Genomic DNA, 57,671 nt, shown 5'->3' with positions numbered 1-57,671 from the left:
GATGCAATCGTGAGTTTTCGCTCGGACGGTTGGTCCCCGACGCGAAACATTCCGCCGAAATTCACCGCGGCTGGTCCCGACAGCGTCTCCCGGAATGGGCGCGCTGTCAGAAATTCGCCCGGGATGCCGGCCTGCGACACGGCGCACGCCGGGAATTTTCCGATCTGTCCGGCGCTGAAACGGCTCACATCAAGAAGTGTGCGCGGCTCGCAACGACCACTGCTGAAAAGGGAAAGCAACAGATATCGTCTCCGGCTGACCTGCGGTCCGGTTCAGGCAACCCATATCCCGACGCAATCAGCCGCCGGTCATCTGCCCACGATGTCCCACGATGCCAGTCAACTGACGTCATTGTGGCTCCGCGAGCCCGAGATGATCTGTAACGAACTAGTAGCAAGCGCTTGCCCGACGCCGGTTGCCTGCATCGCCAGACCACGAAAAAACGTCGGGCACGCACCCGCCAGGTTTCATGATACCGCTCCTGTTCCCGGACACCATCGTCCTAGCAGAAGGGGTAGGTTCACGCCTTTTGATGATGTGATGCTGTCGGAAATCGACGGCTGGATGAACGGGACCGCGGGAGCCGGCCACCGGCCAGCCGACCGGAACCGCGATCGCGTGAAGGTTACGACCGTTGGGTTCTGTTCTGGCAGCGCCCGGACCTCAAACGCGATTTCCGATTTGTCCCGCAGTGTTTGGTGAAGAGATGAACTCGAGCAAGAGCACGCCCCTACGTTTGGCCGTTAGTGTCGTATGCTCGCTGGCAGCCGGTCTTTGTGTTGCAAGCTTGTATGTAACGTTCCGCCAAGGCTTTAATGGCGAAGCGATGATGACCTTCAGTGTCTTCGCCATCTGGTACGAGTCGCCGCTCTATCTGGGGCATACGACCTCGGTATTCTACTACGCTCTGGCCATTGTCGTATCAACTTCAGCCGTCGTTCTACTCAGCCAACTGTTCGTGTCGCTGCGCAACCGCGAGCATCATGGAACGGCTCGCTGGGCAGAATTCGGGGAAATGCGACGTGCCGGCTACCTGCAGCGTTACACCAGTATCAATGGTGCGGTGTTTGGCAAGACCTGTGGTCCCCACTGGTTCGGCAGCTATCTGACCAACGGCGAACAGCCCCATAGTCTGGTCGTCGCGCCGACGCGAGCCGGCAAGGGCGTCGGCGTCGTCATTCCGACGCTGCTGACCTTCAGGGGCTCGGTGATAGCACTCGATGTCAAAGGTGAGCTTTTTGACCTGACGTCCAGGGCACGAAAGGCAAACGGCAACGTCGTTTTCAAGTTCGCGCCTCTGGATCCGGAGCGACGGACCCATTGCTACAATCCGGTTCTCGATATTGCGGCAATGCCTCCCGAGAGGCAGTTTACCGAGACACGCCGACTTGCTGCAAACCTTATCACTGCGAAAGGCAAGGGAGCGGAAGGCTTCATCGATGGCGCACGAGACCTTTTTGTTGCGGGTATCCTTGCTTGTATCGAGCGCGGCACTCCGACAATAGGCGCAGTCTACGACCTTTTTGCCCAGCCTGGCGAGAAGTACAAGCTTTTTGCGCAACTCGCGGAAGAAAGCCAGAATAAGGAGGCTCAGCGCATCTTTGACAACATGGCGGGCAACGACACGAAAATCCTAACCTCCTATACGTCGGTGCTCGGCGACGGCGGTCTCAATCTTTGGGCTGATCCGCTGGTCAAGGCAGCGACCAGCCGATCCGACTTTTCCATCTACGACCTGCGTCGCAGGAAGACCTGCGTTTATCTTTGTGTAAGTCCCAACGATCTTGAGGTCGTTGCGCCGTTGATGCGCCTTCTTTTTCAGCAGGTCGTGTCGATTTTGCAGCGATCCCTGCCAGGGAAGGACGAGCGCTACGAAGTTCTGTTTCTCCTCGACGAATTCAGGCATCTGGGCAAACTTGAGGCCATCGAGACCGCGATCACCACCATCGCCGGATACAATGGCCGTTTCATGTTTATTATTCAGAGTCTCTCCGCGCTGACGGGTACCTACGACGAGGCGGGCAAACAGAACTTTCTCAGCAATACCGGTGTGCAGGTATTTATGGCCACCGCTGACGACGAAACACCGACATATATCTCGAAGGCTATCGGGGAATATACGTTCAAGGCGCGCTCGACCTCCTATAATCAGACACGCATGTTCGACCAGAACATCCAGATCTCCGATCAGGGGGCACCGCTTTTGCGCCCCGAACAGGTGCGCTTGATCGACGACAGGAATGAAATCATCCTCATAAAGGGGCACCCGCCACTTAAACTGCGAAAAGTGCAATATTACTCGGATCGCGCGCTGAAGCGTATTTTCGAAGCCCAGACCGGTTCGCTCCCCGAGCCAGCGCCCCTTGTGCTGCCGGAGAACATCAATCGCGGAGACCTGGAACAGCCGACTGTCCTCGCGGCGGCGCGAGAGCCCGGCGACAAGGATTTTGTAGGCGACAATGCGGAAACCGATGGGTACAACGGCAACTGCAATCACGACAACGATGGGGCCATCGGATTTGATATCCCGTACGGCCCGATTGAAATCGACGATCTGGAGGAATACGCCAGCACAGCTTGTGTCACCGCCGATGCCGGCCCGTCTGCCGAAGTCGCTCCGGCTCTGGTTGCGCAAGAACAATTGCTGAAACGGATAATCGCGCTTCAGCAACGGTATAGGTCTGGCTCGTCAAACCCCGGGGATTGATTTGAAGCAGCGTCGTTCGGCATCATTCGATGCCGGAGTCGGTCAGATATTGCGGTTCGATCGATGCGGTGCCAGACCTAGACATGTCCTGCGATTGATGAATCGATTGTGAGGTGACGAGAGCGACCGAAGCTGATTCAACATCCACAGCGGAGAGGTGGATGATGGGACAGGCCCTGAGCGATGATCTCCTAATATGGGTTTTGAAAGCGTCTGCGGCGGGCATGTCGGCTCGACAGGCTGCGGCTCGTTTCGGAGTTGGGATTTCGACGGCGATCCGCTGGATCGCAAGAGCGAAAGAGGGTGAGTTAACTGCTCGGCAGAGCTGGCTCGGGAAATCTACACAGCTAGGATAAGTGGAATTTCTGCCTGACTTCGGCTTAGATGCCGGGAACAGGAGCACTGCTGTCCGGTTTAAATTTTGTCACCATTGGAGGCTCATCTGGCCGGGATTTCCGGGAGGGCTGTGGCGTGGCTTTAGCAGGCGGTCGATCCTTTTGCGGTGCATCAGGTTGGTGCGCACCAGGCGGGCGAAGGCCAGCGGGCTTATGATGGTGGCCTGGTCGGCCTTTGCCATCTGCAGCAGCAGATAGGCGATCAGAGCGACGGCCACCTGGATGCGCACGGCATTTTCGCTGTTGCCGAGGAAATGGCGGATCTTCAGCGTCTGCTTGACCCAGGGGAAAAACAGTTCGATCGCCCAGCGGCGCTTGTAAAGCGCGGCGATCTCCTCGGCCGGGGCAGTAAGATCGTTGGAGAAGATGCGCAGCACCTTGCCGGTTTCGATCCGCTCGCCGATCTCGCGCACCGGCCGGTTCATCGGGTTGCGGCGGCTCTTGGCCTGACGCTGCGGCAACAGGCCGATGCGGTCGAACAGGATGCCGGCATCCTCGTTTGCCGCCTGCTCGGCGCTCACCGTCAGTTTCGTGTGGGACTTTAGGCGGCTGACGATGCGGCAGCCGGCGGCGTCCAGCTTCGCCCACCAGCCGAAGTCGTAATAGCCGAGGTCGAAGACATAGGTGGCGCCGGCCTCGATCGGCATCTCCTTGGCGGCGGTGATGTCGTTGACATTGGCCGGGGTGACGGCCGCGTAGATCGGCCGTTCGGCATTGGCATCATAGACGACGTGCATCTTGGCGCCGCAGGCCTGATCGGAAAAGCGGGCCCACTGCGATCCCGCCCCGGAAAGTGGCAGACTGCTGCCGTCGATCAGATAGACCGCCTCGCCGACGGCCCGCTTGAGGCCGCGCCCGGCGCGGGCCAGCATCTGCGTGAACAACTCTGCAAAAACGGCGCTCGGACGCAGGCCGTTGGCATCGGCGAAGGTCGAGCGCGACACCGGGCGAGCGCCGAGATGGTAAAGGCGGGCACTATGGCTTTCCAGGGAGCCGACGATCTCGCGCGGGCTGACGGCACCGGCAAGCTGGCCGTAAAGCAGCGCGATCAACTGGCTCTTCGTCGACAGCCGCCGAACGTGCTTGTCGGCCTGATGCTCCTCCACAAGTCTTTCGAACACCGTCCACGGAATCCGCTTCAACAGATCATGAAAGACGCTATTGTCATGCCGCACGGTGTTGTTCCTCTTTCGTGTTGTCAGTACCGGAGCATACTCCCCAATAGTGCCGTTTGAATCTTCCCCAGGAGCTGCGCCGCTGGTCTTCCGGGGCGCGCCCCGGAAGACCAGCGGCGCGTCATCGCCGATACTCCTTCCGATGGTCGGAAGGGGGATATTGGTGATCAAGCTGAGGGAGACGATCATGATCTTGGATCTGCATCAGCAGGGCCTGACAGTGTCAGCTATTTCCAGAGAAACCGGCATCGATCGCAAGACGGTGCGCAAATACATAGAGCGGGGCCTTGAGGTCCCGCTTATGGACCGAGAAAGCCTCGCGCGACGGTTATCGATCCGTTTGCTTCATACCTGCGGGAGCGGGTGAAGACCTATCCCGGCCTCACTGGTAGTCGGTTGCTCCGAGAACTCCGGGATCGAGGTTATGCCGGCGGTTACACCGCCGTCACGTATTTTCTTCGTGACGTGCGACCTCCGGCAAATCCAGGTTTCGAGGTTCGCTTCGAGACGCCGCCAGGCGAACAGGCCCAAGTCGATTTCGCCCAGTTCCACGTCGTTTTCACTGACGAGCCAATGACGCAAGGATCGTTTGGTTGTTCTCGATGGTGTTGGGTCACAGCCGCCTCATCTGGGCACGCTTCGTCATGCATCAGAATCTGCCGACCGTCCTACGTTGCCACATCGCCGCTTTCGAGGCGATTGGTGGTGCGCCGCGGGAGGTGCTCTACGACCGGATGAAGACTGCCGTTATCGGCGAAGGTCAGACGGAGGGCATCATCTACAACCGTGCTCTCATCGACCTGGCCCGCCATTATGGATTTCATCCTAAGGCGTGCAAGGCCTACCGAGCCAAGACAAAAGGCAAGGTCGAGCGGCCGTTTCGGTATATCCGCGAAGACTTCTTCCTCGCTCGTTCGTTCCGCAATCTCGACGACATGAACGCCCAGCTCCGGCACTGGCTCGACACCGTCGCCAATCCAAGGAAGCACGCGACGACCCAGCGTGTCGTCAACGAGGCCTTCGCCGAGGAGCGGCCGTATCTGCGGCCGCTACCTCTGGCACCGTTCAAATCCGTTCTGAAGCTGGAGCGCCGCGTATCGCGGGAAGGCATGGTCAGCGTCGGCGGCAATACCTACAGCGTTCCGGATGCCACACGCAGTCGCATGGTTGAGGTCCACTCTCTCGCCGACGAAGTCCGCATCTTCGAGAACGGCACACTGATCGCCACTCATCCTGTGCTGGAGGGCCGCAAACAGCGCCGAGTCCATCCCGATCATCGACGATCGATGACGCCGCAACATAGGCCAAGGACACGAGACGAATCCCTTGTCGTCAAGCCTGCCGGCGACACCGTGCTGCAGCGGTCGCTCGCCTTCTATGACGCCGTCGGCAAAGTCCTGGCACGGGAGAGCCGCCCATGAGCGCGACCCTCGATGCCATTCCATCCATGATCGACCGTATTCGCCATGATCTCGTCGGTCTGAAGATGCCGCGCGCACTGGAAGCACTCGACCATGTCGTGCGCCGCCTCGAGCACGGTGAGCTATCTGCCCTCGAGGCTATCGATATCCTGCTGTCCGAGGAACTGACCCTGCGCGAGAACAGCCGCATCAAGACCGCTTTAAGAATGGGCAGGTTAGCGACGATCAAAACCCTTGCCGGTTTCGACTTCACCTTCCAACCTTCCCTCGACCGAGATCGCATCTTCACCCTGGCCCAGCTTGGCTTCGTCGATCGACACGAGGCCGTGCATTTCCTCGGCCCACCTGGAACCGGTAAGAGTCATCTTGCCACGGCGCTCGGCGTCGAAGCCGTCAAAGCTGGAAAGAGCGTCTACTTCACGAACCTTGCCGACCTCATCGGTTCGCTGGCCCGTTCCGAACGGGAGGGTCGGCTTCAGGATCGCATTCGCTTCTTCTGCAGGCCAAGCCTGCTGATCGTCGATGAGATCGGCTACCTGCCCGTCGTCCAGGGCGGCGGCAATCTATTCTTCCAACTCGTGAACGCCCGATATGAGCGAGGTGCGATGATCCTGACATCAAACCGCGGCTTCGCTGAATGGGGCGATGTCTTCGGCGATCCAGTTGTCGCAACGGCGCTGCTCGACAGACTGTTGCATCATGCCGTCGTCGTTCAGATCGAAGGATCGAGTTACCGATTGCGCCAGCATGCCGAACTGATGCCGGAGCATGTTCGCTCCAAAGCCCTCATCGCACCACCGGCATTCGCCCCACCTCAAAAGCCGCGCGGGCGGCCGCCGAAAAATCCTCAATTCTCCCTGGCATCCACGTCGGCATAAGTGGGGAATTTTACTTCGGCACTTCTGGGGAAAATTACGCGGCATTGACACGTGTCCGAGATCGTCGCGAAACGCTCGAACATGAGTAGAATCAACACCGTGCACCATGTCCACTAAATTTAAACCGGACAGCAGTGGAACAGGAGAGACCATGACGAGAGACCGCGCCGGAACCATACCCGGCCTTCAAGGCAAAGGTGGCGCTTGCCGCCATCAGGGGCGAGCAGACGCTGGTGGAATTGTCCCAGCAGTTTGACGTGCACGCCAACCAGATCAAACAGTGGAAAGACCAGCTCCTTGAGGGGGCGACAGGCGTTTTCGGTGATGAAGCGAAGGCGGAACCGGCGGGTCCAACCGTGGATGTCAAAACACTGCACGCCAAGATCGGCGAGCTGACACTGGAGAACGATTTTTGTCCGGTGCGCTCGGCAAGGCGGGATTGCTGGGCGGAAAGAAATGATCGACCGCGCACACAAACTGTCGGTCGTGCGCCAGGCGAAGCTTCTCGGCTTCAGCCGTGGCAGCGTCTACTATTCTCCACGTCCAGTGTCGGGTGGCGATCTTGCTCTGATGCGCCGATTTGATGAACTGCATCTCGAATACCCGTTTGCGGGAAGTCGGATGTTGCAGGGGCTTTTGAGGGGAGAAGGGCTGGAAGCTGGGCGATTGCACATTGCCACGCTGATGAAGAAGATGGGCATTGAGGCTATCTACCGCCGCCCAAACACTTCGAAACCGGCTCCCGGTCACAAGATCTATCCTTATCTCCTGCGAAAACTGGCGGTCATCGGCCCAACCAGGTATGGGCAATGGACCTGACTTACATCCCTATGGCACGGGGCTTCGTCTATCTCTGCGCCGTCGTCGACTGGTTCAGTCGTCGGGTTCTGTCGTGGCGGTTGTCGATCACGATGGAAGCGGACTTTGCATCGAAGCGGTCGAGGAAGCGCTTGCTCGTTACGGCAGGCCGGAAATCTTCAATACGGATCAGGGATCGCAGTTCACCTCCATCGACTTCACGGCGGTGTTGAAGAAGGCCGAAAGCGCCATCTCGATGGACAGCAAAGGCGCATGGCGGGACAACGTCTTTGTCGAGCGGCTCTGGCGGTCGATCAAATACGAGGAGGTTTACCTCCACGCCTATAAAACCGTCTGAAGCTCGCGCTGGCATCGGCACCCGACGCCCACATTCATCCCTTGACCGGCAGACGCCGGATCAGGCTTACTTCAACGCGCTGGCACCGATGATTGTGGCAGCATAATCGAGGCGGAAATCCACTTAGAAAAACGCCCGAAGCTGTTCAGACAAACCGAGCCAGCTCTGACAACATTCTCGAACGCGACATCAGGGTTTTTGCGACGGGAAGAAAATCGTGACTGTTCAGCGACACTGCTGACAGAGCCAAGGTCAGCGCAGTGATCTATAGTTTGATGCTGACCTGCCGCGCCTGTGGCGTCGACCCTCTGATCTGGCTGCGGCACGTGCTTACTGAGTTGCCGCAGCGAGACGACTACGCCGACATCGGCGACCTGCTACCGATCAACTTCTCGAAAACCTCCGCCGCCTAACGGAGCCGGATATCGCTACCGATGCGAGGCGGCTCCAGCGGTGCCGCAGCCGTCAATGCGCATCGAAAATCGCGCTTACCAATCTTCGGCAGGATATATCCTGATGTATATGCCGTGCGGCTGGTGGCAACGCTTTAGGGAGATCAATTTCTTAATGGTAAGTCACGGGGTGCATATCCAAGCCCTCTTGCCCTCGAAAAGCCAACAAATGTCACCGTCAAATGGCGTGGAATGACCTTTGATATCACTATCCGTCGCTGTCGAGCTGCAGATATGCTTAAGCAAAGGGCCACACAATTATTCGATAGCGTTTCGATCGTAAAAATGCCATTATTCGTTTCGAGTTCCTTGATTAGTTAAGCTATATATATCACCTCACCTTTTCTCATTGCTACAACGACGCATTCTTCATCATATAGAAAATTAAACAAATCTCTCCTATCTTGCAAGTATGGTATGGCTAACCTACAAATTGATGGATAATGAAGTTTATCACATGCGGAATGCCCTGTTCGACGCTACTAGGAGCTACGCAGTTCATAAGAGAGGGACGGTTAGAGTCAAATACCTTTATCTTGAGAGTGCGGATGCAGAACGCTCTGTGGACGCTGGACGGTTGGTCGGAACCGGAACATATGAAGTTCAGACCTACCCTCCGTATGCCGCTCCTGTTGATGCAAAGCCCTGGTTCATCGTTGTTGACAGCAGCGCAAACCTGAATGGCGCGATTGATGTGATAGCATGGGGGAGAGCGATAAGGTCATGATCGAAATCCCCGCTCATTGACCTGGCGCTTATGGAGTGTTTTGCGGTTTGTTGCTTTTTGCATGTGTTTGTTTCCCTTAAAGTCCTTGTATTTAACCGTCATATGCGGCGGGTAATAGATTATTATCAATAAGTCAGGTCAACAATATGCTTGTGTTGATTATTTCTATGCTTCCGATGCTTGGCGACCGCTGATCGAGCAGCCACGGACGGGCGCGTCACGCCACTATTATACTATATTTCTATTTATCACCGCTTTACGATTATTTGGCGTCGTAAGTTTGAGACGATGAGTATTTTCCTATTGCCTCTCGTTATTCTAATCAATTAACTCCAAGTAAGTTCAAGGAAATACTATTCTGGTATTGAACGACCAGGCCTTCTATCGAACCCGTGGAGTGCGAGGCGGGGACCGTTACCCGACTTGGCCAATCAGCAAATCAAGGCAGTCGGTCGTCGCCGGAAACTCTTATGCCTTAAGACATAAACAATACAGATTATCCAAAAGATATATATAAAGAGTCACATTCATTAATTCGAATAAGAACATAATAAAATTAACGTGAAAGGAGGCGTCAGCATAACACAGTACCCTCATAAAAAACAATTAAATAAAAGTGGCGGCGCAAAAACAGCACACGCCGCCATACATCTTGAAGATAACAGAAATACAACACGCACTCAATTGAGCCAACGGTGCGGAACCTCGATTTGGCCGTAAAAAGAACAATCATCCTGCTAAGCTCCCTGAAAGACGGCCGGCCATGATTGCAGTTGGTAATAAGTTTTTCCACTTATGATCGCTAAAGAATGTCGGCGCCTCCCAACGAAGACGGCGCGATCGCTATAGTAACGTAACCAAGGGGAAAACTGGGTAAGGGCAGAATGCACGTTTTGACTCACACCAAAGGTTTACCGCATGACACTTGATGTCGTTTGCTAATTAGGTTTGCACTTATTTAATGGACATTGCGTTTGCCAGTTATCCGCGCTCTGCGTAGTTGCTTACGACAATAATGACGGATCAAAAATAGCCTCAAAATTAGCGGGCATTAAGAAAGTTGTAGTACTAAACAAGATAGAATTTTATTTCAACAATTGAAATATGATGCTCTGGCATCAACTTACAAGTACAAGAGCGATAAGAAACATAAGCGGGGATCCTAAACCCCTGACTGAAGAAAAACAAACTCGCCGGGCCCACATGGCAGCCTGCTTCGAGGCGCGTCTACTCATGCGAAAGCTCTGCCGAGGAAATAGCAAGAACGAAAGCGATGAAGGCCAGAGCACCGCCTATAACATAAAGGCCTTTGCACAGCGCCACGAGCGCGCCAACTGCAACCATCAGCGCAAACGTCATGCCGGGGTTTGGTGATTTTAGGTAAGATTATGGTTGAGGGGAGAGAACCAAATTCGTTCTTCGAAAACGTTCGACGCTTAGTAGGCAGGGTAAGGATGGAGATTGTCTTGGAATGCCAGAACCAATGAGGCTTATATAGGGGATTTCCGGGTGCGCGAGTGACTCCAGGCATTCTGGCTCTATGACCAAGGGTTGTCGCATGGCTGTTCGTGTCTGGAGAAGGGCGCCCTACCTCATTGAGCCGCATTTTTAAAATTTTCAATCGGCAGATATGCCGTTTCGGTGCAATGAGAAGGCATTTTGAATGCCTCTCGTACCTCGCGAAGAGCCGCAGCTTCTGTGCAGTCCTTGGATGACGCTGAAGGTAGAGATCGCAGCTTTAGGTTCTGCCATAGGGCTGCCCGAATAGAGGCAGACCCCTGACCCATCCCACCAGACTATCTTGACCCGGTCTCCACAGCGCGCTTCATAATGCATCCCTCCATCAAATTCCGGGCAACCGGACGACTTTGATAATCTTCATAAAATGTTTGGCAGGATATATAGACATGTCAATTTCAATGGTTCCTACATTTCTAGGTTTCTGTGCATTGGAGCGTGTGTTTTGTAAGCCCCCCGGCCTGAGACGGTGAGCACATTGGTGCCCATGATCGTGTCGGAGGCCGCGCCGGCGGTCCAACCCGCCGTGACGGAAGCGCCGGCCCCGCCGCACCCCCGCCGGAAGCGCAGCGACGTCACGATCGAACTGGGTCGCGACCGACGCGTCCGCATGGACGCCGACATCGACACAGAAGCGCTTCATCTGCGATGATCCCCATTCCGAGCGGCGTGAAGGTCTGGCTGGCGACGGACCATACCGACATGCGCGCAGGCTTTCCCGGATTGTCGCTCTTTGGCCGTATGGGAGTTGCGCCGCGCCAAGCAGCTATTAGCGGGGCGGTAAATCTTCCAAGGCCACCTCCAACATTCAAGCTAATCTTAGCCCGGCCGCGCCGCAGACACCTCCGCCGGCTGTCAGCCGTTTCGACGATGGTCTGGGAAGGGAGCCGTCGTCAAAATGCCCTGTCTCCCTCGTTTGCTCAGTAGCTTCACGCTGTGCTTTCGTCGTCAAAGCCGGAAGGAAAAAGCATGACTAAAGAACTGCATACGACATAAGAGAGATGCGACAGTCGCCGCCTCTTGGGATGCTGGCTAAACGTCAACGTTTTGAAGGAAGACTGGCGACGTGCACATTCGATGTCGCCCCCGGCACTGGGGATCGTCTCATCTGGGTTGGCGCGCTGCACGTGGCCGCGTAAAAAACGGATTCTCTCAACGGTTTGGTGCTTTTTCAAGAACGACTGGCATCTATTGCTCGATCCATCTCCACCCTATTGCAGAAAAAGGTAAATGTCGCTCTGCATGCCTGATGGCCCCAGAGTGGCCGTGTAGGGCACACCATGGATACTGAAGTTGGTCTGGGGGTTGTCCGCGCTCGGCAGCAAGTCATCCCAGTACATTGCAAGCCGAAGGTCCTTCGGTGCCGGTTGATTGCCGTGTTGTTGCCAGCTCGAGAGTCTCCGTTGCGGCATCGACGTCTTGCTGCCCCGAACCCCTCTCCGGCGCCAGCGACTGCGGCGTCACTCGCATCGAACCGCCCACGGAACTGCGACGCGGCACACGGTCGCCGGCGCTACTATCGTGCGAACCGCCGGTTCGAGAGCTGGGCGGCATTCGAAGCGCATCTGGACCGGTGGGTACGCGATGTTGCCGACCAGCGTGAACACGGCACGACTGGCATAGCGCCAGCGGAACGCTTTGCCGCGGAGGCTGGGGCGCTTCGCCCGCTGGCTGGCCGCGCGCCGTTCGGGCAGTTGCGGGATCTCATGCGCAAGGTTCAGGCCGATTGCGCAATCGACCTCGACACGAACAGCTACTCCGTGCCTTGGCGTCTGATCGGCGAGAGCGTTCAGGTCGTGGTACTGGCAGGCCGTGTGATCATCCGTCATGCGGGCCATGTCAATGCCGCGTAATTTTCCCCAGAAGTGCCGAAGTAAAATTCCCCACTTATGCCGACGTGGATGCCAGGGAGAATTGAGGATTTTTCGGCGGCCGCCCGCGCGGCTTTTGAGGTGGGGCGAATGCCGGTGGTGCGATGAGGGCTTTGGAGCGAACATGCTCCGGCATCAGTTCGGCATGCTGGCGCAATCGGTAACTCGATCCTTCGATCTGAACGACGACGGCATGATGCAACAGTCTGTCGAGCAGCGCCGTTGCGACAACTGGATCGCCGAAGACATCGCCCCATTCAGCGAAGCCGCGGTTTGATGTCAGGATCATCGCACCTCGCTCATATCGGGCGTTCACGAGTTGGAAGAATAGATTGCCGCCGCCCTGGACGACGGGCAGGTAGCCGATCTCATCGACGATCAGCAGGCTTGGCCTGCAGAAGAAGCGAATGCGCTCCTGAAGCCGACCCTCCCGTTCGGAACGGGCCAGCGAACCGATGAGGTCGGCAAGGTTCGTGAAGTAGACGCTCTTTCCAGCTTTGACGGCTTCGACGCCGAGCGCCGTGGCAAGATGACTCTTACCGGTTCCAGGTGGGCCGAGGAAATGCACGGCCTCGTGTCGATCGACGAAGCCAAGCTGGGCCAGGGTGAAGATGCGATCTCGGTCGAGGGAAGGTTGGAAGGTGAAGTCGAAACCGGCAAGGGTTTTGATCGTCGCTAACCTGCCCATTCTTAAAGCGGTCTTGATGCGGCTGTTCTCGCGCAGGGTCAGTTCCTCGGACAGCAGGATATCGATAGCCTCGAGGGCAGATAGCTCACCGTGCTCGAGGCGGCGCACGACATGGTCGAGTGCTTCCAGTGCGCGCGGCATCTTCAGACCGACGAGATCATGGCGAATACGGTCGATCATGGATGGAATGGCATCGAGGGTCGCGCTCATGGGCGGCTCTCCCGTGCCAGGACTTTGCCGACGGCGTCATAGAAGGCGAGCGACCGCTGCAGCACGGTGTCGCCGGCAGGCTTGACGACAAGGGATTCGTCTCGTGTCCTTGGCCTATGTTGCGGCGTCATCGATCGTCGATGATCGGGATGGACTCGGCGCTGTTTGCGGCCCTCCAGCACAGGATGAGTGGCGATCAGTGTGCCGTTCTCGAAGATGCGGACTTCGTCGGCGAGAGAGTGGACCTCAACCATGCGACTGCGTGTGGCATCCGGAACGCTGTAGGTATTGCCGCCGACGCTGACCATGCCTTCCCGCGATACGCGGCGCTCCAGCTTCAGAACGGATTTGAACGGTGCCAGAGGTAGCGGCCGCAGATACGGCCGCTCCTCGGCGAAGGCCTCGTTGACGACACGCTGGGTCGTCGCGTGCTTCCTTGGATTGGCGACGGTGTCGAGCCAGTGCCGGAGCTGGGCGTTCATGTCGTCGAGATTGCGGAACGAACGAGCGAGGAAGAAGTCTTCGCGGATATACCGAAACGGCCGCTCGACCTTGCCTTTTGTCTTGGCTCGGTAGGCCTTGCACGCCTTAGGATGAAATCCATAATGGCGGGCCAGGTCGATGAGAGCACGGTTGTAGATGATGCCCTCCGTCTGACCTTCGCCGATAACGGCAGTCTTCATCCGGTCGTAGAGCACCTCCCGCGGCGCACCACCAATCGCCTCGAAAGCGGCGATGTGGCAACGTAGGACGGTCGGCAGATTCTGATGCATGACGAAGCGTGCCCAGATGAGGCGGCTGTGACCCAACACCATCGAGAACAACCAAACGATCCTTGCGTCATTGGCTCGTCAGTGAAAACGACGTGGAACTGGGCGAAATCGACTTGGGCCTGTTCGCCTGGCGGCGTCTCGAAGCGAACCTCGAAACCTGGATTTGCCGGAGGTCGCACGTCACGAAGAAAATACGTGACGGCGGTGTAACCGCCGGCATAACCTCGATCCCGGAGTTCTCGGAGCAACCGACTACCAGTGAGGCCGGGATAGGTCTTCACCCGCTCCCGCAGGTATGAAGCAAACGGATCGATAACCGTCGCGCGAGGCTTTCTCGGTCCATAAGCGGGACCTCAAGGCCCCGCTCTATGTATTTGCGCACCGTCTTGCGATCGATGCCGGTTTCTCTGGAAATAGCTGACACTGTCAGGCCCTGCTGATGCAGATCCAAGATCATGATCGTCTCCCTCAGCTTGATCACCAATATCCCCCTTCCGACCATCGGAAGGAGTATCGGCGATGACGCGCCGCTGGTATTACGGGGCGCGCCCCGGAAGACCAGCGGCGCAGCTCCTGGGGAAGATTCAAACGGCACTATTGGGGAGTATGCTCCGGTACTGACAGGCCAGGTCGTGGCCGATCATGTCCTGTGCCAGGGCCGGCGGCAACGGATCGTGGACCGGTCCCATTTTGTCGGCGTGACCGGTGCCGAGGGATCCGTGCGTACAGCTCCCTTGGAAATGCCTCCGGCCACCTTGCTGCGGCCACTCGCGGAATACGAGGCGGTTGTTGGAGGAGGATGGTGATGGCGAACGTGGATCACGACCTACTCATCGCAACACTCGATCGACTGAAACTTGACGGCGATCCGCGATCAGCTCGACACTCTGCTTGACGAGGCGGCCCCGCTCGAAGATGAACTTGCGCGAAGCTCTGACATTCCTGGTATCGCGAGAGATCGCCCGGCGCGATGAGCGGCGCATCTCCATGTCGAGTAAAGTCGCACAGTTCCCGTTCGTGTGCGAACTCGACGGCTTTGAGTTCGAGGCGCAGCCGTCGCTTGATCATGGGCAAATCAGGGAACTGGCGACCTGTCGCTGGATCGCTCACGGCGATACGGTGCTATTCCTTGGGCCTCCTGGTACCGGTAAAACCCACCTTGCTGTCAGCCTTGGCCGCGAGGCGATCCGCCAGAACTACAACGTGCAGTTCGTCACAGCCGCGACGCTGGTGGCGATGTTGGCCAAGGCCCACATCGACGGCTCGCTCGACAAGCAGTTGGCGATCCTGGCTCGTCCGAAATTGCTGATCATTGACGAGCTCGGCTATCTTCCCTTCGAGGCGAATGCAGCGCACCTGTTCTTCCAACTGGTGTCCCGGCGCGCTTTTCGCGAAGCCGATAGCTGTCTCCTCGGATGGTGATCACCGTCGCTTGAAACAAGCGAAACGACCAATCAATGGAGGGGGTCAATTCCTCGCTTCGCTTGACACCTGGCGGGCATGTCGCCTTGATTTCTCATCGACGAAACCACGGTCGGACGCGAACTGAAAGCTCCCGGCTTTGCCAAGCTGTCGCCAGAAGGTCTAGCCTATTCCAATCGGACTGCTTTCGTGTAGAAGGGCCCGGGTAAAATAGAACTGCAACGAAGCACGTTTACAGAGCCATAGTTCTTGTTGGCCTTGTTTCTGTCATAAAACTCGCAACTTATGACGAGTGTTGCAAACACAAATGCAATAGTACAGCGCCAGGCCAAGTATGCCAGACTTGATCACTCGTCGACCTCGTCGTTGTCGCCCATTGGAAGCGGCACATCAAGGACCGCAATTACGTCAAAGCTGTCGCCAGCCTTCCGTCTCTTTGTATGCCCGACCAGATTTCGAAGAGGCAACTTGGCGCTTGGATACAATGTGAGGTGAAAGGTGTATCAAACGGACCAAGCATTCCGTTCAGTGAAAAGGCGTTCTTTGACGAGTACGTCGTTTTCAATTCACTATCCTGAACAATTCTTGGCTCTCTCTGAGCCTCTGAGCTACCTAGCTTTCCGCGTATAAAAAATCCTTTATTGTTTTGCGTTCCGAAGAGCCACGCAACCTTTCCAAAGGTGAAAAGGCACCAGATTCTAAATAGGTTTCACTAAGAGCCCGATTCAAAAGTTCATTCGTATATCCAATACCTTGCGATGCGCCTTATGAGCATTCTGATTGAAGGTGAGCGTACGGTGAGCTGTTTTTGCTGATCGGCCAAATCAGGCGATGTTCTGGCATTAGAACCAGCATTAGTGCTGACATTAATACCAGAACGAAGAGGTTTCATGGCTCGCATAGAGATCATGTCCGGTACCGAGCGCAGACGGCGTTGGTCGGACGAGGCGAAGCTGAGGATACTTGCGGAAGCTGATGAGCCCGGTGCTCGCATTGGCGATGTGGCGCGCCGGCACGACATTCATCCGGGCCAGATCCGCTTGTGGCGGCAATCATTCAACTATGCCGATCGGCCGACGGTGTTCCTCCCGGTGGAAATCACGGAGGAGGTTGGCGTAAGCCAGCCGTCTACCGCATCAACAAGGCCGACGATCGTTGAGATCTTGCTTCGAAACGGTCGGAGCTTGAAGGTTGCGGTTGACGTTGAGTTGAAGCTGCTTGGCCCGCTCGTCGCTTGCGTGGAGGCGGTATGATCGGCCCATCGGGGAATGTGAGGGTCTATCTGGCCTGCGGAGTGACCGATATGCGGCGTGGCATTGATGGTCTGTCCGCGCTGGTCGAGACGGTCGTGAGGGAGGCACCGGGCTCGGGCGCAATCTTCGGCTTTCGCGGAAAACGCGCGGACCGGATCAAGCTTCTTTGGTGGGATGGCCCAGGGGTTCTGTCTGTTCTACAAGATTTTGGAGCGCGGATACTTTCCCTGGCCGACGGCGAAAGAGGGTGTAGCGCACCTGACGCAGGCGCAGCTTTCGATGCTCGTTGAGGGGATCGATTGGCGACGCCCGGCGTGGACTTCCGCTCCCGGCCGAACGGGATAAAAGCTATATTTTGCAGGGGCATGGGAAGCTTAACGCTGGTGCGTCAGAGGCAAATCGGCTAGTTTCGCGGATATGGAAACAGCGCCGCTGGACAGTCAGGACGAGCTCAATACTTTGCGCGCACTCGTCGCGGAACAGGCGGCAAAACTTGAGAGCCAGGAAGCCGAGGTCATCAAGCGAGACTCCATAATCGGGCTTCTTCGCGCGCAACTGGAGCTTCTCCGACATCGGCAACATGGCGCGTCTTCGGAAAAGATCGACAGGAAGATCGAGCAATTCGAGCTGATGTTGGAGGAGATCGAGGCCTCCCGGGCCGAGGCTGAACAGCGCTCCGGGAAACCGCCTCTGCCGGAGTTGGACGACGCATCCGAGAAGCCGAAGCGCAAGCCTCTACCCGATGATCTCACCACCGAAGAACTGGTCTATGCAGCTCCCTGCAATTGCCCGACCTGCGGTGGCACTTCGTTCCTGAAGGCGGCCGACAGAGTGGTCCAGGTGCTGGAGCACGTGCCGGCGTCGGTCAAGATTGTCCGGCATGTCGAGAAGCGCATGATCTGCAGGGAATGCGATACGACAGTGGCTGGCGAGATGCCGACCTTGCCGATCGAGCGCGGCAAACCCGGGCCGGGGCTGCTCGCCCACATCATGATCGCCAAATTCGACGATCACATTCCCCTTTACCGCCTGTCAGAGATGTACGACCGGTTGGGGATAGACATCTCCCGATCCGTAATGGCCGACTGGGTCGGCCGGGTATCTGCATTGCTGACACCACTTGTCCTGTTAATCAGGGCCCATATCGCCGCACTCGACCGAATACATACGGACGATACCCCGGTCGATGTTCTCGACCCCGGGCGGGGCAAGACAAAAACCGGCAGGGTCTGGGTCTACATCTTTGACGGCAGTGGCTATCAATCCGCCACTCCCGCAGCCATTGCCTATTACTACAGCCCCGACCGCAGGGGCGCACATCCGGCTGATCACCTGGCAAGCTTCAGCGGCGTCATGCATGCCGACGGCTACGGGGGTTACAAGAAGCTCTATGGCAACCAGATCATTGAAGCCGCCTGCATGGCGCATGTGCGCCGCAAGTTCCATGATGTGATAAAGCTCAAGCCGTCTCCGATCGCTGAGGAAGCGCTGTCACGCATCGGCGCTCTCTACGATATCGAGAACCGTATCCGAGGCATGTCGGCTGACGAGCGGCGCACCCTGCGCCAACACCATGCTCGGCCTGTTCTGGACGAACTCAAGGCCTGGATCGAGGCGACACTCTCGACTTTGCCTCAGAAGCAGAGGCTGGCCGAGGCGATGCGATATGCCCTGTCGCGATGGGCAGCCTTAAGCGTCTACATCGACGATGGCCGTGTCGAAATCGACAACAACATCGCTGAACGAGCCATGCGTCCGCTTGGAATTGGAAGGAAGAACTGGCTGTTTGCCGGCTCGGACAAGGGCGGCGAGCGCATCGCCAACATCCTCACCATCATCGAGACGGTCAAACTGCAAGGCCATAATCCAGAGGTCTATCTGACGGATGTCCTGACCCGGATCCAGGATCACCCCGAAGACCGAATTGAAGACCTCCTGCCTTGGAACTGGACGCCGGCAAAAGCTCGATGCGAGGCCGCCTGATGGCGCGCTCGAGGTTCATCTACACACTCAGCCAAGTCGCCGGCATGATCGGCGAAAACCTCGAACTGATCGAAGAAGTGACCGCAAACTCGGACAACATCTCCGAAGGCGAACTGGTTTACGTCGGCGATGGCAGTGAAGACGGCACGAAGGGTCTGACCGAGAATGGCATCGAAGAACTTCAAAGCCTACTCGCGATTGAAGCGATTTGCGCCCATGCGGTTGCGCTTTCGATCGATTTCTCCCAATCCTTGGCGAGACGGCGGCAGCGTCCAAGCCAGGCGAAAGTCCTTTCCACCACCCATCTCTTGGGCAGGACGACGAAGCCCTTGGCGTGATCCGAACGCTTGACGATTTCGATCGTCCAGTCACCATGGCCGCTCATTGCTCGCCTCAACTTGGCTCCGGCGTAGCCACCATCGGCGAAGATGTGGCGCAGCCACGGAAAACGGCGGCGGATCGCCTTGAGGACATGGGGTGCGCCGTCGCGATCCTGTATGTCGGCAGCATGGATGAACACGAAGATCAGAAATCCAAGCGTATCGGTGACAATCTGACGCTTGCGGCCCTTAATCTTCTTGCCTGCATCATAGCCGGATATTCCGCCGCTTTGCGTGGCCTTGACGCTTTGGCTGTCGATAATCCCTGCCGTCGGTTGCGCCTCCCGTCCCTCGATTTCCCGCGCCGCCATCACCAGAAGCTGGTTGATGCTCTGCCACAGTCCGATCGCGCGCCAAGCATAAAAATAACCGCGCACTGTCGAAACCGGCGGAAAATCGCCCGGCAGTATGCGCCATTGGCAGCCGCTCGAGGCGATATAGAGGATCGCCTTCGCGACCGAGCGCATATTCGTCGTCCGACGCCGCCCGCCACGACGCGCTGGCGGGATCAGCGGTTTGATCAACGCCCATTCCCGGTCCTTCAAATCACTTGGAAAACGAAGCACGTCTCGGTTATGCTCACGGCGAGCGATAGCAGTCCAGCTCATCGAAACCCCATTTGATTTAGCACCAATAGGGAATCACAACTGCCTGTTATCGCTCAACTTCTTTTAAATCGGGCTCTCAGGCATTGGCAGGATATATCCTGATGTAAAACATCGTGTGAGTCTGGAAGGTCCACTTCCGGCTCATGTTTTACATCGGAGATGTCGCTTTCAGTCTATGTAACAAGGTTTTAAGTTCTTGCTAGACAGTGATGCGCCCTCCACCTCGCCACCGGCCGCTTCCATCGTGAGATACGGCGGCCGTACCCTTTCCAACTGTCCTTCGGTGGTGAATCCAGTAACAGAAAGCGACAGCACAATGGCAACAACCTGGTAACTAAGTGGGCTTGCCGCCTATTCCGTTTGTAAACATTGGAAAATTTCATTATCAATAAAGAAAGATATCAACGTGCCTGGCTTATATTAAACATTGAAAATAAAGACATCGCGCTAAACTTGCGAAATAACGTTAAATATGACAACTTCTACGAATAGCAATAAGAAGTCACACAGTGGCACAGGATCGACCATTCGTGGTCGGTGAGTTCGTAGCGGCGACGCGTCATAGAGGCTCCCTCATTCGGAAGCCTTGAATCACGACACGCGAAAAACGCCAAGCAATTTATGAGTTCGCTGCCTGGAATTGTCTGGTTTGCAATACGGAATTATTAGATGATAAAGTTTGAGTTCGAATATCAAAAGTGCTCAGTGCATAAAAAATTGCGACGCAATTCATACAAATATAAATTCTTTTCATTAGCCTGACCTGGCTTATTCATAAAACGAAACACGTAGACGGACCTCGCCACAAGGCCGAGACATAAACACGATAGCAAACGCTTACAAATCAAGGAAAAAATAACAACAGTCAAAAACTGACTGAACGAACACAACAATAGACCCAGGCCAACGTACGGCAACTTCGATCATGCGTTTACCGCCGGCCTACGGCTGGCCCATATCCGACCACGTCGATCGAGCCCGTCAGAGGTGCGTTCCGATCAACAGCGATGTACCATGATGGCCCGGGGGGCGGGTTGGCCGGAGACTTGTCCGACAGAGACGGGCTTCCACTCAACCGTCTAGTGCTCACACATTCCTCAACCTCCGCTTTGCTCATATAGATGTATCCGAGGTCAATCGCGGGTATACCCTTTGCAATTGAGTAGTTCGTCTTGGCGTTATAGAGCGCAGAAGTCAGAAAACGAGCAGACGCATTTGTGAGTTGTAAGGGGGTCCACGACGACGACGACATCGTGAGGAGGCAGATGCTGCAAGTCTACGTTGTGTGATGGAAGGACAAGGAGTTGTGATGGCTAGAATGACGAGGAGGGATATAAATAGGGGACGGATTAAGTCCTTCCAGCCGTTGCAAAGTGGGTTTTTAGCCGGGCGAACAGAATAATGGCCTTTGCATGCGCGAAGCGCTAAAGAATAAAAAACTAGGGCCCTTCGCGAGACCCAAACATGGCTTACCGTTGGAGAACGACAGAAAGCGACAGCGTTAGGTTATTCTTATTGGCCACGCTTTGAGATGGCGACGCTTGATGGCTTTTCGCAAAAGACAAGAGGTCATTGATATCGCCCCGCGAAGAGCCGCCGCGAAAGCTCAAGGGATTGACCCTGAACACTTATGATGCGTGGATGTGGAGGCCCAATAAGGAAGAGCGCCCCGTGGCGCAAACAGCCCGGTTAGAATGCCCCGCAGTCGCAATCAAACTAGAGCCACCAAATCGATTGAAGAGGCACAATGCGTCACGCGCAAGGCTTGGCTTGGCTTGGCAAGGTTTGGCTTGGCAAGGCTTGGCTGGATATATAGCTTTGTAGCCTTTCTTTGTTTGTATGTATAAATAAGATTACGTATAATGCGAAATTGTGGCGAGCATTTTAATAGTAGGATTTCAATAAATACATTTGAATTATGAAGTGTGTGAGGCCGCAAAACACACTTGGTTCATCTACGGTAAATTGTTCAGAATGCTGTGCGCTGACGGAGCATGAGTTTCTAGGATGCCCGGTCGACCCAATCGACACGCAGGGTCGTCTGATCGTAGTTTCCAACAGAATTCGCCGTGATGCGTCTCCTGGTAACAATTCAGGCGGGTTGGCCGTCGCCGTGAATGCTGCTTTGAAGTTGAGGGGAGGCATCTGGATGGGCTGGTCCGGAAATACTGACGCCGAGGCTACATCAACGAAAATGACTCGAGAGGGAAATGTAACGTACGTCGAAGTTGACCTCACCACCGCCGACGTCCGGGACTACTACAACGGCTTTTCCAATCAGACCCTTTGGCCTCTTTTTCACTCGTTTAAGGATCGTGCGGTTCTTAGCGAAGATTACGAGGTGGCCTACCGGCGGGTGAACGCCACCTTTGCGGAAATACTTTTTCCTTTGTGGCGTCCGGATGATGCAGTATGGGTGCATGATTACCACCTGATTCCACTGGCTGAAGAACTAAGGAAGCTAGGTTCCATAGGGCGTGTCGGTTTTTTTTTACATGTCCCGTGGCCGAAGTTCGAAGTGCTTCATGACGTGCCTGTACACAAGCTTTTGCTTAAAGCAATGTCCAGCTATGATGTGATAGGCTTTCAAACACGCAATGATTTGACAAATTTTTATGAGGCTGTGAATTGCTGCAATGAGGGTGGAAAACTAGAGAATGACGTTGTTCTCTTGTTTGGGCGGAGGATCAAACTGGGTGCGTACGCTGTTTCCATTGAAACCCTGAATTTCGCGAAGTCCGCTGCGGCTGCGGCGAAGCAGCCGTCGATGCGTCAAATGGTGGAAAGCTTGCAGGGGCAGACGCTGATTATATCAGTTGATCGCCTTGACTACACGAAGGGCATCCTGGAGCGTGTGAGGGCTTACGAAACGTTCCTTAAAGGTAACCCCTCGTATCTCAGGAAAGTGACTTATCTCCAGATCGCTCCCATATCCCGCTCCGACGTTCTGGAATATCAACAATTGCAAGCGGCGGTCGCGGAAGCGGTCGGCAAGGCAAATGGCGCAATCGGGACGGCGGACTGGACGCCTCTTCGCTATATCAATTCTGGTTCGTCTAGAGATGAGCTTGGCGCTCTTTTTAGGTTGGCGAGGGTTGGATTCGTAACGCCGATCAGGGATGGCATGAACCTCGTGGCGAAGGAATATATTGCAGCGCAAGACGCGGCCAACCCTGGCGTTTTAATTATTTCTGGGTTTGCTGGCGCCGCGCAAGAGCTTTCTGCGGGTATTATTGTAGATCCCCGAAATATTCAAAGTATGGCTCAGGCAATTGCAGACGCCTTAGAAATGCCGCTTACTGAGCGTAAAGATCGTTGGAGGAATATGATGACCTGGCTGTTGGAACACGATATCAACTACTGGACCAATACGTATCTTGATGACTTATTTAGCTAAAGCACTACTGTCATGGGACGAATATTATTTATTTATACGTTCATATGTATAACTCGTTGTGCTCAAAAGGCGAGACCCATGTAAAGATCAATACAGTATACATCGTCTGCCTGAGTCAAATTATTGGTATGAATTAGTTTCGCTAACTAGCTTCGTAATTTTCTTTATCTCTAGTGTATGGCTTATTTAATCTGAAATAATGTATCTATATTATTTGTTGTATAAATGGCGCATTTTGTTTCCAAAAGGCGATCTAAAAGACCCATGACTGCCTCCAAAAGACAGTCTTGAATCTGATTTGCTCACTTTTGGGAATCCCAAGAGTCCACGGCTTCTAGATCGTATGGTTGTGCGCCATTGTGATTGATGGGCCACTCCAAGACTTTAGCGCATAATGCGTAAGTGCTTACGTCAAAAATCCCTTTCATCGATTATAAATACGGAGTTTGGCAAGGGGAAATTCACATCTCAATCCTACAATCAAATTTCTCTAAATATGAAAGTCCTTATTATCGGCGCCGGTAATCTTGGAAACGCGTTCGCCGCGGACTTATCCAGCCGAAATCATCGGGTTTCAATTTGGACTCACCCCAGTCATCCCGGCAACAGCATCAAGATTGCCAATGAAGGGCTAGAAGCAAAGGGGGCTGTTGTTGGGCATTTCTACCCCACCATTCTCCCAGACCTTGGCCATGCCGTATCCGAGGCAGAAGCAATCATTGTTACCATTCCCGCTAAGGCCGGCGTTAAGGAAGAGCTGAAGGTCAGGCTGGCTGAACATGACCTCGCAAGCAAGATCCTTATATGGGTTCCCGGACTTTTGGCGAGCCTGGTTGGGGTTAAGCTAAGCACTGCTGCCACGTTTGAGGCGTCCAACTCACCTTATGGCTGCCGTATCGATGAAGGTAAGGCTTTCATTAAGGCCTTTAAAAAGGTGATTGAGATTGCCGCTTTCGATGCTGACAGTGAGACGGAGTATCGAAGTCAAGTCGAAGCTCTCTTTCCAAGTAGGCTTGAATGGCGTGCAAACATACTGGATGTCGCCATGCACAACACCAATTTCATCACTCATCCGGTGACCGTGATAGAGAACGCCCAGCGCATCCTGGCTGGTGAGAGCTTTCGCTTTTATAGGGACGGTATGACCCCCTCCGTCTGTGAGAAGATGGAGAAACTTGATGAACTCCGCATGTCCGTTATTGCGAAGTTCAATTTTGCAGGGATTAGCCACATCGGTCTGGTCAATCGTTGGTATGGAAGGAACGAGCCAAACTACCTCGCGTTTGCGCGCAATTCTCCCTCTCACAATGCCACGCTTGGAGTTCCCTCCGACATGCAGCACCGTTACCTTACTGAAGACTGCCGGATGCTCCCCTTTTACAGAGGCCTTGCAGAAAAGTTCGGTATCAACGCCGAGATCGCGGACTGGGTTTTGGCTCAAGCACGGGCTTTAGCCGGAGAGGACTTCGAAGAAACCGGACTGACCCTAGCTAAACTGGATATGGAGGGTCTCTCTGGGGATGAAATCGTCGCGAAATGGGGTGCAAATTAATCCAGAAGTACCGAAACACAATCTACGTTTGTGTTTTCGCGGAAGTTATAAGTGTTGTTATGCTCTACATTATGCGGTTATAGCCGCTCCCCGTAGTGTGATGATGGCGTTCAACCGAGCCCTAAGGCTCTAATGCATTATAAATGAAAGAACGCTAAATCGGATTGTACGTGGTTGTGATGTATCTGCTCGCTCTTATGTATAAATAAAGCGGCCTTTGTTATCGTTTTAATGTAAATCAACAAGATTGTGCGACTATCTTAAGTGTGAGTTACCATTCCGTGCTCCCCGTGAACTGCACCCTGATGCCGAAATTTTCGACTACGCGAAATCCGTTACCCTTAGAAAGCCAAATATTACGTAGATTTTGATAAAATAATTTCGGCAACGCTATTTCAATTTGAGCGGTTAAAGGTTGCGTGTTTGCAGCTGCCGACGGAGGGATACTGTAATAAAAAATCAAACACAGCTATTTAAATCAAGTGGAATTACAAAAACGTGTTCAACCAAAGTACCATAATCCATATATTTTATTCTTTGATAAGCCGCGTAGACTACCATCCCGCGAATACACGCTTTTGATTTGAGAAGGGTTAGTCCGTCAATACAGTCGGCTTCGACGAAAATATGCTAGGGATTACTTTGCTCCTGCAAACCGGACCTCACTGGGCATTTGAGCCCTGCCCTGACGTCATTCTCACGAAAATGGCTCGTCACCCGGTCTATAAATTCTTATCACTGACCAACATATTTGCCAAAAAGGCCGAAATTTCTTGCAATGTCTAGCCAATTTCCCGAAGCACCGTATCCTATAATTCGCGAGATGTTGGGGCAGCAGATGGCTTTTTTTGTCTGCTTGAACTCCGAAAAGGTAGGCCTGTACTTTAAATTTTCTGCCGTTTGCAATAGTGATTGAATATTTTGTACAGATCAAGTTCGCGGTCGATTGGGAACCTTTGGAGGAAAAACTGGCAAGCGAGAATAAAGATGCGCTCGTGGCAATGCAGAAGATCAAATCCATTAATATCGTCGAGTTGGCCGACAAGGGGTGGGGGTGGCTGACAACTTCAAGGAAAACGTAAAGGATGCCTATTCTATTGCTGAGCGGATTGCTCTGGGATATGAACCAGCGAGGGATAAGCCATTGCTTGATGCAGTCGGCAAACGAATCATGATATCGAAAGCTGTGCCCAATTACCCCCATATTGAAAATCTCGATCAACTGAAGACGTTCTTTATCTGGTTTAAACAAATCAAGAGTTTTGACAACGAGCCCGGTTGCGCCAGCGGGATCGCAAATTGTTTTACTTTTAATCATTATCTTGACGCGACAACTACAGCACAATCACTAACTCAATGATGACCGGTCTTACAGGTGTCCCGTGAACAAAACTGCGCTGTCATTTTCAAGTGACGACAATAAGATAAGGCAAAAAGTCTTGCGCCACGTGATTGTGCCCCACAAGCGTTTGGACGCGATAGGCGGGTTTCGTCCTGTGTGAGGTAAGCGCTGACGACAGAGCAGATAACCACTCCCCAATTGGTGCCTTTATTCACTGATTTTTGTGCAATTAATTATAGGGGCAATTTTCAAGCCAGTATTCCGAAAGTCTTTGAGTCACGTGATGCTCAATAAAACGATGGATTTATGCGCACGGCGCTGTCAGTAAGTCTCGTAAGCCATGACGATAGCACAGTGGAAGGCGCATATTTCAAAACTGGCGGCTTATCTTCGCTGGCAATAAGTGGACGTTCCATTTGCCGTCGCACCAAAGGGCCGCGTAACCCTGCCCTGTTTAACGAATGCGTGTTTGATCCTGATATGTCTAATTGGTTATAAAAGACGATCTTGGCGGGTGATCTGAACCCTTCAAACTGGACCAGTTTTGGTTAGAGTTTTCCGGTGCATTTTCCTGGCTGGGAAAGGGACCAGAAGACGATGAAAGCGTCGCAGTTTTCGGACGCTCAGAAGGCGTTCATTCTGAAGCAAGGTGATGAAGGCGTGTCGGTTGCTGAAATCTGCAGGAAGGCGGGGATCAGCCAGGCGACTTATTTCAACTGGAAGAAAAAATACGCGGGCATGCTGCCACCGGAGATGAAGAGGCTGAAACAGCTCGAGGACGAGAATTCGCGCCTGAAGAAGATCGTCGCGGATCTGACGCTGGACCGCGAGATGTTGCAGGATGTCATCCGCCGAAAGCTCTAAGGCCTGCTCGGAAGCGGGAGATGGTGAAAGGCATGTGCTGCGATTGGGCGATCTCGATCCGACGTGCTTGTGGAGCGTTGAACTTCGATCGATCAACTCACCACTATACCTCTCGCCGTGCTGATCAGGCCGGTCTGGAACGTCGTATTCGCGAGATCTGCGAGATCCGTGTGCGGTACGGCTATCGCCGCGTGCATGTGCTGTTGGAACGCGAGGGTTGGGGCACCAACATCAAGCGAACCTACCGCATTTACAGGGACTTGGGGCTACAGTTGCGGAACAAGACACCGAAGCGGAGGGTAAAGGCCAAGCTTCGCGAGGATCGGCACATGGCCGTCGGACCCAACGACGTCTGGGCGATGGACTTCGTCCATGACCAACTCGCAATCGGTAAGAAACTGCGCGTGCTGACGGTGGTCGACACCTTCTCGCGCTACGTGCCGGTGCTTGATCCACGTCATAGCTATAGAGGCGAAGACGTTGTGCAAACCCTTGAACGGGTGTGCCAAAAAGCCGGCTATCCGAAAACGATCCGTGTCGACCAAGGGACGGAATTCGTGTCGCGCGACTTGGACCTGTGGGCCTATTCCAAGGGCGTGACGTTGGACTTCTCACGCCCCGGCAAGCCAACTGATAATGCCTTCATCGAAGCGTTCAATGGCCGCTTCCGTGCAGAATGCCTGAACCAGCATTGGTTCCTGACCCTTGCGGATGCCCGCGAAAAGATGGAGGATTGGCGTAGATACTACAATGAGGAAAGACCTCATGGTGCGATCGGCAACAAGGTGCCGATCTCGTTGGTGAATTCAGGGTGCGCAACCAGCCCGCCTCCCTGAATAAAGCCGGAAAACTCTAGCATCCGGTGGTCCAACGTTTGGGAGCGGTTCAAAACCGCCGGGGCTCTAATCGCTGCCGGATGAAAGTTCGGTGGCAGGTGACGGGATATATAGCGACGTAGAGTTCGTTTGTCCGTATGTCCGTTTATCCCTAGGATTAGAGCCCGATTTAAAAGAAGTTGAGCGATAACAGGCAGTTGTGATTCCCTATTGGTGCTAAATCAAATGGGGTTTCGATGAGCTGGACTGCTATCGCTCGCCGTGAGCATAACCGAGACGTGCTTCGTTTTCCAAGTGATTTGAAGGACCGGGAATGGGCGTTGATCAAACCGCTGATCCCGCCAGCGCGTCGTGGCGGGCGGCGTCGGACGACGAATATGCGCTCGGTCGCGGAGGCGATCCTCTATATCGCCTCGAGCGGCTGCCAATGGCGCATACTGCCGGGCGATTTTCCGCCGGTTTCGACAGTGCGCGGTTATTTTTATGCTTGGCGCGCGATCGGACTGTGGCAGAGCATCAACCAGCTTCTGGTGATGGCGGCGCGGGAAATCGAGGGACGGGAGGCGCAACCGACGGCAGGGATTATCGACAGCCAAAGCGTCAAGGCCACGCAAAGCGGCGGAATATCCGGCTATGATGCAGGCAAGAAGATTAAGGGCCGCAAGCGTCAGATTGTCACCGATACGCTTGGATTTCTGATCTTCGTGTTCATCCATGCTGCCGACATACAGGATCGCGACGGCGCACCCCATGTCCTCAAGGCGATCCGCCGCCGTTTTCCGTGGCTGCGCCACATCTTCGCCGATGGTGGCTACGCCGGAGCCAAGTTGAGGCGAGCAATGAGCGGCCATGGTGACTGGACGATCGAAATCGTCAAGCGTTCGGATCACGCCAAGGGCTTCGTCGTCCTGCCCAAGAGATGGGTGGTGGAAAGGACTTTCGCCTGGCTTGGACGCTGCCGCCGTCTCGCCAAGGATTGGGAGAAATCGATCGAAAGCGCAACCGCATGGGCGCAAATCGCTTCAATCAGAATGCTCATAAGGCGCATCGCAAGGTATTGGATATACGAATGAACTTTTGAATCGGGCTCTTAGATATCTGGATAAAAAGATCGTGTCCACGGGAGTGGTGTAGCTGACGGCTGATTGCCGTGCTTTCCCGACATGGGTCGGAAGGGGATATCAGCGTGCCACAGCGGGGCAGGCTGATTTGGGGATCATCGCTCATTTGGGCCATGGTCTCAAGCATCAGATACCTGGCACGCTGGACGGCCCATTCGTCATTCTGTTCGAGCAGCAATGCACCGACGAGACGGACGATGGCATCGTCGTTCGGAAAGATGCCAACGACCTCAGTGCGGCGTTTGATTTCGCCGTTGAGGCGTTCAATTGGATTCGTCGAGTGCAGCTTTGCCCGGTGCTCTTTCGGGAAGGTCATGTAGGCGAGGACATCGTCTTCAGCGTCGTCCATGATGGTCGCGAGCTTCGGCACTTTCGGTCTGATCTGGTCGGCGACACTGCGCCATTGAGCGCTTGCTGCCTCCGGCGTCTCCTGGGCAAAGGCCGTCGCGATGAAGGCGGATACGACCCGCCTGCCGCTCTTTCCAGCATGCGCCAGCACATTCCTCATAAAGTGAACGCGGCACCTTTGCCAAGTGGCATTGAGAACCTTGGAAACGGCAGCCTTGATGCCCTCATGTGCATCGGAGACAACCAACTTCACCCCGCGTAGACCGCGGCGTGTCAGCCTGCGGAGGAATTCCGTCCAGATCGGTTCGGCCTCCGAGGTGCCAACTTCCATACCCAGGACCTCGCGCCGACCGTCGCTGTTGACGCCGACCGCGATAATGACGGCGACTGAGACGATGCGGCCGCCACGCCGGACCTTGAGATAGGTCGCGTCCACCCAGACGTATGGCCACTCACCTTCAATCGGCCTGTCGAGGAACGCCTTCACTTTGACGTCGATCTCTTCGCACAGGCGGCTCACCTGGCTTTTGGAGATGCCGCTCATACCCATGGCCTTGACCAGGTCGTCGACAGAACGGCGTTGGTGCAGCGATCGCCGTGTAAGCGGACGTCTGTCTTTGATGCCTTTGCTACTCGGTAGCTTGTCTGTACCGGACAGAATTCGGGCGTGCACATTCCAGCATTCGATTGAGGACGGCGCAGCCGATGGCGACCTCCGTCTGCTGGGCGCCGAATGAGCGTGCCCTTAGCCGGCGGCCGATGATCGATTTGTACCGACCGATCGCGGTCTCGACTAGCGATCGCTTACCATATCCCGTAGCGACTTGCCACTTCAACCGGCCATCGGCGTTAATCGCCGCAATGTGACGGTCTCTTTGGCGGGAGGGACCGGCGTCCGGCCGTTCTATCGCATTGGCGCGTGGTGGAATGACGACCGCCGCGTCAGGACTGTGTCCGGCGACGGCCTCATAGGTCGGGTTTCCGTCATAGGCGCCATCGGCCGTGAACTGATCGATCGGCATGTCGATCTGGTCGAGCAGCGGCTCCACCTGCGAGGCGTCGCCGGCATCCTGGTCCGTCATGGCGTGTGCGATGATGTCGCCGCTGTCGGCATCCAGCGCCAAGTGCAGCTTGCGCCATCCCCGACGGGATTTTGTTGCTTGCTTTTCTTCCAGCCATTGGCCTGCACCGTAGATCTGCAAGCCTGTACTGTCGATGAGGACGTGGAGGGTCCCTTGTCCGGGAGACGAAACTCCTGCCGTTTCTTTGGCGCTCTCGGTTTGCTTGCCCTCCGGCTCAGCGTCGTGTGATCGGGAACAGCGAGATCCAGGCCGATCAGCTTCAGCACCGACGAAACAAAGCCCTCCGTCTGTCGGAGACGCAGGCCGAAAACCAATCCCAGCGTCAAAGCAGTCTCGATCGCCAGATCGGAATAGCGTGGCTGGCCACCGCGTGTCGTCCGCTTCGGCGCCCACCAGGACGACAATGCCTCCGGCGAGATCCAAAGCGTCAGGCTACCGCGCCGACGAAGACCTGCCTCGTATTCCGCCCAGTTCGTCAGCTCCAACTTCATCTTGCTGATGCGATGGCGTCGGGAGGCGTTGTGTTTGAAAGGCATCGTTGCAAAGACCGGTTATTGCGATTGCCGACCACCTACGCCAATGCAATTAACGATCCACGCACCAACGCCCCAATCACCAAATCAGGGCAGAGGGCCCTCGGCAGAGGCATACATTGCATCCGTAACCCAATTAAACAATACTTCGCGGGAAGCGCCTGGTATCATGATTGTACTGCGTTGAAATTAGGTAACGTGCTATGGATAGGACGAATGCGACCCGTCAAGCTACAAGTAGTTTGAACGCTTTCGATCGGTTGGATTCCGACACCGCCGGCAAGATTCTTGGTTGCTTAGTCAGCAACGAAGCTCCAGAAACGATGAAATCTCTAAATGCGTTACGACGCACCAGTAAGAGATTGCGCAACATCGTGGAAAACGATGAAAGTACCGGGGCTTTGTACCGCAGTTTGAGCCGGTTGAGCAAAGCAATCGACATCATCTATCGCACCGCGATTCCGGAGAGTGGCTTCGATTATCCCGACGATAATCCAGGTCACAGGGCGTACGCGCATGTTCGCATTGAAGCCGTTGAGGCGACTTTACATCTTCAACCGGCATTTAGGAAACGTGAACTCGTGGCGCATGTTATGAACATGGAACACGGCTTGGAACAAGCTTGGGCGATTGGACGACTGGCCGGGAATCTTAAGATTTTCGATCAGATCGAGAGCAACGCTATCCTTCAGAAATCATTCGAATATTTCTCGGATGAACTTGAAGACATGAGTGACGTGCTCATGGTGGCGGGCGGGATAGCGCTTGTCGAAGCCGACGTTAGAATGACTCCGCTCCAAAGACGGATGGTACAAACCATTCTGGAATCCAACGGACAGCATCATGTTCTAGATGCAGCAATTAACATCTGTCAGAAACGAGCAGAACGTAGAAGTGAGCTCCGTACAAAATGGGAAGACAAAATAAGTGCTTCAAGGACCGGTTGCAGCGTATCAAATTTAGACCCTATAATAACCGGAATCGAAAAGTCCATCCAAGAGTTAGTGACTGGTTACCAGGGAAGTGATTACGGCCGCATGTCGAAAGCAGCCGAAATTCAGATGCATTTAGCGGACTTAGTGAAACGCACTATAGATACCCATCAGAGTAGGGGTTTCGAGCGAGAACACAGAGAGCGATCAGATTTTGGGCGATAGGCAGACAACAACCTAAAATCGATGCCATGACGGACCGATGCTGCTCGAACAGGTGGCGTCGGTCACTTGATGCTTGAGGCCAAAAAGTCGATCCCGTTTCGAAATAGCATGCCTCAAAACTGAATGGGTCGCTCTCACCATTCTTGTAAGCGTAATAGGACGTTCCGCTCGACAACTTGGCTCGCGAAGCTTCCGCGATTGGTTCATCGACGCCTGCAAGGTTCGCAATAAGATGAACGATCGGCTCTCCGAATCCGCTCCGTACTCATCCTGGTGAGGGAGATAGTTCGTAACCATCCGGCCAAGGCCGCGGGGCTTATGATTACGGCTCGTCTGCCATGATGCGTTCGATCTTTTCCGGATCACGTTGCTCGTCGAGAAGAAATTGGCGAACGCCGCCTTCCCAGGAGCGCACGTCGGCAAGGAACTCCTGCAGGCTCTCGATGCCGCGGTCGGTAAAGGTTGTGATGCCCTCGTCGGTGCCGTCGTAGACATGGATCATCTCGCCGTAGTCGATGTTGTCGGAATTGCTGGCGATTTCTTCAAGCAACTCGAGGTTCTCACCGATCAGCGTGGCGACATATTCGATGGTGTAGACATGCGTCGGGCGCGCCATCAGGCCGCCACCTGCCGGGCGCTTCCGGCGGGCAAGTTCCACGGCAACAGTTCCGGCAGCCGTGATACGGGAATGCCAGGCATGCGGGCGAGCACGTCCGCCAACCAGGCCTGCGGATCGATATCGTTCATCTTTGCCGTGACGATTAGGGAATACATGAAGGCAGCACGCTCGCCTCCGCGCTGGGAACCGGCGAATAGCCATGCCGTTCTTCCGAGAGCAACGCCGCGCAGGGCTCGTTCGGCGGCATTGTTCGTCAGACACAGTCTGCCGTCGTCGAGGAACCGGGCGAAGGCTTCCCAGCGACCCTCCTTCTCGAACATGTAGTTGATCGCCTTGGCGACGGGGTTGTGCTTCGACATTTGCCCGCGCTGGGCCATGAGCCAATCGTGCAGTTCTTCGACGAGCGGGCGAGCATGTTGCAGCCTCGCTGCGAGCCTATCCTCGGCAGGCATTCCGTTTATGCCGCGCTCGATGTCGAAGAGCGCGTCGATGCGGGCAACGGCCTCAAGCGCGACGGGCGATATCTCGTGGGCAGGTTTGCCCTTGCGCACGTTGCCGGCGATGTCAGCGAGTTCGAAGAATTTGCGCCGCGCGTGGCTCCAGCAAAGTGCGCTGATCACCAGCGCGGGGCGGCGGTCGACACGATAGAGGTCGTTGTAGCCGCCATAGGCATCGGCTTGCAGGGTGCCGTGCCATCCGGCGAGATGCGTGTTGGGGTGGGTCTTCTCGCGATCGGGAGAGAAGTGGAAGAGTGCGGCGGGAGGCGCGCCGCCCGCGAAAGGGCGGTCATCGCGGACGTAAGTCCAGAGCCTCGCCTGCTTTGTTGCTCCCCTGGCCAGAAGCGGCACGGTGGTGTCGTCACCATGCAGCCGCTCGGCGGCCAGAACATGGGCACGGATCAGGTCATGGATCGGCTGCAGGGCCGTCGTGCAGGCTCCGACCTGATCGGCCAGTGTGGAGAGACTGAGAGCGACGCCTTCCCTGGCGTAGCGCTCAGCCTGGCGGTTCAATGGCTGATGTTGGCCGAACTTCTCGAACAGGATCGTCGCCAGCAGGTGCGGTCCTGCCCATCCCCGCGGTGTCGCATGGAAAGGGGCCGGTGGCTGGCTGATCTTCTCGCAGTCCCTACAGGTGAACTTCTCGCGAACCGTCTGGATCACCTTCCACTGGCGCGGAATGATCTCCAGCGTCTCGGTGATGTCTTCGCCCATCTTCACGATGCGGGGCGAGCCGCAGCAGGTGCAGGTCGACGGGGCATCGATGACCAGGCGCTCGCGCGGCAGGTGCTCGGGAAACGGCTTGCGGGCCGGCCGGCGGCGTTCGAAAGCGGAGACATTTGTGATTCTCGTCGCCACGCGTTCCGCAGCGATCTCGTCTTCGGTGGCGTCGGCTTCAAGTTCTTGGAGCTGCAATTTCATTTGCTCGATCAGCCGGGCGCGGCGCTCCGAGCTCTGGCCGTACTGCTCGCGACGTATCTTGGCGATCTCGAGCTTGAGATGCCGGATCATCGCCTCAGACGTCGTCACGACCGCGCGCACCTGTGCGAGGTCGGCCTCGGCAGAGGCGGCACGCGCTTCCGATGCCGCAAGCGCGGCGCGCAGTCTGGCTATCTCCGAAGCAGCATCATCCATGGCCGAAAGCTACCATGCCGCATGCCGAAAGCCCAACAAAAACAGAGGAATGCAGGCGGCCAGCCTGCCTTCGAAGGCCGCTGCGTCCAGCGCGGGTTGCGCCAGTCGATCCCTTCCAGGAGATAGCCGAGCTGCGCCGACGATACAGGCACGGCGGAGCCATTCTGGCTGACCGGCCAGATGAACTTTCCAGCTTCCAGCCGCTTCAGGTAAAGCGACATGCCGACGCCGTCATGCCAGAGGACCTTGATCAGGTCACCCTTGCGACCCCGGAAGCAGAAGACCTCACCGCCATCAGGGTCCCACGGCCAAGGCCTTGCTGGACCTTCAGCGCCAGGCTGTTCATGCCGCAACGCATGTCCGTCACGCCACCCGCGATCCAGACCTTCACACCAGCGGGAAACGCGATCATGACCCATCCACGACGGGCAACAGGCGGGCAAGAATGGTCGGATCAAGCGAGGCTGGGATCATCAGTCGTCGGCCGTTCGGCAGGCCGATCTCGATCAACTTATCGCCGTCCGCCTGGAGTGGAGCCATCATCTCGGAAGATGCTGCAGGCGGCGGCAAAATCGAAAGCGGCACGAAGCTCGTTGATGCGGAAACGCTCAGAAGCCCGCTTCGGCACTCCCGCCGCCAGGTCGTCAACAATGACCGCGACAATCCATAACGCCGTGCTGTCGCCGAACCCTGCCGGTATCCGTGCAGACTTTCTTCGACAATCCGCACCTTCTCTTCATCCGACCAATCTCGACGGCGACCAAGATCGTCGACGGACAGAACCTCAATGGGGGAAATGATTGTAGCGCATGACATAAGGTATGGACTTAAAGCCAATCAGCAAATCAAGACAGACGGCCTTCGCCGGATGGATACGATGAGGCCTTTCATCCATCTGTATGTTAAACGCGCTACCGATTTCAATCGACGCACAGTCGCTTGTTACAAACGAAATCAAAATGTCGCGCCTCAGCAGACGCGCGGACGTGCCCGACAAATTGGCACTGCGTATCGTGTGCAGCGTCAGTGATCAGCCTTCGCAAAAGCAACAGTGCCAGCCGCGGGCGAAACACGCTTCAGGACTATGAAGAGCCAGATCGCAGCGCTTATCTGCACGGCGACCTGGAACCTCTTGAGCACTACAGATGAAGCTCGATTCAATTTTCCAGATCGGTCGAGTTCATGAGATAAGCTCTCAAAGAAGGCTTGTGTCAGCGAGGAGTCCTTCGACAGATCAATGATCTATACCCGCTGCGAACGTCTAATTTTGTTAGGCACTCCAAGCGATGCGGGAAAAAAGAGGCTGGCTCTGAGGAGCTTGTTGAAACTTCATGTCCGAAGAGAGCCATCCGCACGAAGGCCACATGACGCCAAGCAAACTGTTCTATCTCGCGCTCGGTTCCGTCGGTGTCGTCTACGGCGATATCGGCACGAGCCCGCTTTATGCCTTTCGCGAGGCGCTGAAGCCCATCGCCCATGACGGCCTCACCCGCTTCGAGGTGATCAGCCTGATCTCGCTGATGATCTGGGCGCTGACGATCATCGTCACGATCAAATATGTGCTGTTTCTGCTGCGCGCCGACAACGAGGGCGAGGGCGGCACGCTGTCGCTGCTTGCCCTGTTGATGAAGACCGCCAACGGCCATACCGCCATCCTTATGCTGCTCGGCCTGATGGGCGCCGCCCTCTTCCTCGGCGATGCGATGATCACGCCGGCGCTGTCGGTGCTCTCGGCCGTCGAGGGCCTGAAGCTCGTCACGCCGAGCTTGTCGGACTATATCGTGCCGATTTCGGTGGTGATCCTGGCGCTGCTCTTCGTCGTGCAATCGCGCGGCACCGGCGCCGTCGCCAGGTTCTTCGGCCCGATCACCGCCGTCTGGTTCCTCGTCATGGCCGCCGCCGGCATTTCCCACATCTCCGACGATTTCGGCATTCTCGCCGCCTTCAATCCCTATTATGCCGTCAGCTTCCTGCTGCATGAGGGCTTTTACGGCGTCGTCGTGCTCGGCGCCGTCTTTCTGACGGTGACGGGCGCCGAGGCGCTTTACGCCGATCTCGGCCATTTCGGCCGCCGCCCGATCCAGTGGGCCTGGTTCCTGCTGGTCTTCCCGGCGCTGACGCTGAACTATCTCGGGCAGGGGGCTCTGGTTCTCGGCAAGCCGGAGACGATGTCGGATCCCTTCTATCTGATGTACCCGAAATGGGCGCTGCTGCCGGTCGTCATTCTGGCGACCGCCGCGACGATCATCGCCAGCCAGGCGGTCATCACCGGCGCCTTCTCGATGGTACGCCAGGGCATCAACCTCGGCTTCCTGCCGCGCATGGAAATCCTCTTCACCTCGGAAACCAATACCGGGCAGATCTTCGTGCCGTCGGTCAATGCCGTGCTGTTCATCGGTGTCATCTTCCTGGTCCTGAGCTTCAAGACCTCCGATGCGCTGGCGACCGCCTATGGTATCTCGGTCACCGGCGCCATGGTCGTCACCTCGATCATGGCCTTCGAATTCGTTCGGGCCCGCTGGAACTGGTCGCTTCCGCTTGCGGTGGTCGCGCTTGCGCCGCTGGTCGTGCTCGAATTGATCTTCCTCGGCGCCAATCTTTTGAAGATCCACGACGGCGGCTATATCCCGATCCTGATCGCCACCGCCTTTACCGTCATCATGTGGACCTGGCGCCGCGGCACCGCGATCCTGATGGAAAAGACCCGCCACACCGATATTCCGCTCCCCTCCTTCGTCAGCGCGATCGAGCGTAAGAGCGACCATTCGCCGGCCCAGGTTCCGGGCACCGCGATCTTCCTGACCAGCGATCCGGAATCGGCGCCTGCCGCGCTTCTCCACAATCTTAAGCACAACCATGTGCTTCATGATCGCAACGTCATCCTGACGATCCGCACGGCCAACAAGCCGCGCGTCCTGAACCAGGACCGCTTCAGGATCGAGCAGATTTCCGAGCGCTTCTTCCGCGTCGAACTGCTCTTCGGCTACATGGAAGCGCAGAACGTCTCGCAGGCCCTGGCAGTGTTACGCAAGGCCGGACTGAAGTTCGACATCATGTCGACCTCCTTCTATCTCGGCCGCCAGAAGGTAATACCGGACACCAATTCAGGCATGCCCTACTGGCAGGACCGGTTCTTCATCCTCCTCGCGAATGGGGCCTCTCTACCATCAGACTATTTCCACCTCCCCGCCAACCGGGTGGTTGAACTAGGATCGCAGATTATCGTTTAGATGCGGCCGAGACGGCGGCCAGAGAGTACCACCTCGGCGGTGTTTGACAAACAACGGGTTGTCCAAACTTCGAGCAGGTTGCGAACACAATATCTGCTTCAAATGCAGAGCGCGCCTCATGTATCCATCCCGTTGGATTAGAGCCGAAACCGACCTTCTTCACAGCAAATCAATTAGCACATTCAAATTTCACGCGGGGTAAAAATTGCAAAAGGAGACGGAAGCATGAGCCTGAACAGGAAAGCAGATACCGCAGACAGCCGCTCGGATCAGGAACCGGCCAGAGTCGACGACACTCGATCGTCAGGGTCCCCATCCGCTTCTGAGGTCGGGCCGTTCCGGTAAAAAGATCATTTTTTCAACAGTTGCTGTTGGACTTTACCTACGGATGTGACTTTTTTATCCGCTACAGCGATATGGCCGCTGAACATTAAAGGGGCACGGATATACGATAGCGGCTTCAGCCGGGGGCGCGGCTTGCTCAAAGCGGCAAGCTAAGGTCTTCGGCGGCGATATGGCTGACAGTTTCGACGAACAGGGCGCACTCGGCCTGCATGACGTTTCGTTCAAGACGCTAACCGCCAAGACGTTCGCCGGCACGAGGACCGCGAGGGACCAGTCGGGATTGCGGCGCAGCCGGGCGACGGCCCTGAGGATTTCCTGTTTGAGTGGGCGGAGGCTGCGGCCGCGATATCGCGAAACGGAAACGCCTGCGTAGGCGGCGGCCGTATATTCACCCGCGATGATGTCATTGGCGAACTGCGCGATTGCCGTGCCGGGGCTGCGATTGTTCTCGCCGGCAAAATCAAAGGGCGTGGGGTTGAATGCGGCGATGAACTCATCGAACCGGCGCGGGTGTGCGTGACGCCGAACCTGATCACACCTCCGCATCCGGCCGTTCGTCCACTGGCGAAAAGCCGGTATCTCGGATCGACATCTCGAAGCTGTTTCAGGGGCTTATAATGGCGACGTCGGAATGACCGGCTCAACCTGTGGTCGCATTCATGAGCACGCGGCCACAAGGTGCCCGTCTAGTTTACGATGCCTCGCTGACAGCAGAACAATCGGGCACGGCGTTTGTTTTCACAAGCCAAATCCATGACTTCGGTCACGCGAACGCGCTGCAGACAGTCGCATATCGGAGTTACGCGGTTCTCTCAGAGCCCGATTCAAAAGTTCATTCGTATATCCAATATCTTGCGATGCGCCTTATGAGCATTCTGATTGAAGTGATTTGCGCCCATGCGGTTGCGCTTTCGATCGATTTCTCCCAATCCTTGGCGAGACGGCGCCAGCGTCCAAGCCAGGCGAAAGTCCTTTCCACCACCCATCTCTTGGGCAGGACGACGAAGCCCTTGGCGTGATCCGAACGCTTGACGATTTCGATCGTCCAGTCACCATGGCCGCTCATTGCTCGCCTCAACTTGGCTCCGGCGTAGCCACCATCGGCGAAGATGTGGCGCAGCCACGGAAAACGGCGGCGGATCGCCTTGAGGACATGGGGTGCGCGCCGTCGCGATCCTGTATGTCGGCAGCATGGATGAACACGAAGATCAGAAATCCAAGCGAACGGGTCGAGATTCCCTGGATATACGCTTCCTGGATAACGGCCGTCAGAGCCTTTTCCGCCATGCGGCGCGGTTCAAGGAAGCTCGGAAAGTAGCTGCCTTTGCGCAGCTTCGGGATGCGAAGCTCGACCGTTCCAGCTCGCGTTTCCCACTCGCGGTCACGGTAGCCATTGCGTTGTGCTAGCCGCATGGGGTTCTTCTCGCCGAACTCTGCACCCGTAGCCGAGCCTACTTCCAGCTCCATCAGCCGCTCGGCAGCAAAGCCGATCATCTCACGCAACAAATCTGCATCCGCGCTCTTCTCAACAAGTGAGCGCACGTTCATCATGTCATTGGTCATCGGTGGTCTTTCCGTCAGGTTGGTCTTGAACAACCCGACCCTAGCGGAAAACACCCATGGCCGCCCGCAAAGCCGATCACCCGCTACAGCGCAACGAGAAGCGCGCGGGCACTCGGCTTTGCTACCTCCCGCCACCTACACCATCTGCTGGGACACGATCATCAAATGGGGTTTCGATGAGCTGGACTGCTATCGCTCGCCGTGAGCATAACCGAGACGTGCTTCGTTTTCCAAGTGATTTGAAGGACCGGGAATGGGCGTTGATCAAACCGCTGATCCCGCCAGCGCGTCGTGGCGGGCGGCGTCGGGCGACGAATATGCGCTCGGTCGCGGAGGCGATCCTCTATATCGCCTCGAGCGGCTGCCAATGGCGCATACTGCCGGGCGATTTTCCGCCGGTTTCGATAGTGCGCGGCTATTTTTATGCTTGGCGCGCGATCGGACTGTGGCAGCGCATCAACCAGCTTCTGGTGATGGCGGCGCGGGAAATCGAGGGACGGGAGGCGCAACCGAGTGGACACCGGTGCCTGGGCCGAGGTATTCCGGCAAACCATCATCGGGTATGAGCGCCCCATGCACGGCCCGGGTGGAATTGCCCAACCGTTTTACCCGCTCGTGAAATGACCCGACCGGGCTTGCCTGAACCGCATCCTTAACCCCGTGACTTACAAGCATGATGTTCGCGAGATTTTTGCCGTTTCCACCGGATTGTCGGAAGGCATGTGCTTCGCAATTTCGGTGAATAATTCAGGAGGGAAATAAGTCTGCTGTTCGACACGGCTCCCGGCACTTGGAGAGCTTTGAACCTCGGTGGCCTGCTGTTGCTTTTCTCTATCCATCAATCAGCCTCCGATATGCATTGGATGTTCACAAGCTATCATCTCGACCCGGTAGGCTAAATCGAACTTTGACTACATTTGAAATTACATGTTGTCTGCTGCCTCTCGGCACCGGAGCAAACTTCCGGCGTCAGCTCATCAGCGACGCTATCTTCCCTCGTCGTATTGCCGCCTCGGTCTGGTGGCACTCATCAGTTCCGCGCGCGACATTTCGCCGGCTTCCGTGGTTGCATTGGCAATCGACTCTATTTTCTCCATACGCTGCTTGCTCGATAGAGCGACGTTGCCCAAGCAGGACACGGTTTCTCGCTGAATGATTTCAATATTTTCATCCACTGAACGATCGGACCTGAATACGGTGGGAGCCGGCTGGGTTTCTAGAAAGCGCGCGACCTCCTCTGCGGTCGCATAGGCAGCCGCCAACTCGGGATTGCTGTTTCTCGCGTTTAAGACGCGTGTTCGCAACTCTGAACTCAGCGTGCCATGGTTAGTAGCGAGTATTCGGGCGGCATAGTTTCGGACGCTCCCCTGGGCACCTTCGCGCTCGAAATGGAAAATAGCTCTGTCGATGAGCCGATCCCTATCTTCCGGAGCGAGGACTTGTAAATGCTTCGTGATAGCACTGATTGCTGCGAGCTGCTTGCCGGCATTTGGCAGATCGAGGATTCGATCCACCAAGGCAGTTTTCCTGGTCCTGGTTTGAAACGGAAGAGTTGGCGCAATGGCAAAAGCTCGCAAAGTGGCTGTCGCAGCCCCTTGTCTAAGGTCGGGATTAGCTGAGAACCCTTCGGAGGGTATTGCCGCCTCGAACAGGGCTTTACTTGTGTTGCCTAGCCGATTTATCCGCGTGTGAAACGTTCCAGCCTCAGACTTTTCGACTGCATCTTTTGCCGAATGCCCGGCCAATTTAAGCCGAGTCATATTATTGGCAGATTCCACGAAGTCTTCGGTAATTAGACGTTTTGCCACTTCGCCGAAGATCGCCTCCGGCAATCGAACCGGCCTGCCGGTCCCGATTCCAGCAATGCGGCGCGTCGATTCTTCGCTATGCATATCTCTGGTATCCTGTGCCTGTTTAATGGACAAAGTACCGTATCACGAGCCGGAATCGAGGTCTGAAATATCTCGTTTAATCTGCAAGAATACGACGCCTTCCGGCACTTCCTTGCTGTAAAAGGCTAAATCCCCGCGCCGCCGCTCGGCTAAAGCGACATAGAAGGAGCTACGACAGTCGCCTCCCATCTCAAACCATTTGAAAGATCGGGCAGGCCTTTTACGCGCCGGCCGCCGACATCATCCAGATGCCGCCGTTTGAGAGCTTCAAGAATGCGGCAAGTTACTATGCGATCTTGAGTCACGAGGTCACACATTTCACGGCGCCGGCGCATCGCCTCGGCCGCGACCTCAGCCGCTATGCCAAGGACAAATCCGAGCGGGCGCGAGAGGAACTGATCGCCGAACTCGGCAGCTGCTTTCTGTGCGCCGACCTCGGCATTGTTCCCGAGCTCGAACCCCGGCCCGATCACGCCTCGTACCTCGACTCCTGGCTCAAGGTCCTGAGCGACGACAGACGGGCTATTTTCCAGGCGGCGGCACATGCGCAGCGGGCCGTAAGTTTCCTGCACTCCCTGCAGCCCGAAACCGCTGGCGAGCGGCTCGCTGCCTGAGGGCCATCAGTGTCGGTCGTTGGTCTCGCCAGCGGCCGGCACCTGTTCAGGCTTGGACGCGGAGAGCGTGTCAGGATCAGCCGTGAGGTCCAGTTTGCCCCAGATCCAGGTTTTCCGGTCGATCGGTTTGAGCTTCCGGGACGGCCTGATTTCGACGGTAAACGGCTTTGGCTGCGGACGCATAGATCCTCCAGGCGAGGATTCGCGAGCACGACAATAGCGCGAAGAACGGGCAACGCAGCGCCCTTGTTCGGCTGTTTCCGGACGTTTGATTTTGACATGTGGCAAGGCGGCAGGCCCGCGGTCGCAAGGGTCCGGCAGGCAGTCGGGGCGCGGCTGCCATCGTCATATTCCTTCCGCCACTGAGCCAGGCCACGTCCTTCGCGGGCTCGATGAGGCATGTCTGATCGAAAAACCGGCTTCGCCTCGATCGTCTTCCCGCAACGGCCTTCCAAAACCTTCTTCCCCTGAGCGCGGTGCGCCCATTCCTCGCGGAACAACAAAGTTTCTCCTGGCCGCCCTCCATTTCATTGCGGCCCTACGAGCCACCCCATTGCGCGGGCGCAACGGGGACCCCGGGGGTGCGGTCCGATCGTCCCCGATCTTTGCGACAGCCATCGAGGCCGCGATGGGCGCGGCCCGAAACAACAAAGGAATACGACAATGGCAACCATCGGCACCTTCACCACCTCCGAAACCGGCTTCAATGGCTCGATCCGCACGCTCGCCCTCAACGTCAAGGCCCGCATCGCCCGCGTCGAAAACCCCTCCGACAAGGGCCCGCACTTCCGCATCTACGCCGGCAACGTCGAGCTGGGTGCGGCCTGGCAGAAGCGCTCCGAGCAGGACCGCGACTACCTCTCGGTCAAGCTCGACGATCCGAGCTTCCCCGCTCCGATCTACGCGACGCTCACCGAGGTCGAGGGCGAGGACGGCTACCAGCTGATCTGGTCCCGCCCCAACCGGGACTGAGATCCGGACAAGTCCCGCCGCCGAGGCGGGGCCAACCGGCGTCAAAGATAAGCCGGTTGCAGGCATCGAGCCTTCCGCCGGCTTTTTCGGTGCGATACGGAACCGGAATTTGTCTGCTCAGATGACGCTATCGTGCCGGGAAGAAATGCCGGCCTCGAGGACGAGCGGTTGCCCCCAATTTTGCCTCCGCTCCGGTTCCCTCCACTCCAACAAAATCGGCTCTCCCACTCGCCGGCTCCGCCGGTCGCTTCCGCGCTCCTTGACCCTGCCATCTCTTCCCGCCCCGCCGTCTCGTCTTTCACGAACTCAAGGAGATGAGACGATGACCATCGAACAGCACATCGAGGAGCTGCGCGCCGAGTTGAGGAACGCCTGCGACGCCGTCGAGCGGCGCCAGGTCGAAGCGGAGCTTCAACTCGCCCAGGCCGATCTGGCCGCGGCGCTTGCCGAACAGGACGGCATCATCGACGCCGAGCCGCCTTTCTGAGGCGGCTCTCATTCTGCTGGAATATGAGCCTGTCGGCCGGATCGACCGGCCTCCCGGTTGTCAGGGATTTCACCCCTCAACGCTCCCCTCCGGCTCACACCGGATACGGTCGCGTCCCCTCCGGATCCGCGGGTCTCTTCTCTCTCTGACGTCCCAGTTTACTCCAGCAAATCCGGCGTCAAGGACGGCGCGGTCTCCCCCAATTTTTCCGCCGCCTTCGCTTCCCGAAAAAATCGGTTCCCCCGCTTGCGCGCCACGTCCCGCGGTCCTTGACCCCTCTTTGCCACGAGTGGCCGATCTCTGTCATCAAGATGAAGGAGATCACACAATGACATCTGACCAGAACCTTGCGCTCTACACCAAGCTTTCCGGTTTCCGGCTCGTCGTCCTGGCGAACCGCTTCGGCTGCGATACCGACGTTTCGCGAAAGCTCCATAAGCGACTGCTGGAAGGACTGGAGGCGGCTGCTGGTCGTATCCGGACCATCATGGCATTGGAGCGGAGCATTCTTGCCGGCGACGACGACCATGCCGCGTACCGGCTGGAAGGTGAGATCGAGATCCTCGGGCGCTTCACCATCATCCTGCTGGAGGAGCTCGACATCGATTTCGACACGCATGAATACCGCATCAACGGCGGCGATTGGTCCAGCGCTTTGACGGCGGACTATACCGGCGTCGACATCGACTATCCGGAGCTGATTGCGCTCACCGATGACGAACTCGGCTCACTTGCGCCGGTCATCAAGGATATCACATGCGAAACCGGTATCGCGGTAAGCGCCTCCCGTGTCAGCAACATCAGGTGCTCAGGATCGTAATCAATCCTGCGGCGGGCTCGACCATCCGGAGGGCGGCGACAGCGGCCCTTCGTTGAAATGCCTGCGAGACCATCGCAATGATGGCGAGAACGGCCCGCTGAGCCTCTTCCTTTCGACCTGCCGTCATCTGTCATCGGGGATGCCCTGACGCGTCACGATGCCGAACTCGGCCAAGTGGCCGCGCAAGGCGTTCACAAACATCGTCCGCTGCCGCTCAAAAGCTCGCGGACCCGATGCAGCATCAGCACACTCTGTTGCTCGTCGCTCTTCACCGGAACGAAGCGCATAGTTGGCCGCGTTACCGCCTCGCAGATCGCTTCGGCGTCGGTCGCATCATTCTTATGACGCTTCACGTAGGGCTTAACGTAAGACGCCGGCATCAACCTAGCCTCGTGACCCAGTGCCATGAGAACCCGAGCCCAGTGGTGTCCGGTCGCGCAAGCCTCGATTCCGATCAGGCACGGCGGCAATACCTTGAAGAATGTAACGACATCGTCACGGCGAAGCCTGCGACGGCACACGATCGCGCCTGCCTCATTGATCCCGTGAACCTGAAATACTGCTTAGCGATATCCAGGCCAATTATGGTAACCTTCTCCATGGATGCATCTCCTGATGTGAGTTCGACACCCACATCTTGGCACATTGCGATGCCGAGAGCGGAGGCCGTCCATCACATCAGGTCAGGTCACAGGTCATCATAAAACTTGCTCGTGCACGTCGGCCGACCGGGGAAGGTGTGTTTCCCTTCGAAAACCTGTTCATGTCCACGCACCCCTTCATCGTGACGCCGAACCTGATCACACCTCCGCATCCGGCCGTTTCGTCCACTGGCGAAAAGCCGTTGACTGGGATCGACATCCCGAAGCTGTTTCAGGGGCTTATAATGGCGACGTCGGAATGACCGGCTCAACCTGTGGCCGCGTTCATCAGCACGCGGCCACAAGGTGCCCGTCATAGATTACGATGCCTCGCTGACAGCAGAACAATCGGGCACGGCGTTTGTTTTCACAAGCCAAATCCATGACTTCGGTCACGCGAACGCGCTGCAGACAGCCGCATTTCGGAGTTACGCGGTTCTCTCAGATCCGGTTCTTTCCTAAGAAGACTTCCTTCCGCAGGCTTTGAATGAGGCGAATTGCCTTGCAAACGGCCCGATATATTCCTGCCGCCATAGTACTCTTCCGCTGCTTTTCGGCAGACTTCACGATAGAAAGCGTCTGCATCCTCAACCGTATATCCAGCGCCCACAAAACAGCCACGCGCCACCTCGTGGAGTGTATGCCGAATCGAACTCGTGTCGTCGTATACGGCGTTAAGGCAGGCTACGATCACAATGACCTCTTTCTTTGACAACCGTGCCTGACCACTCATCAGACGCGCGTGGTTCATGCAGGCGACGGCGTTTGCGCATGTAAATGAGTCACCAAGTCCAGAACAATCTTCGAATCCGTCTCCTTGCTCATTCAGCTTTACATGAGCGATCGGCAGGTTCTTCATGCCTGCTATTTCCGGGTGGTTCAGATCCTCAACAAGCTCGGGATCATAGCCGGATCGCAGTTCCTGGAGCCAGATGTCTAGCTTGTGCAGCCACGGCCCCACCAAACTGGAATTGCGCTTGAGCTTATTCTTCTTGGGATCCTCAAACATTAAGGTCGCATCGAGCTTTTCCGTTTCCTCTTTGGAGAGCAAACCATGCTCGATTAGCGTCTTCATCAGAACGTTTTCGGCATGTCCCCAGTGCGCCTCAGCAGCATATACCTTTCTGAAGTTTAGGATCGTCTGACCGGCCGCAAACTGCGCCTCTTCGCTAAGACCGCAGGTCTTACCGGCCAGGAGCGGCTCGAGCATCTCGACGCAGTTCTTGAACGACAAGCCCTTCTCGCTTCGGAAAGTGTTCCTGAAGTGCCGGACGCCGTTGTTGATGAATGGATGAGTAATCGATCTTGACGTGTATCCATACGCGCCGGTCTGCTCGTTGAAAACTCCCGTCAGCGCATACTTATTCTTCTCGTCATAGATTGGGCTTTTTGTTAGGTCGAAGTTTTTCGGAACCTGAGGCGGCATATACCTTGCCACGCAGTCGTCCTTCACGAGAAGGCCCCTCATGCAATTCAGATTCAGGGCGAGCGACCGGCGGGCATCAGCAGAGTCCACCCGCCGCGCAATGTGAACACGCGTCGCTGCCCGGTAGTCAATCATGGTGACAAATTGTCTATCGCCGCAGGTACGAATTCGATTTATCGGCGGCTTGTTTAGACGCTGAGTTTCAGCGGTGGCCGCATGATACCGCGTGTGAGCTTCTCGTGCCCTGCCTTGAGCCCTCCTGAGCCGCTCACTGGAGGTGAATCCTTTTTTACCGTCATGCAGCGATGTGGTGGAGAGGGGAAAGTCATTGACGATCTTATCGTAGGCGTAGCCCCCAGCAGCTATTAACAAGGCGTACTTCAACCCACGCAGGTTTTGCCCTTGGGATCTGCTATACCTTGTACTTGCTCCTTGTTCTGCAAGCTCCTTCTTTGGTTTCGCAGGATCCGCGCCACCTGAGATTGCGGCGCGCGGGGAAGGACGCACAGTGGGTGAGTTAACCGCTACATCGCGCGCAGTCGGTGTCTTGGTGGCCGGCCCCGGCCTTTCAACGATCCGTAGTGGCGAAAAGCGTGGAAGTTGCTTAATCCCAATTCGCATCTCACTGCTCCTTAAAAGTTAAAATTGGAACTGTAACATTAACGACGCATCGATCAAAAGTTGGGATGTGACGGCTTGACCAGAGTTGGCCGGATGCTGGCTTGGCGACTAAGACGCATGTGAAACTCCCCGCGCCACTATTTCTCAAAGCAGAGGCATTTCTGTGGAGGATGTGGTTATATACCACAATGCTTGGGATGAGCGTCAACGCATGCGCGTTACAGTTGTAATGTAGCTGCTGCGGTCCGTTCACGCGTCGAGCTAGCACCTCTTCAACCACAGGAGATTGACTTCCTCTCGGTTTCAACAATATCCGCACCTTGCCAAGCGTCGTGTCAGGAGCCGAATGTGGGCGATAGTGATCCAGGCCTCGGCTGATGCGACGGACTTTTCCCAATCCTTCGCCAATCGTCGGCATCTGCCAAGCCATGCGAAGGTGCGCTCCACGACCCAGCGACGCGGCAGAACCTCGAGGCCCCTTGGCCTTATCGGTCCGCTTGACGATCTTGAGCGTGAACGCAGCGATCTTTTGCAGTGCGCCCTTCAGCTTCGGTCCGGCATAAACACCATCGGCGAAGATATGCCTCAGCCACGGCCAGCGCCTGATGGTTTTGAGGACGGCAGGCGCGCCGTCGCGATCCTGAATATCGGCGCTGTGAACCATGAGGCCGACCATCAGTCCGAGCGTGTCGACGACGATATGACGCTTGCGTCCCTTGATCTTCTTGCCCGCGTCATAGCCCGAAATTCCCCCACGTTCCGTGATTTTCACGCTTTGACTGTCGATCACGCCCGCAGACGGCGAGGCCTCCCGACATTCCAAGTCACGCGCCTCCATCACAAGATGATGGTTGATCCGGCCCCATAACCCTGTCGCTCGCCATTGTAGAAATAGGACTGCAGGCGGAACATCCCTGGGCATCATGGATCGCTAGACCTTGCCCATTCCTTTTCCCAAAGATCGAAGAGGCTGGCGACGATGGCCATAGACTTCTTCTGACGCAGCGTGGAGCGGCTGTCGGCATCCCGACCGCGGGCCTCAGCCCCCGGATTCATTTCATGAGGAACGTGCTCGCGCATGCTGGAAAGAGCGGTAGGCGGGTGGTCTCCGCTTTCATTGCAACGGCCTTTGCCCAGGAGACGCCGGAGGCAGCAAGCGCTCAATGGCGCAGCGTCGCCGATCAGATCAGACCAAAAGTGCCGGAGCTCGCCACCATCATGGACGATGCGGAAGAGGACGTGCTTGCCTACATGACTTTTCCGAAAGAGCATCGGGCAAAGTTGCATTCGACGAATCCAATCGAGCGTCTCAACGGCGAAATCAAGCGACGTACCGAGGTCGTCGGTATCTTTCCGAACGATGATGCTATCGTCCGTCTCGTCGGCGCATTGCTGCTCGAACAGAATGATGAATGGGCCGTCCAACGCGCCAGATACATGACCCTTGAGACCATGGCGCAAATGAGCGATGATCCGCAAATCAGTCTGCCCGCTGTGGCTCGCTGATATCCCTCCGACCCAATGTCGGAAAGCACGGCCATCAGCCGCGACCTACACCACTTCCATGGACACGATCCCACGGGCGTTTTAGACTGGATCGAGCTGGGAGGTTTGCTATTAGAAGATATGAAAAGTCGTCATCAAACCGCCCGAGCTTGGGTTCGGCGCGGCTTTTACCTTTTCTGGTCCTTGAAGTTCTCCATCGCAAATGCTGGAACTGTTGCACGGATTCGAATTGCCCCGGCTTAATTTGCTCAACGATAACCAAATGAGCGTTTTAGCGCAACGATGTGCTGGGTGACTGCGAAGTAGTTTGCACATTTCTGCATTTGAAGATCGTGACGACTTTTGCGGACGGTATCCCCACAAGTCGCCAATGAAGCGGTCCGCTCTTGAGCGTATAACAAAACCTGCTTCACGTAAGGTCGGTGAAGGCCGCAGGTTAGGCTGCTTTAATCAATCCGTGCGACAGCCACTCCGCGGGCGCGGCTTGCCGACCTTCTCAACCGCATCGCCGCGCGTCATCTTCGCAAGAAGGATTGGCTTGCATAGCTAACGAGCGACAAATGCAACACGATTTTGGTTCAGCTAGTCGGTTCTGGGTGTTAGACGTACGACTTGGAAACACCGGAGTTACACGACGATGGATTGCGAGACCAAGCGTCCTCTAGCACAGAGCGCGCGCGGCCGACCGAGATTGCGAAACGCTTGAAAGCGAAAACTCCGGTCGAAAACGCAAACCCACACGGTCTTTCCAACTCACCGCCAAACATGAGGTTTGGCCGAAGACGCTTCCTTCAAACATTTTAGGGGCGGCTCAAACGGGGGCCGATTCAACCAGCGCTTTGCGTAGCATAGCAGCAGACCGCGACGCCTTTAAGATTGCAGGCCGTTTAACACTACTCCCCGTCGACTCAGCAAACAAAGAGACGAGTTGAAAATGAACAACGAGTTTTCCATGAAAGACAGCTTGGATACCTTCGTTGCACTGGCGAACCTATCAAGGTTAAAGAAACGCTGGGCCAACCGCACTAATGAGTTGTGGGATATGGCTGAAGCTACAATAGCACGCGAACGGGCGGTAGGCTATATCGGGGAGTGCATCGCTGAAGGAATCCATAGGCGTGAGCCGGCGGTCTTTTGTCCGGAGATTCAGACTCGCTTCCACGCTGTGGGCCTTATGATTGATGAGCATATTGACCCAGGCCGCCCAACACTCAATCGGCGGCGCTTGCTGATTGAACGAGTTGGGAAGTTTACCGACTTCGCTCCCTACCAGCAAGGGCTCGGCTGGACTGCTACCGGTGAAACAATCGCTGAGAGCTTAAATGCTATTGACAAATCCGAGGAGCTTTTTCGGTTCCTTCGAGCGCGGGAGAGGGGCCTGCCCAGACAGGTGCGACCCACCATCCCGTTCACGTCTGAGCAGGCAATAGAGCTGGTTGATGAGGTGAGCCATTTGTATGAGGATATTAGAGAGCGCCTGTACACGATAGACCATTTATTCCAAGATCGGTCGAGGGACGACGTCGCGTTGATCCATGATATCGAGCCCAGTATCGGCTTGCTTTCCCATCAGTTGGAAAGGGAAAAGCGAGATCCAACGCTGGTACGCCTTGATGGTGAGGCCGAGGCGAGGCGAGCGGATGTCGATCATGACCCGTTCTTCGAGGCGCAATCTGCACCCTCGCCCGCATCAGGGACAGAGGGCTTAAGCAGCCGAACGGCCTCGCCTGGTAGCAACGAATTGTTTCGGGACGAAAATGTCTCTCCTGAAAGGTCACAGCGATCGAACGAGGACAGCCACTCTTCGGGGGCGTTCGATGACGACCGGTCGGCGTGGAGAGCGTATGTGACTGGAGAAGGGAGCCATACCAAAGCTGCAACTGGTCGTATGGAAGATGGTGTAGATGACGCGGAGAGGCTAGCTTTTGACCCCGCTACCATTAGCTTTCGCAAGTCAAAAGGCACTTCGTTGCAAGAACCGGCCGCCGCGCTGGGATCGAAGGCGGCGCATGATGAGATCAATGGATCGGAAGGCAATCGACGCGAATTAAACGAGCGTAAGCGGACTCGCAGCCCCGGGTTAGATTATTAAACTCACGATTCGCGCGTTCGAGCGGCCGTTTGTTGCAAGAGAGAAAATCTCTGATGCCGCTCTGGTGCGTGCAAGCCATGCGCCCGCCTTCGCGCAGCGGCGCATAAGGCCGCGGCCCGTGATGAAGTCCCCGGATCCCCGGATCGGGTTTCAATCAAATTAACGCGCTCGGAGCGTCTTGAGAATCTCGGATTAATCCAATCCCCGGTTCGTCCGGTTCCCATCATCTCATCACCCTCACTACCTGCCGTCCAGCTTGCTACTCCGTGTTGCCGAACGGCAGATCCTGTTATGCCGCGCAAGCACTAAGCGGCAAGCAGACCCCATCTGGCGTCGACACCCTTGGTCCCGGCAATGCAGGTAGTCATCCTCCAGGGGCATGCCGGAAGGGGATCGCGCCGCGATTACCTCTCCATGTATTGATCCGGTATCGACAATCAAAATTGTCCGCGAGCGCTCCCGCAACGAGCGAGAGGATCATTTAAAAAACAACGTGGTCGACCCTTGACAGGTGGCCAGTTGCCACGAAAAGTTACCTATCTCTCAGAGGCTGATCGAGTTGGCCCTCTCACGTTCCTCCAGTTCGCGTGGCCGCTTACTCCCATTAGGCGATTTGCCTATTTCAATATCTCCATTGACGTTATGGCTGGAAGAGCCGGAAGTCCCTTGTAAGGGGTGCGGCGCTTTTATTTTTGGTGATATAGATCGTGCCAGATTTTCAGCCGGCGCCACCACCTTTGACTCATTGCGATGCGGCAGTTTTAGTTTCTGTTGACCAGGCATATTGGCTGCCTTGGCAAGTTCAAGCATGACTTGGGAATGTTCTAAATCGATTTTGCTCGACCGTACGGGTACTGTTGATCTCTTTAGATGATCATTCTCTGGCAGTTCGCGCAGACGACCTTGCCAGGCTCGGTGGTAACCCTCTATGGTTCGCACAAGCCTTTCCATCTCCAAAGTCCTTGATTTCAAGACGCGCGAATAGCTGCGGAGCAACGAGAAAAGGGTCGGGGAATCTGCTGCCGTACTGTTCCGCTCCAGCCAGTATTCCCGGTGTTCCGACGCCGCTTTGAGGAACCACGCGCGGCTCGCGAAGTTTCCGCGACGAGGGCCAACGACCGCGTCCATGGCATCAAGAACACGCGTTGCCATTTCCTTGGCGACTCTGTTACGCCCTCGTTGAGGAGGCGCTCGACGTATTGAGTCCCTAATCCCTTTTGGCAGTTGCTTGGGCAGGAAAAAACGATTACCACCACGCTGCCAGGTTAGGTCGCAATGCCGTTGTATCAACCTTGCGATGTCTACAGCAGTTTCTGGAGTTAACCTTTGTTGCGGTAGTAACTCCGATCTCCGAGGAACGATTTTCTCTTCAATGGCTCTGATCACCGTCACTTTGCCATAGTGAAAGGAGTTCGGGATGAAGCCTATTTCGCCAGTGGTGGCCCTCGTTTCCACAATTTCCGCCTCCCGCTTAGCCCAGCGTGACAAGATTTCGCCACTTTCCCAAACCTCATCTACTACCGCCTGGCGCAGACCATTGAAAAAAGCGCCGTCCGGCACGATCTTGTCCAACAAAGTATTGAGCTCCTTCAGAGTGGCCTTCTGTAAAGCTGGATTACGGGGCGTACCGCTTGAAAAGTTTTCATCGAATTGATGAAGCTGCAGTTCATCGCGTCTGTGACCCAGAATTTCAATGTGTGGGAATTCTCGCGGGTCGCCTTCTTTGGTTTTGGCGTATTGCTGCAGTTTCTCATAAAGTGCAGCAGCTACATTAGGAGAAAGAGCTATCGGGAACTGCGGGCGCCTTGCATAGATTTTATCAATGACGCGATGGAGTTCGTTAGGATCCGGGTTCGCGGTAAGCTCACCAATATTAGCTCGATGTATTGCATTCAATGCATAGAGCCGTTGTTTATTATATGCAGGCGTATCGGGAATAGTTCGACTTAGAAGCCGGTCTATTCGAATTTCAAGTGCGTCCTTCAAGGAGCGGCCGGGGACTGGTCGCGGCCACTCTAATTCATTTCTAATGCTGCCGTCTGGAACATAGGCTGGAGTTCGGCTTCGCATGACATCCGTTAGATACTTGACCGCCATAATTTCTCTCGTGCGATTGGCCATAGTGCGTGGTCCTTCTCACTTTCCGAAGCGCAAGCTTCATCGCCAGCGTTCACACTAAATCGCGTCTTTGATGACGCATTGTCGCGTTGAAGCAAAACTTGTTCTAACAGCGATACTTTAACCCTGGGACGCCAGCAGCTCTAAGAAAACCAGGCCTCCTGAGCGGCGTCCGATTCTGCTTTTGAATTCGCCGATGTCGTTCACTGTCCTGATATGAACTATACCATGGAGGGCGAGTTGCTGGGGTGTGATTGCGTTACATCCGAAGCTAAAGTGAACCGTAAGAGCAAGACCCCATCTGGCGTCGATAACCTTGGCCCCGGTAATGCAATATTCGATGGCGACCTGTCGTTGATGCGCCGGATCGACCGGCTATCATCTCGAATACGCCCATAGTACGTATCCGTCCGGCGAAGGCCGTCTATCCTGAATTGCCGATTGGCTTTAAGTCCATGGCCATGCGCTACAATCATTTCCCCCATTGAGGTCTTGTCCGTCGACAATCTGACCTTGACCAGGGAATGAAGCGCAACGTTTCACAGACGAACAGATCATCACCGTTCTGAGGGAGCACGAGGCTGGCACGCCGGTCTCGGAGCTTTGCCGCAAGCACGGCGTCAGTAATGCCAGCATCTATAAATGGAAGACCAAATTCGGCGGCATGGACGTATCGGAAGCCAACCGGCTGAAGACTATGGGACGCGCTTCACCTACCATGACACGGTCGATCATCTTCGAGGAGGCGACCGCCAATCGAGGTTCTCGCCGATCATGCTGGCGACTTCTTTCAGCGTTTAGATGAACCTTGAACGTGCCATCACGCAGCCTCGCATCGCCGGCGTCCAAAGCCACGGCAGTAATTCCTGGAGGTGGTCCTTGGGGTGATCCTGTATCCTGGTCAGGACGTCTGTCAAATAGATCTCCGGTGGATTGTGGCCATGGAGTTTGGCAGTCTCAATGATGGTCAGGATATTTGCGATGCGCTCGCCGCCCTTGTCTGGCCCGATGGCACGAAGGGTCTGACCGAAAATGGAATCGACGACCTTCAAAGTCTCCTCGCCGACATCCGGACGTGGGATGGTGGAATCCGCCAGTTCCTCGTCGATGAACAATGCGATCCTGTTCTTCAGTGCCATCGCGCGCACAAAAACTGGCTATTTGCCGAGCAAATCACTCATCGCAGGGGATATCGTAGAGCGCACTCGAGGATCTCATCCGCGGCATGCACCCGATACGACCGCTGCGCACACACCTATTTCTCAAGCATATGCATCGCTGCAGCCGTCATCTTCTGGATGTGATTTAACGAGTCCTGAGCCTAGTGATTAAGGCCGCGACGCTCCGACGAAGCGAGATGACCTGCCACTGAATTTTCATCCGACTGCGATTGGAGCCTCGGCGGTTTTGAATATGCCAAGTGGCGCGGTGTGAGCAACCGGCGGAAACGCGAAGCTTTCATCTTGCGCAGCGTTGGAGCCGGTTGCGGCGATGGTCCCGGCATAGTCTGCCGGGGTCTGATATCCGAGCGATGAGTGCGGCCGGAAATTATTGTACAACACGACGACAGAACACCCACGGGACCGAGGTTCGCGAGCTTCTGTATCCGTGGCATCCCTGGTCCGGACGGCTTGTTCACGTGCATGAGGCGGTGTCTAAAGGGACGCATATTTTCCGCTGCAGCCTTTCTGGTTCTTCTTCTGGTCGACTTCTTGAGGTCCCGTCGTGGATGTTCGACCGATCAGTGAGTGGTTGTTGGCGCAGCCTGGCGGTCCCGCACGTCGATCTCGCAAGCCTGCATTCTTTGGCAAGATTGCTGAAGGACGCTGATGCCTCATCGCAATCTTCGGTAATGGGCGCAGCATTGGTCTTTCACGAAACGAGTCGGAGAGATGTTCATGCCTCGCCAGCCCATGACATGCCAGTTCGATCTGTTCTCGGCCCCGCAGCGGGGGAAGACGGCAGGGACGCCGCAATGGCCGGAGTTGCCGGAGGAGACCCGCCAAGCGTTGACGGTGCTCATCGTGCGGCTGTTCGTCGATCACGCAAAGTGCGGACATGCCTGCCAACAGAAGGAGGCCGGTCATGATGCATGAGAAGATCGCGCCGCATCATCTGGAGCGGAAGGCCATCCTCTATGTTCGGCAGTCCTCGGCTCACCAGGTTCTGCACAATCGAGAGAGCAGCGCCCTCCAGTACGCCATGCGCGACCGTCTGGCAGCGCTTGGATGGTCACATATAGAGACGGTGGATGACGACCTTGGTCGTTCGGCCGCCGGCGGCGTGACCCGCGCTGGATTTGATCGGATGGTGGCGGAAGTCTGCCTTGGCAAGGTAGGCGCCGTGGCCGCGCGTGAGGTATCGCGCTTCGCCCGGAACAGCCGCGATTGGCAGCAACTCATCGAGATGTGCCGCGTTGTCGATACCGTCCTGGTCGACCAGGAAGCAGTTTATGCGCCCCGCCAGGGCAACGACCGCCTGCTCTTGGGTTTGAAGGGCAGCCTCAACGAGTATGAACTCGATCTCTTGCGTCAGCGTTCCCTTTCCGCCCGCTATGAGAAGGCTCGCCGCGGTGAACTCGTCGTCACTGTTCCGGCCGGCTTCGTAAAGGCCGGTGACAGGATCGAGAAGGATCCCAATCGGCGCATCCAGGAAGCCATCGCACTCGTCTTCGACAAGGTCACCGAACTCGGGAGTGCCCGGCAGGCCTTGCTATGGTTCCTTGAGCAGGGATTGGACCTGCCCGTCAGGTGCGCCAACGGTGACGTCATCTGGCGCAGGCCAAATTATGCCACCATCCACCGGATGATTGCGAACCCGATCTACGGCGGCGCTTATGCTTATGGTAAGAGTCGTTCCGTACCAGGATACGATGGCCGATCTGGAATTCGCCGCAAGGCGCGTGATGAATGGCTGGCGCTGATCCCGGATGCGCACGAAGGTTACATCAGTTGGGAACGGGCGGAGGAGATCCGCAAGATGGTCAGCGACAATGTACCGGCCAGTCGCCATCATGGAGCGCCGAAGCATGGCGACGCTCTGCTTGCCGGCCTGTTCCGCTGCAAAAGGTGCGGCCGGAAGCTGACGGTTCGTTACACAGGAGCCAACCATAACATCCCGCGCTATTCCTGTTGGCGAGGGTTGCTCGACAACGGCGAACCACGTTGCATCGCCTTCGGCGGTCTGCGGGTCGATGACGCGATCGAAGAGGCACTTCTCGGCGTGGTCGAGCCAGGAGCCATTGCCGCCGCCGTCGAGGCGGAACGCAATATGGCCAACCAACGCGATCAGGTTCAGGATGCCCTGATGCGCGACCTCGAGGCAGCACGCTATGTAGCCGACCGGGCATTCCGGCAATATGACGCGGCCGATCCAGAGAATAGGCTGGTGACGTCGGAGCTGGAAGCACGCTGGAACAAGGCGCTGACTGGCGTCGGTGAGATCGAGGCCAAGATTGCCAAACATCGGACAGTTACGCCGCATCCGTTCCCCATGTCCGCATCACAGGTAACCGCACTTGCGGGAAACCTTCGCGCCGTCTGGACGGCGCCGACAACCGATGCAAGGCTGAAGAAGCGCATTGTGCGCACGCTCATCAATGAAGTGGTCGCCGATCTCGATGATGGAACCTCTGAGATCGTCCTCGTCATTCATTGGGTTGGAGGCGTCCACACCGAACTGCGCCTGCCGAAGCGACACCGTAGCCAAAGAAATGCGACCCCTGACGACATTGTCGACGCTGTGAAACAGCTCGTCTTGATCGCCAATGATGATGTGATTGCCGGTGTCCTCAATCGCAACGGACTGACGACCGGCAATGGCAATCGCTGGACACGGGAGCGGGTCACCGCGCTGAGGTCATATCGCAAGATTCCGGTCTTCCGTCCGCAGATCGACGGGGTTGAGCCATGGCTTAATCTGGGCGGTGCGGCAAAGTTACTCGGGATATCGCCAAAGACGCTGCGTCTGGCGGCCGAGGCTGGCGATATTAAGGGGGCTCATCCGCTACCCGATGGCCCATGGATCTTCAGCCGTTCCAAACTCGCGACCCCGCAAGCACGTCAGATTCTCGATCGTGTACGGAAGAACCCTCGCCACCCCGCGGGATCGCCTCCAGATCAGGAAAATCTATTTCTTTCAATGACATAGAAAGATGGGTGTTATGAAACAGGATTGTAGTCGTCCGCCCATTCGGCAATGGCGCTTCGGGCATGATCGAGACCGAAGAACAGGCTTTCGTTGAGCAGTTCGTCGCGCATCCGGCCGTTGAAGCTCTCGACATAGCCGTTCTGCATCGGCTTCCCCGGCGCGATGTAGTGCCAGTCAACCTTGTGATCCTTCGACCAAGCAAGGATAGCATTCGAGGTGAGTTCGGTGCCGTAACACCTTCGGAAGTCTGCGTTGAATGAGGCTTTGACCAGCTGCGTAGCCCCCATCAGGCGAAGCAGGTGGTCATAGCCAGGCCTCAGGTCTCACAGTGGTTTTGCGAAGCCACACTGTAAAGGAGACAGGCTATGACCGATTGTGACATTACCGCATTTACCCCCGTTCTGGCAGCTATCGATGTTTCCAAAGAACGCCACGAGGTGCTGATCGAAGCACCGGACAAAAAGCGTCGACGTCGAGTGATCGTGCTCAACAATCTCGATGAGTTCGATCGCCTCATCGGCCTGCTGCGTAGCTATCAGCGTCCTGTCCGTGTCGCCTTTGAGGCAACGGGAAACTATCATCGCGCATTGGCATATCGGCTCGGCTTAGCGGGCTTCGAGATCAAATTGATCTCGTCCATCGCACTGGCTCGGACCAGGGAGGCACTGCATAATTCCTGGGATAAAAATGATCCAAAGGATGCCCAGGTTATCCTCCATATGATGACCATTGGTGCCGAGCAGTTCTACCATGACCCGTTGATGCGCGGCACCAACGACATTCAGGAGTTGTCGAAGACCCACGATATGATCTCAAGGTCGAAGACCGAACTGTGGCATCGGATTCTGACGCATTACCTGCCGTTGTATTTCCCTGAAGCGGATCGCTTCCACCGCAGTTCGCGCAGCGACTGGTTCTTTGCTTTCCTTGAACTGTTTCCGTCTCCGCACTTCATCGCAGCCATGAACAAGGACGCTTTCATCAAAGCTGCCTGGGAGGTGGTTGGTCGCAAAGTTGGCAAAGAGCGTTTGTTGGCAGATATTTACGCAACGTCCGCCCGTTCGATAGGCCTTCCAGTTGCACCGGACTCTGACGC

30 protein-coding genes and 26 pseudogenes (1 of these 56 cut by a window edge) are annotated in these 57,671 nt (G+C 56.1%); 34 read left to right on the top strand and 22 right to left on the bottom strand.

The window, feature by feature from the left end; all coding sequences use genetic code 11:
* Positions 1-706: 706 nt before the first annotated feature.
* Both virD4 and N2597_RS33265 read left to right on the top strand, forming a co-directional pair.
* The gene (virD4, locus tag N2597_RS33270) at positions 707-2,707 is read left to right on the top strand and encodes a type IV secretion system ATPase VirD4 (RefSeq protein ID WP_011427370.1); all 2,001 of its coding nucleotides are present in this window, start codon (positions 707-709) and stop codon (positions 2,705-2,707) included.
* A 164-nt stretch (positions 2,708-2,871) separates the two neighbouring features.
* Positions 2,872-3,036, top strand: a pseudogene (locus tag N2597_RS33265) (helix-turn-helix domain-containing protein); the annotation flags it as partial.
* A 95-nt stretch (positions 3,037-3,131) separates the two neighbouring features.
* Here N2597_RS33265 and N2597_RS33260 read toward each other — a convergent pair.
* Positions 3,132-4,277, bottom strand: a complete 1,146-nt coding sequence (locus N2597_RS33260; protein WP_077988945.1) for an IS4-like element ISRel1 family transposase — start codon at positions 4,275-4,277, stop codon at positions 3,132-3,134.
* Positions 4,278-4,440: 163 nt separating this feature from the next.
* Here N2597_RS33260 and istA (N2597_RS33255) point away from each other — a divergent pair.
* The 5 genes and pseudogenes from istA (N2597_RS33255) to N2597_RS33235 all read left to right on the top strand — a co-directional run.
* Positions 4,441-5,698 (top strand): annotated as a pseudogene (istA, locus tag N2597_RS33255) (IS21 family transposase).
* A complete protein-coding gene (gene istB / locus N2597_RS33250; RefSeq protein WP_341356286.1) occupies positions 5,695-6,576 on the top strand; it encodes an IS21-like element ISRel3 family helper ATPase IstB in 882 nt (293 codons plus the stop codon). The pseudogene istA (N2597_RS33255) and the gene istB (N2597_RS33250) overlap by 4 nt, the downstream one beginning before the upstream one ends.
* A gap of 159 nt (positions 6,577-6,735) precedes the next feature.
* Positions 6,736-7,838 (top strand): annotated as a pseudogene (locus tag N2597_RS33245) (IS3 family transposase); the annotation flags it as partial.
* 61 nt (positions 7,839-7,899) lie between these two features.
* Positions 7,900-8,145, top strand: a pseudogene (locus tag N2597_RS33240) (transposase domain-containing protein); the annotation flags it as partial.
* Between the two features lie 3,807 nt (positions 8,146-11,952).
* A pseudogene (locus N2597_RS33235) lies at positions 11,953-12,276 on the top strand (Mu transposase domain-containing protein); the annotation flags it as partial.
* A gap of 40 nt (positions 12,277-12,316) precedes the next feature.
* Here the strand turns inward: N2597_RS33235 and istB (N2597_RS33230) are convergent.
* Together istB (N2597_RS33230) and istA (N2597_RS33225) are read right to left on the bottom strand one after the other, a co-directional pair.
* Positions 12,317-13,198, bottom strand: coding sequence for an IS21-like element ISRel3 family helper ATPase IstB (istB, locus tag N2597_RS33230; RefSeq protein ID WP_003563080.1), 882 nt, complete (start codon positions 13,196-13,198; stop codon positions 12,317-12,319).
* Positions 13,195-14,452: pseudogene (gene istA / locus N2597_RS33225) on the bottom strand (IS21 family transposase). The gene istB (N2597_RS33230) and the pseudogene istA (N2597_RS33225) overlap by 4 nt, the downstream one beginning before the upstream one ends.
* 142 nt (positions 14,453-14,594) lie before the next feature.
* Between istA (N2597_RS33225) and N2597_RS33220 the strand changes: the two are divergent.
* The 6 genes and pseudogenes from N2597_RS33220 to N2597_RS33195 form a co-directional block, all read left to right on the top strand.
* A pseudogene (locus N2597_RS33220) lies at positions 14,595-14,777 on the top strand (IS21 family transposase); the annotation flags it as partial.
* Positions 14,777-15,354, top strand: a pseudogene (locus tag N2597_RS33215) (ATP-binding protein); the annotation flags it as partial. The pseudogenes N2597_RS33220 and N2597_RS33215, both read left to right, overlap by 1 nt.
* A 929-nt stretch (positions 15,355-16,283) precedes the next feature.
* Complete coding sequence (gene tnpA, locus N2597_RS33210; RefSeq protein ID WP_009996987.1) at positions 16,284-16,646, top strand: IS66-like element accessory protein TnpA; 363 nt, start codon at positions 16,284-16,286, stop codon at positions 16,644-16,646.
* Positions 16,643-16,991 (top strand): annotated as a pseudogene (gene tnpB / locus N2597_RS33205) (IS66 family insertion sequence element accessory protein TnpB). Before tnpA (N2597_RS33210) ends, tnpB (N2597_RS33205) begins: the two are co-directional and overlap by 4 nt.
* Before the next feature lie 72 nt (positions 16,992-17,063).
* Positions 17,064-18,629 carry an IS66-like element ISRel19 family transposase gene (locus N2597_RS33200; RefSeq protein WP_009996985.1) on the top strand — a complete coding sequence of 522 codons (1,566 nt, stop codon included), beginning with the start codon at positions 17,064-17,066 and terminating at the stop codon, positions 18,627-18,629.
* Positions 18,629-18,826: pseudogene (locus N2597_RS33195) on the top strand (hypothetical protein); the annotation flags it as partial. The gene N2597_RS33200 and the pseudogene N2597_RS33195, both read left to right, overlap by 1 nt.
* Here N2597_RS33195 and N2597_RS33190 read toward each other — a convergent pair.
* On the bottom strand, positions 18,811-19,617 hold the full coding sequence (locus N2597_RS33190) for an IS5 family transposase (protein WP_341356299.1): 807 nt from the start codon (positions 19,615-19,617) through the stop codon (positions 18,811-18,813). The pseudogene N2597_RS33195 and the gene N2597_RS33190 sit on opposite strands and share 16 nt — an antisense overlap.
* 1,918 nt (positions 19,618-21,535) lie before the next feature.
* Here N2597_RS33190 and N2597_RS33185 point away from each other — a divergent pair.
* From N2597_RS33185 to N2597_RS33165, 5 genes are all read left to right on the top strand, one after another.
* Positions 21,536-23,014: an alpha,alpha-trehalose-phosphate synthase (UDP-forming) gene (locus tag N2597_RS33185; RefSeq protein ID WP_011427379.1), complete on the top strand. Its 1,479-nt coding sequence runs from the start codon at positions 21,536-21,538 to the stop codon at positions 23,012-23,014.
* A 496-nt stretch (positions 23,015-23,510) separates the two neighbouring features.
* Positions 23,511-24,566 (top strand): NAD/NADP octopine/nopaline dehydrogenase family protein, encoded by a 1,056-nt coding sequence (locus N2597_RS33180; RefSeq protein ID WP_011427380.1) that lies wholly within the window; start codon positions 23,511-23,513, stop codon positions 24,564-24,566.
* A 1,054-nt stretch (positions 24,567-25,620) separates the two neighbouring features.
* A complete protein-coding gene (locus tag N2597_RS33175) occupies positions 25,621-25,926 on the top strand; it encodes a hypothetical protein (RefSeq protein WP_011427381.1) in 306 nt (101 codons plus the stop codon).
* Between the two features lie 579 nt (positions 25,927-26,505).
* A protein-coding gene (locus tag N2597_RS33170) for an IS3-like element ISRel21 family transposase (RefSeq protein ID WP_086005037.1) occupies positions 26,506-27,608 on the top strand; the annotation gives its coding sequence in 2 pieces (ribosomal slippage) (positions 26,506-26,767 and positions 26,767-27,608; 1,104 coding nt in all).
* A gap of 236 nt (positions 27,609-27,844) precedes the next feature.
* Positions 27,845-28,681 (top strand): IS5-like element ISRel20 family transposase, encoded by an 837-nt coding sequence (locus N2597_RS33165; RefSeq protein WP_011427384.1) that lies wholly within the window; start codon positions 27,845-27,847, stop codon positions 28,679-28,681.
* Between the two features lie 124 nt (positions 28,682-28,805).
* On the opposite strand, the pseudogene N2597_RS33160 reads toward N2597_RS33165, so the two are convergent.
* Positions 28,806-29,654: pseudogene (locus tag N2597_RS33160) on the bottom strand (IS256 family transposase); the annotation flags it as partial.
* Between the two features lie 52 nt (positions 29,655-29,706).
* Positions 29,707-30,695: pseudogene (locus N2597_RS33155) on the bottom strand (IS5 family transposase).
* A gap of 200 nt (positions 30,696-30,895) precedes the next feature.
* Between N2597_RS33155 and N2597_RS33150 the strand changes: the two are divergent.
* Complete coding sequence (locus N2597_RS33150) at positions 30,896-31,849, top strand: hypothetical protein (RefSeq protein WP_011427388.1); 954 nt, start codon at positions 30,896-30,898, stop codon at positions 31,847-31,849.
* A gap of 322 nt (positions 31,850-32,171) precedes the next feature.
* Here N2597_RS33150 and N2597_RS33145 read toward each other — a convergent pair whose 3' ends face one another.
* From N2597_RS33145 to tnpA (N2597_RS33825), 5 genes are read right to left on the bottom strand one after another with little or no spacing between them, the layout of a single operon-like run.
* Entirely contained in the window at positions 32,172-32,465 is a 294-nt protein-coding gene (locus N2597_RS33145) for a hypothetical protein (RefSeq protein WP_077991718.1), read from the bottom strand.
* A complete protein-coding gene (locus N2597_RS33140; protein ID WP_011427389.1) occupies positions 32,465-34,099 on the bottom strand; it encodes an IS66-like element ISRel24 family transposase in 1,635 nt (544 codons plus the stop codon). The genes N2597_RS33145 and N2597_RS33140 overlap by 1 nt, the downstream gene beginning before the upstream one ends.
* Positions 34,075-34,350: an IS66 family insertion sequence element accessory protein TnpB gene (tnpB, locus tag N2597_RS33835; protein WP_423228318.1), complete on the bottom strand. Its 276-nt coding sequence runs from the start codon at positions 34,348-34,350 to the stop codon at positions 34,075-34,077. Before tnpB (N2597_RS33835) ends, N2597_RS33140 begins: the two co-directional genes overlap by 25 nt.
* Positions 34,350-34,511, bottom strand: a complete 162-nt coding sequence (locus N2597_RS33830) for a hypothetical protein (protein WP_406550290.1) — start codon at positions 34,509-34,511, stop codon at positions 34,350-34,352. The genes tnpB (N2597_RS33835) and N2597_RS33830 overlap by 1 nt, the downstream gene beginning before the upstream one ends.
* Complete coding sequence (gene tnpA, locus N2597_RS33825; protein ID WP_011427391.1) at positions 34,508-34,915, bottom strand: IS66-like element accessory protein TnpA; 408 nt, start codon at positions 34,913-34,915, stop codon at positions 34,508-34,510. Before tnpA (N2597_RS33825) ends, N2597_RS33830 begins: the two co-directional genes overlap by 4 nt.
* A 515-nt stretch (positions 34,916-35,430) precedes the next feature.
* Between tnpA (N2597_RS33825) and N2597_RS33120 the strand changes: the two genes are divergently transcribed.
* Entirely contained in the window at positions 35,431-37,329 is a 1,899-nt protein-coding gene (locus N2597_RS33120) for a potassium transporter Kup (protein ID WP_011427392.1), read from the top strand.
* A gap of 898 nt (positions 37,330-38,227) precedes the next feature.
* Positions 38,228-38,350: pseudogene (locus N2597_RS33115) on the top strand (IS5/IS1182 family transposase); the annotation flags it as partial.
* Positions 38,351-38,506: 156 nt separating this feature from the next.
* Here the strand turns inward: N2597_RS33115 and N2597_RS33110 are convergent.
* Both N2597_RS33110 and N2597_RS33105 read right to left on the bottom strand, forming a co-directional pair.
* Positions 38,507-38,910: pseudogene (locus N2597_RS33110) on the bottom strand (transposase); the annotation flags it as partial.
* A gap of 42 nt (positions 38,911-38,952) precedes the next feature.
* Positions 38,953-39,222, bottom strand: a pseudogene (locus N2597_RS33105) (transposase); the annotation flags it as partial.
* A 191-nt stretch (positions 39,223-39,413) separates the two neighbouring features.
* On the opposite strand from N2597_RS33105, the pseudogene N2597_RS33100 reads away from it, so the two are divergent.
* A pseudogene (locus N2597_RS33100) lies at positions 39,414-39,752 on the top strand (transposase); the annotation flags it as partial.
* Positions 39,753-39,902: 150 nt separating this feature from the next.
* Here N2597_RS33100 and N2597_RS33095 read toward each other — a convergent pair.
* Both N2597_RS33095 and N2597_RS33090 read right to left on the bottom strand, forming a co-directional pair.
* Positions 39,903-40,076: a hypothetical protein gene (locus N2597_RS33095; RefSeq protein WP_165779457.1), complete on the bottom strand. Its 174-nt coding sequence runs from the start codon at positions 40,074-40,076 to the stop codon at positions 39,903-39,905.
* Positions 40,077-40,223: 147 nt separating this feature from the next.
* Positions 40,224-41,129, bottom strand: a complete 906-nt coding sequence (locus tag N2597_RS33090; protein WP_011427397.1) for a hypothetical protein — start codon at positions 41,127-41,129, stop codon at positions 40,224-40,226.
* A gap of 212 nt (positions 41,130-41,341) precedes the next feature.
* Here N2597_RS33090 and N2597_RS33085 point away from each other — a divergent pair.
* The 4 genes and pseudogenes from N2597_RS33085 to N2597_RS33070 form a co-directional block, all read left to right on the top strand.
* Positions 41,342-41,743, top strand: a pseudogene (locus N2597_RS33085) (zincin-like metallopeptidase domain-containing protein); the annotation flags it as partial.
* A 663-nt stretch (positions 41,744-42,406) separates the two neighbouring features.
* Positions 42,407-42,715, top strand: a complete 309-nt coding sequence (locus tag N2597_RS33080; protein WP_011427400.1) for a DUF736 domain-containing protein — start codon at positions 42,407-42,409, stop codon at positions 42,713-42,715.
* A 322-nt stretch (positions 42,716-43,037) separates the two neighbouring features.
* Entirely contained in the window at positions 43,038-43,202 is a 165-nt protein-coding gene (locus N2597_RS33075; protein ID WP_165779456.1) for a hypothetical protein, read from the top strand.
* Between the two features lie 328 nt (positions 43,203-43,530).
* Positions 43,531-44,022: a hypothetical protein gene (locus N2597_RS33070; protein ID WP_042119538.1), complete on the top strand. Its 492-nt coding sequence runs from the start codon at positions 43,531-43,533 to the stop codon at positions 44,020-44,022.
* Between the two features lie 141 nt (positions 44,023-44,163).
* On the opposite strand, the pseudogene N2597_RS33065 reads toward N2597_RS33070, so the two are convergent.
* A pseudogene (locus N2597_RS33065) lies at positions 44,164-44,623 on the bottom strand (IS110 family RNA-guided transposase); the annotation flags it as partial.
* A gap of 203 nt (positions 44,624-44,826) precedes the next feature.
* On the opposite strand from N2597_RS33065, the pseudogene N2597_RS33060 reads away from it, so the two are divergent.
* Positions 44,827-44,967, top strand: a pseudogene (locus N2597_RS33060) (IS5/IS1182 family transposase); the annotation flags it as partial.
* Positions 44,968-45,030: 63 nt separating this feature from the next.
* Here the strand turns inward: N2597_RS33060 and xopAG are convergent.
* Both xopAG and N2597_RS33050 read right to left on the bottom strand, forming a co-directional pair.
* A complete protein-coding gene (gene xopAG / locus N2597_RS33055) occupies positions 45,031-46,710 on the bottom strand; it encodes a XopAG/AvrGf1 family type III secretion system effector (protein ID WP_011427403.1) in 1,680 nt (559 codons plus the stop codon).
* Between the two features lie 303 nt (positions 46,711-47,013).
* Positions 47,014-47,635 (bottom strand): annotated as a pseudogene (locus N2597_RS33050) (IS5 family transposase); the annotation flags it as partial.
* A 122-nt stretch (positions 47,636-47,757) separates the two neighbouring features.
* Here N2597_RS33050 and N2597_RS33045 point away from each other — a divergent pair.
* Positions 47,758-48,216, top strand: a pseudogene (locus tag N2597_RS33045) (IS256 family transposase); the annotation flags it as partial.
* A gap of 934 nt (positions 48,217-49,150) precedes the next feature.
* Entirely contained in the window at positions 49,151-50,308 is a 1,158-nt protein-coding gene (locus N2597_RS33040; protein ID WP_011427406.1) for a hypothetical protein, read from the top strand.
* 543 nt (positions 50,309-50,851) lie between these two features.
* Here N2597_RS33040 and N2597_RS33035 read toward each other — a convergent pair.
* The gene (locus N2597_RS33035; RefSeq protein ID WP_103671223.1) at positions 50,852-52,429 is read right to left on the bottom strand and encodes a hypothetical protein; all 1,578 of its coding nucleotides are present in this window, start codon (positions 52,427-52,429) and stop codon (positions 50,852-50,854) included.
* Between the two features lie 532 nt (positions 52,430-52,961).
* Between N2597_RS33035 and N2597_RS33030 the strand changes: the two are divergent.
* Positions 52,962-53,126 (top strand): annotated as a pseudogene (locus N2597_RS33030) (transposase); the annotation flags it as partial.
* A 97-nt stretch (positions 53,127-53,223) separates the two neighbouring features.
* On the opposite strand, the pseudogene N2597_RS33025 reads toward N2597_RS33030, so the two are convergent.
* A pseudogene (locus N2597_RS33025) lies at positions 53,224-53,433 on the bottom strand (transposase domain-containing protein); the annotation flags it as partial.
* Here N2597_RS33025 and N2597_RS33020 point away from each other — a divergent pair.
* Positions 53,434-53,550, top strand: a pseudogene (locus N2597_RS33020) (transposase); the annotation flags it as partial. It abuts the pseudogene before it with no gap.
* A 252-nt stretch (positions 53,551-53,802) separates the two neighbouring features.
* Here N2597_RS33020 and N2597_RS33015 read toward each other — a convergent pair.
* A pseudogene (locus tag N2597_RS33015) lies at positions 53,803-53,982 on the bottom strand (IS3 family transposase); the annotation flags it as partial.
* 342 nt (positions 53,983-54,324) lie between these two features.
* On the opposite strand from N2597_RS33015, the gene N2597_RS33010 reads away from it, so the two are divergent.
* Complete coding sequence (locus tag N2597_RS33010) at positions 54,325-54,522, top strand: hypothetical protein (RefSeq protein WP_037145433.1); 198 nt, start codon at positions 54,325-54,327, stop codon at positions 54,520-54,522.
* A complete protein-coding gene (locus tag N2597_RS33005) occupies positions 54,512-56,575 on the top strand; it encodes a recombinase family protein (protein WP_011427411.1) in 2,064 nt (687 codons plus the stop codon). Before N2597_RS33010 ends, N2597_RS33005 begins: the two co-directional genes overlap by 11 nt.
* 23 nt (positions 56,576-56,598) lie before the next feature.
* On the opposite strand, the pseudogene N2597_RS33000 reads toward N2597_RS33005, so the two are convergent.
* Positions 56,599-56,805, bottom strand: a pseudogene (locus N2597_RS33000) (integrase core domain-containing protein); the annotation flags it as partial.
* Positions 56,806-56,940: 135 nt separating this feature from the next.
* On the opposite strand from N2597_RS33000, the gene N2597_RS32995 reads away from it, so the two are divergent.
* A protein-coding gene (locus tag N2597_RS32995) for an IS110-like element ISRel25 family transposase (RefSeq protein WP_011053446.1) crosses the window boundary here: on the top strand, positions 56,941-57,671 show its 5' portion. It continues 529 nt past the right edge of the window; 731 of the gene's 1,260 nt are visible here — the first part of the coding sequence; the start codon lies at positions 56,941-56,943; its stop codon lies beyond the right edge, outside the window.

Origin of the sequence: Rhizobium sophoriradicis (genome assembly GCF_025200795.1) — a bacterium.
Classification (GTDB): domain Bacteria; phylum Pseudomonadota; class Alphaproteobacteria; order Rhizobiales; family Rhizobiaceae; genus Rhizobium; species Rhizobium sophoriradicis.
Note: the sequence above shows the minus strand (reverse complement) of the source record. Positions and strands in the feature narration are given on the sequence as shown.

Excerpts from the sequence above, each read along its gene's own strand:
- N2597_RS33035 (WP_103671223.1), bottom strand. The coding sequence starts at position 52,429 with ATGGCCAATCGCACGAGAGAAATTATGGCGGTCAAGTATCTAACGGAT.
- N2597_RS33140 (WP_011427389.1), bottom strand. The coding sequence starts at position 34,099 with ATGGATGATGCTGCTTCGGAGATAGCCAGACTGCGCGCCGCGCTTGCG.
- istB (WP_003563080.1), bottom strand. The coding sequence starts at position 13,198 with ATGAGCGCGACCCTCGATGCCATTCCATCCATGATCGACCGTATTCGC.
- N2597_RS33005 (WP_011427411.1), top strand. The coding sequence starts at position 54,512 with ATGATGCATGAGAAGATCGCGCCGCATCATCTGGAGCGGAAGGCCATC.
- N2597_RS33090 (WP_011427397.1), bottom strand. The coding sequence starts at position 41,129 with ATGCATAGCGAAGAATCGACGCGCCGCATTGCTGGAATCGGGACCGGC.
- xopAG (WP_011427403.1), bottom strand. The coding sequence starts at position 46,710 with ATGCGAATTGGGATTAAGCAACTTCCACGCTTTTCGCCACTACGGATC.
- tnpA (WP_009996987.1), top strand. The coding sequence starts at position 16,284 with ATGGCTCGCATAGAGATCATGTCCGGTACCGAGCGCAGACGGCGTTGG.
- N2597_RS33830 (WP_406550290.1), bottom strand. The coding sequence starts at position 34,511 with ATGATCGCGTTTCCCGCTGGTGTGAAGGTCTGGATCGCGGGTGGCGTG.
- virD4 (WP_011427370.1), top strand. The coding sequence starts at position 707 with ATGAACTCGAGCAAGAGCACGCCCCTACGTTTGGCCGTTAGTGTCGTA.
- N2597_RS33180 (WP_011427380.1), top strand. The coding sequence starts at position 23,511 with ATGAAAGTCCTTATTATCGGCGCCGGTAATCTTGGAAACGCGTTCGCC.
- N2597_RS33040 (WP_011427406.1), top strand. The coding sequence starts at position 49,151 with ATGAACAACGAGTTTTCCATGAAAGACAGCTTGGATACCTTCGTTGCA.
- N2597_RS33200 (WP_009996985.1), top strand. The coding sequence starts at position 17,064 with ATGGAAACAGCGCCGCTGGACAGTCAGGACGAGCTCAATACTTTGCGC.
- tnpA (WP_011427391.1), bottom strand. The coding sequence starts at position 34,915 with ATGTCATGCGCTACAATCATTTCCCCCATTGAGGTTCTGTCCGTCGAC.
- N2597_RS33010 (WP_037145433.1), top strand. The coding sequence starts at position 54,325 with ATGCCTCGCCAGCCCATGACATGCCAGTTCGATCTGTTCTCGGCCCCG.
- N2597_RS33075 (WP_165779456.1), top strand. The coding sequence starts at position 43,038 with ATGACCATCGAACAGCACATCGAGGAGCTGCGCGCCGAGTTGAGGAAC.
- N2597_RS33080 (WP_011427400.1), top strand. The coding sequence starts at position 42,407 with ATGGCAACCATCGGCACCTTCACCACCTCCGAAACCGGCTTCAATGGC.
- N2597_RS33095 (WP_165779457.1), bottom strand. The coding sequence starts at position 40,076 with ATGGATAGAGAAAAGCAACAGCAGGCCACCGAGGTTCAAAGCTCTCCA.
- N2597_RS33185 (WP_011427379.1), top strand. The coding sequence starts at position 21,536 with ATGAAGTGTGTGAGGCCGCAAAACACACTTGGTTCATCTACGGTAAAT.
- N2597_RS33145 (WP_077991718.1), bottom strand. The coding sequence starts at position 32,465 with ATGGCGCGCCCGACGCATGTCTACACCATCGAATATGTCGCCACGCTG.
- istB (WP_341356286.1), top strand. The coding sequence starts at position 5,695 with ATGAGCGCGACCCTCGATGCCATTCCATCCATGATCGACCGTATTCGC.
- N2597_RS33165 (WP_011427384.1), top strand. The coding sequence starts at position 27,845 with ATGAGCTGGACTGCTATCGCTCGCCGTGAGCATAACCGAGACGTGCTT.
- N2597_RS33150 (WP_011427388.1), top strand. The coding sequence starts at position 30,896 with ATGGATAGGACGAATGCGACCCGTCAAGCTACAAGTAGTTTGAACGCT.
- N2597_RS33120 (WP_011427392.1), top strand. The coding sequence starts at position 35,431 with ATGTCCGAAGAGAGCCATCCGCACGAAGGCCACATGACGCCAAGCAAA.
- N2597_RS33070 (WP_042119538.1), top strand. The coding sequence starts at position 43,531 with ATGACATCTGACCAGAACCTTGCGCTCTACACCAAGCTTTCCGGTTTC.
- N2597_RS33190 (WP_341356299.1), bottom strand. The coding sequence starts at position 19,617 with ATGAGCTGGACTGCTATCGCTCGCCGTGAGCATAACCGAGACGTGCTT.